Source organism: Curtobacterium sp. 'Ferrero', from assembly GCF_002412165.1.
GTDB lineage: Bacteria > Actinomycetota > Actinomycetes > Actinomycetales > Microbacteriaceae > Curtobacterium.
The window spans coordinates 171,554-228,834 of the sequence record NZ_NXIA01000001.1 but is presented as its reverse complement, the minus strand read 5'-3'; the positions used below and the strand labels follow the sequence as shown (position 1 = coordinate 228,834).

The window sequence follows — 57,281 nt, the reverse complement described above, 5'->3', positions numbered from 1 at the left end:
GGTCGCGATGTCCTTCTCGTCGCCGCCGTTGGACCAGAAGAAGGGCAGGAACTGCCAGGTCCCCTCGTAGGTGTTGATGTTGCTCATCGCGAAGCCGTAGGTCGAGCCCTTGGTGAGCTTCTTGGCCGCGGTCTTCAGCTCGTCCCAGGTCTTGGGCGGCTCGACACCGGCGTCGGAGAGCATCTTCTTGTTGTAGTAGAGGGCGATGGAGTTCGTGTTCGACTGCAGACCGTAGAGCTTGCCCTTGTAGGTGCTCGCGGCGACCACGCCGGGGACGTCGCCCTTGGCGTTCAGGCCGTAGTCGCTGAGGTCGGAGAGGGCGCCGGAGGCCGCGATCTGCTGCACGTCGGGGTTGTCGAGCATGAGCACGTCGGGGAGGGTCCGCGACGACGCCTGCTGCAGCACCTTCGAGATCAGACCGGCACCGGGCACGTGTGTGATCGAGACCGTCGCGTCGACGTCCTTCGCGCACTGCTTGTAGACGGGGTTGTAGGAGGCGTCGTAGTAGTCCTCGATCGAGAGGCTCTTGCTGCCACCGGACGCGGCGCCGGAACCGGAGCAACCGGCGAGCACCAGGGGGACCGTCGCGAGGACGGCGACCGCGCCGAGGACGGCACGGAGTCGCCGCGGCGACGAGGGGAACTTCTGCTTCATTGCACAGCTCTTCTCTTGGTGGGTTCGACTCGGTGGAGTCATGGACTTCGGCGGACGACCACGACTCGTCGACGTCGTCGTCGCCACCTGCCTTGGGGCGAGAAGCTAACAGAAAAGCGCTTCACCTGTAAAGCGCTTTTCTGGAACCGCGCCGATATGCTGAGCGCATCCTGATCGAGAGGGGAGGCGCCGTGGCGACCATGCAGCAGGTGGCCGACCGTGCGGGCGTGTCGATCGCGACCGTGTCGTTCGTGGTGAACGGCACGAAGTACGTGACGCCCGCCACGACCGCCCGGGTGCGGACGGCGATGCGGGAGCTGAAGTTCCGCGGCAACGTCGTGGCGCGCGCCCTCGCCAGTCGCCGGACCAGGATCATCGCGCTGCTCTTCCCGACCACGGGCAACCGGTTCAGCCCGACGACGTCGGAGTTCTTCATGAGCGCGGCCGAACGGGCGTCCGAGCGCGGGTACCACCTCGTCCTCTGGCCGGTCGACCCCGCCGGCGACGACCTCGACGACCTCGTGTCGGGCGGGCTCGTCGACGGCGTGATCCTCATGGAGGTCCGGATGGACGACCCGCGTGTCGCCGTGCTGAGTGCTCTCGAGGTGCCGTTCACCCTCATCGGCCGCACCCGGGACAGCGCCGACCTGCCGTTCGTCGACATCGACTTCGAGACGACGATCGAGCACAGCGTCGACCACCTCGAGTCGCTCGGGCACCGGCGGCTCGCCCTGGTGCTCGAGGACCTCGGCGGCACCCCGATGGCCGGGTACGCCCCCCACATCCGGACCGAGTCCACGTTCCGGTCCACGGTCGCCGAGCGTGGGCTGGCGGGCACCGTCGTCTACGCGGGGACGGGCAGCGAGGGCGGGCAGACCGCGGCCGCCGACATCCTCGTCGCCGACCCCGACGTCACCGCCGTCCTGGTCATGAAGGACGACGCGGCCGGCGGGCTGCTCGTCGGCCTCTACGCCGCCGGACGGAGCGTGCCCGACGACGTGTCGGTGCTGAGCATCGCGTCCTCGGCGCGCAACGCCGACCAGCACCACCCGCGGCTCGACACGATGATCGCCCCGAGTGTCGAGCTCGGCACCCGAGCCGCCGATGCGCTCATCGACCAGCTCGACGGCGGCCCGGACGAGCTGCCCCACTTCCTCCTGCCGTGCACCCTGCGCCGAGCGGAGTCCACCGCGGTGGCACCGTTGCGCTGACACGACCGGGGTCCGGCGTCCGCCTGTGCCACGCGGTGCCCGGCTCCCGCGGAAGCGACAGTGTGCGTCGTCACCGCCGCGTCGCTGCCGCGGTGGCGACAGTGTGGTGCGGTCGTCGCCGTACGATCTGTCGCTTCCGCGAGAGCGACAGTGCTTCGCGGTCGTCGCCGTGCGATCTGTCGCTTCCACGAGAGCGACAGTGCGTCGCCGTCGGCACCGCTCGACCTGTCGCTTCCGCGAGAGCGACAGTGTGGTGCGGTCATCGCCGTACGACCTGTCGCTTCCCCGTGCGCTCAGAGCGCGGAGCCGCCAGCAGCGGGACGAGCGCTGGCCGTGGGCAGCGCCCGGTGGGCCGGGCCCCCACACGGCGGACGGGAGGCACGTGGCGGTGCCGCCACGTGCCTCCCGTCCGTCGTGTCCGCGGTCACTCCCGCGAAAGCGACAGCGCTCCGGCGGTCAGCGCCGCCGAGCGTCCCGGGAGGTGTCGCGGAAGAAGTCGTCCGGGGTCGCCGGAGCCTCGCGGAGTTCGCCGTGCTTCCACCGGCGACGCATCCCGCGCATCGTCTCGATGCGGACCGGCTCGACGCCGGGTTCCGTCTGGTACGCGCCCATTGCTGCTCCCTGTTGGTCTGCCCGTGCGGTCGTCCGCCCGAGCGCCCGCCGTCCCTGCTGATCGGCGCGGCACTCGTCGTCAACGGTCGGAGCGGCTGCCCCGGCCGGTGCTGACGGTACGGACTCCGCCGGGGCAGTGACCGCCAACTAGGTAGAGAAGTTACCTAATTGCGTATGCTGGACAAACGGGCTGGGGAGGTGCTGGTCCGCCCGTACCCTGCCGTCAGGAGCCTGGGGAACCGTGATCGATCGCCGCGATGACGCGGTCGACGATGCGGACGAACCGTGCTCTGTCCCGTTCCGAGAAGGAGGCCATCAGCTCGTGCAGGAGACTGTTCGTCCCGTCCATCGCGACGGTGTAGGCCTGTCGCGTGCTCGGGGTCAGTTCGATGTGTCGGCTGCGGCCGTCGTCCGGGTTCGGGACGCGGCACAGGTGGCCCGCACGTTCCAGACGGTCGACGAGTCCCGTGACCGCTGGACCCGTCAGGCCCAGGTGCGTGGCGAGGTCCTTCACGCGGACCGTCCGGTGGGCGGCTTCGGCGCGCGCGACGAACTGGATGACCGTCAGGTCGCCGGCGGACACCCCGAGCTGGTCACGCAGACGCGAACGCAGTGCGGAGACCGCGCCCTCGAGGCGGCTCAGGGCGCCCATGAGGTCGAGATCGCTCATGCGATCGCCCCCTCACTGCGGATCGACTCCGCGCCACGATACGCTGCACTCACCCCTCAACCGTATCCGGATAGCGCGTCCGGATGCGCCATGTGGACAGTGTCTCAGGCGGGTGTCGGTCGGTGAGCGAAGCACTCCTCCCGGACCGCTCGCCCGAGGCCGTCCGCTTCGAGCTCGCCGGGACCGAGCCGTCCGCCGCGGTGCGTGACCTCGGTGGGCTGTACCACGGCGACCGCTGGATCGCCCGGGCCGGTTCGACCGGGTTCTCGTACCGCTACACCGCCGTCGGCGACTCCGACGTCACCGTCCGACGCTCCCAGCTCCGCGGCTCGATCCGCGGGCCGGTGACGCCCGGGGACGACTACGTGGTGGGCTGGCTCACCGCGGGCCAGACGCAGCTCGACGTCGGGGTCGAGGCGTTCGAGATGCGACCCGACGTGCCGGTGCTGTTCCCGACCGACCGCGACTTCGTGTTCTCCGCGTCCGACTACGACCACCGCATCGTGCACTTCGACCGCGACTTCGTGCACGGGATCGCGGCCGGGCAGTTCGACCTCGGCGACCGCCCGCTGCGGTTCGACCACCTCGCCGAGCCCGCCCCCGAGGGCCTGCAGTCGTGGCACGTCGCCCTCGCCGGGCTGACCCGCGCGCTCCGGGGTGCGGGACCCGGTTCCGAGCCCTGGCGGACCGCCAAGCAGGCTGCCGTCCTGGTGTTCCTCGAGATGTTCCCGCCGCGCACCGACGACCTGCCCGCGGTGCTCCGGCTGGCGAAGAACGCGCGGCTGCGTGCCGCGGTCGAGCACATCCATGCGCACGCCGCCGAGGACATCACGGTCCGCGAGCTGTCGGCCATCGCCGGGCTCAGCGTGCGGTCCGTGCAGGAGTCGTTCCGCCGGGTGTTCGACGTGTCGCCGCTGACCTACCTGCGCCAGGTCCGGCTCGACCGGGTCCGCGAGGAACTGCTCGCGCAGGACCCGCAGGTCGGTGCCGTCGGCGACGTCGCGCGGCGGTGGGGCTTCACGCACCTCGGGCGGTTCTCGGCGTCGTACGCGGAGCGGTTCGGGGAGTACCCGAAGCAGACGCTGCGTCGCTGACGCGGTCGCGGTGAGACGGCGGTGCGGCCGCGGTGCCACCGCGGTGCCACCGCGGTGCGGGGCCCGCCTCGCGCGCGCGGACACACGCACGCGCACGCGCACGCGGGCGCGGCCAGCGCCGGGTTCAGCGCGGGACGACGGCCGGCGCCGGGCCCGTGCTCTGCCGGACACGGAGCGTCGTGGCGAGCCGCACGTGCGCCGACCCCGGGTCGCCCCGGAGCATGCGGAGCAGCATCTCGACTGCCCGGGACCCGAGCTCGGTGAGCGGCTGCGCCACGGTCGTGAGCGGCGGCGTGGTCATCGACGCCTGCGGGACGTCGTCGAACCCGACGACCGACAGGTCGGACGGCACGCCGAGGCCGAGTTCCGCCGCCGTCCGGAGCACACCGACCGCCGAGGAGTCGTTCGCGGCGAAGACCGCGCTCGGGCGGTCGGGCCCGGTCAGCAGGTCCCTGGCCACGGCGGCCGACTGGTCCTCCTGGTACCCGCCGTCGCGCACGAGCGCCTCGTCGACGGTGAGTCCCGCGGCCGCGACGGCCCGGCGGTACCCGGCCTCGCGCAGCTGTGCCGACGCCAGGTCGGGACGGCCGCGCAGGTGGGCGATGCGGGTGTGCCCGAGCGCGACCAGGTGCTCCACGGCCTGCACGGCCCCGGCCTCGTTGTCCGAGTCGATCGTCGCGTGTCCCTCGGGCCCGGTGTGGGGGTCGATCGCGACGACGGGGATGGGCGAGCTCGACAGCGCCGTCGTCGGGGTCACCACGATCGCGCCGTCGATGAGCGTGCCGGAGAGCCGCGAGAGCGACCGCCGCTCCCACCCCGGCTGGTCCGTCCCCGTCACCAGTCCCGCGTAGGCGAGGAGCTCGTAGCCGGTGCCCGTGGTGGCGCTCGAGATGCCGCGGAGGAGCTCGGTGGAGAACGGCTCGAACTCGGGCACCAGGATGCCGACCACGCCCGTGCGGGAGCTCCGGAGACTCCTGGCCACGAGCGACGTCTCGTAGCCGAGCTGGTCGACGACCTCCTGCACGCGGACGATCGTGGCCGGGGCGACGCCGTCGCGCTGGTTGATCACCTTCGAGACCGTCGGGATCGAGACGCCCGCGACGCGTGCGACGTCGGCGATCGTCACCCGGCCCGACCCGGGACGCGCTCCCACGGCCGTCTCCATCTGCACACCGTACCGCCGCTGCGGGATTTCGCAGGGCAACGAAAACGTTATCGATAACGATTGACAAGCCGCACGGCGGCCTGGCACGCTCTCCGCAGCGGCAAGCAATGTCGCTGCGAGTCAACGACGACACCAACAGGAGTTCCACGATGACGAGGAAGATCCGTGCCGCGGCAGCCATCGCGCTGGTCGGGGCGACCGCACTGCTGGCCGCGGGCTGTTCCGCCGGCAGCAACGCCTCGAGTGACGGCGGGAAGGTCTCCATGACCTTCTGGCACAACTCGACGACCGGCCCGGGCAAGGCCTTCTGGGACCAGACGGTCAAGGACTTCGAGGCGAAGAACCCGAACGTCACGATCAAGATCCAGGCGATCCAGAACGAGGACCTGGACGGCAAGCTGCAGACCGCCCTCAACTCCGGCTCGGCGCCCGACATCTTCATGCAGCGCGGCGGCGGCAAGATGGCCGCGATGGTCAACGCCGGTCAGGTCATGGACATCTCCGACGCGATCGGCTCGAACGCGAAGAGCCAGATCAGCAAGGGCTCGTTCAAGGCGTTCGAGCTGAACGGCAAGACCTGGGCGATGCCGACGAACGTCGACCCCGAGGGCATCTGGTACAGCAAGGACCTGTTCGCCAAGGCCGGCATCGACGGCACCCCGACCACGATGGACGAGCTGAACGCGGACATCACCAAGCTGAAGGACGCGGGCATCGCCCCGGTCGCCGTCGGTGCGAAGGACGCGTGGCCCGCCGCGCACTGGTACTACAACTTCGCACTGCGCGCCTGCCCGGCCAGCGTGCTCACGAAGACCGCGCAGGACCTCAAGTTCACGAACTCCTGCTGGAAGCAGGCGGGCCAGGACACCAAGGCGTTCTTCGACACCAAGCCCTTCAACGACGGCTTCCTGACGACCTCCGCCCAGCAGGGCGCGGGGAGCTCGGCCGGTCTCATCGCGAACCACAAGGCCGCGATGGAGCTCATGGGCGCCTGGGACCCGGGCGTGATCTCGTCCCTCACCCCGGACGGCAAGCCGCTGTCCGACCTCGGCTTCTTCCCGTTCCCGGAGGTCTCCGGCGGCAAGGGTGCGCCCGGCTCGATGATGGGCGCGGTCGGCGGCCTGTCCTGCTCGGCGAAGGCACCGAAGCCGGCCTGCACCGACTTCCTCAACTTCGTCACGCAGAAGAGCGTCCAGGAGAACTACTACAAGGCGTTCAACTCGATCCCGGCGAACCAGTCGGCCCAGTCGGTCGTCACCGAGCCCTACCTGAAGACCGTGCTCAAGGCCTACAACGACGCCCCGTTCGTCTCGAACTACCTGGACACGCTCTACGGCCAGAACGTCGGCAACGCGCTCAACACCAGCGTCGTCAACCTGCTCGCCGGCAAGGGGTCCGTCTCGGACATCGTGTCGACCGTCAACCAGGCCGCGGCGAAGGGCTGACGCATGACCACCTCCGTCGCACCGCGCTCGAAGGAAGCGCGGTCCGGGACGGGGCGTCGCACGGGCGGGGCCGACGGTTCGCCGTCGGCCCCGGCCCGCCGGGCCCGCAAGGGCAGCGACGTCCGGACCCGGGTCGAGATCGCCGTCCTCGCCGGCCCGGCGGTCATCATGTTCGTCGGGTTCGTCATCCTGCCCGTCGCGCTCGCCGCCTACTACGGCTTCTACCGCTGGCAGGGCTACGGCACCCCCACCGACTTCGTCGGGTTGCAGAACTACACGGTCATCTTCATCGACCCCGCGTTCCGGGGCGTGCTCTGGCACAACCTGTTCATCGTGATCGGTTCGCTCATCGTGCAGGGGCCGATCGCCATCGTCGTCGCGCTCCTGCTCAACCAGCGCATCCGGGGCCGCGGGCTCATCCGCGTGCTCATCTTCGTGCCGTACGTCATCTCCGAGGTCATCGTCGGCACGGGCTGGAGCCTCATGCTCCAGTCCGCCGGTGCCGTGAACGACCTGCTCCAGGCCGTCGGACTCGGAGCGCTCCGCGCCGACTGGCTGTCGAACCCCGACATCGCGATCTGGACCCTGCTCGGGATCATCTCGTGGAAGTACATCGGGTTCGCGGTGATCCTGTTCCTCGCCGGGCTGCAGAGCATCCCGGAGGAGCTGTTCGAAGCGGCACAGCTCGACGGCGCGAGCTACTGGCAGATCCAGCGACGCATCACGTTGCCGCTCCTCGGTCCGACGATCCGCATCTGGGCGTTCCTGTCGATCATCGGCTCGCTCCAGCTGTTCGACCTCGTCTACATCATCTGGGGCCAGTACATCGCCTCGACCGCCGGCACCTCGACGATGGCGACGTACATGGTCGCGAACGGTCGACTGTCCGGCAACTACGGGTACGGCAACGCCGTCGCCGTGGTGATCTTCCTCATCTCGCTGGTCGTCGCCCTCGTCTACCAGCGGTTCGTCCTGCGCCGCGACACCGCCGGCGCCCTGACCGAGAAGGGCGACCGATGACCGCCACCGCATCTCTCGTCGCACCCAAGCGCCGGCAACGGGAAACCGGACCGGTGCGCCGGGAGCGCAACCTCGGGACCTACTTCATCGCGCTGCTGTTCATCGCGGTGTGCATCGGCCCCGTCGCGTACATCATCCTGGGCGGCTTCCGCACGAACTCGCAGATCACCGCGAGCCCGGCCGGCCTGCCCGACCCGTGGCAGATCGGCAACTACGTCTCGGTGCTCACGAGCGGCGTGTTCTGGCAGCAGCTCGGCAACTCGGCCGTCGCTGGCGTCACCACCACGATCGGCGTCGTGGTGCTCGGCCTCATGGTGAGCTTCGTCCTCGCCCGCTACCGGTTCCGCGGTCAGGGCGCGCTGTACTCGCTCTTCGCCGCCGGGCTCATGTTCCCCATCACGGTCGCGATCACGCCGCTGTACATCCTCGTCAAGGACCTCGGACTGACGAACAACCTCGCCGGCGTGATCCTGCCGCAGATCGCGTTCGCGCTGCCGACGACCGTCATCATCCTCGTGCCCTTCCTCCGGGCGATCCCGGACGAGCTCGAGGAGGCCGCGGCCATCGACGGAGCCAGCCGGATCGGGTTCTTCTTCCGGATGGTCGTCCCGCTCTCGCTCCCCGGCGTCGTGACGGTCGGCATCCTCGCGTTCATCGGCAGCTGGAACAGCTACCTCCTGCCGCTGTTCATCCTCAACGACGCGTCGACGTACACGCTGCCGCTCGGCGTGCAGGCGTTCGCGTCGCAGTACTCGGTGGACACCGCCCGCGTGCTCGCCTTCACGTCGCTCTCGATGATCCCGGCGCTGGTGTTCTTCGCCGTGTTCCAGAAGCGCATCGTCGGCGGCCTCACCGGGGCGGTGAAGGGGTGAGCACGCTCGACCAGGCCGCGCCCCGCGCGGACGGCCAGGAGGCGCGTCCCGCCTCCGCCCCGCCCGTCGCCGACGCGATCGACGCCGGCCGGGAGGCGCGTGGCGGCCCCGCACCGCGCCTCCCGGACGAACGCACCGTCCTGGCGGACGGTGCCGCCCCCGACCGCGTGACCGCGCTGCTGGCCGCGATGACGCTCGAGGAGAAGACGGCGCAGCTCGTCGGCTACTGGCTCGACCAGAACGGCGTCGTCGCGCCCATGCAGGGCGAGATGGCGGCGGGACAGGACGGGACGACGCTGACCGACATCACGCGGCACGGCATCGGCCAGTACACCCGCGTGTACGGCACCCGACCGGTCGAACCGGACGAGCGCGCCGCGTGGCTGTGGGCCGAGCAGCGCCGTCTGCAGCGCGAGACCCGGCTCGGGATCCCCGCGCTCGTCCACGAGGAGTGCCTCACCGGGCTCGCCGCCTGGAAGGCCGCGACCTTCCCCACGCCGCTCGCGTGGGGTGCGGCGTTCGACCCGGAGCTCGTCGAGCAGGTGGCCGCCGCGATCGGCGACTCGATGCGGCTGCTCGGCGTCCACCAGGGCCTCGCGCCCGTGCTCGACGTGATCCGCGACCCGCGCTGGGGGCGGGTCGACGAGTGCATCGGTGAAGACCCGTACCTGGTCGGGACGATCGGCAGCGCCTACGTCCGCGGGCTGCAGTCCGCCGGGGTCGACGCCACCCTGAAGCACTTCCTCGGGTACTCGGCGTCGCAGGCGGGGCGGAACCACGCGCCCGTGCACGCCGGACCGCGGGAGGTCGCCGACGTGTACCTGCCCCCGTTCGAGATGGCGATCCGCGACGGCGGTGCGCGATCGGTGATGAACTCCTACGCCGAGGTCGACGGCGTGCCCGTCGCCGCCGACCCGACGCTCCTGACGGACCTGCTCCGCGACGGGCTCGGCTTCGACGGCACCGTGGTCGCGGACTACTTCTCGGTGGCGTTCCTCGAGGTCATGCACGGCGTCGCCGCCGATCGTGGCGAGGCCGCTGCACTGGCGCTCGCCGCGGGGATCGACGTCGAGCTGCCGACCGGCGACGCGTACCTGGAGCCGCTCGTCGACCGCGTGCGCTCCGGCGCGGTGGACGAAGCGCTCGTCGACCGCGCCGTGCTCCGGGTGCTCCGGCAGAAGGAGCGGCTCGGCCTGCTCGACCCCGACGCGTTCGCCGACGAGCCGCCGACGGCGATCGACCTCGACACGCCGAGGCACCGTGCACTCGCGCGGGACCTCGCCGCCCGGTCGCTCGTCCTGCTCCGCAACGAGGCGGTCGGGGGGGCCGACGCTCCGGTCCTCCCGCTCACGCCGGGGTCCTCGGTGGCGGTCATCGGCCCGAACGCCGACCGAGCCGAGGCCCTGCAGGGGTGCTACTCCTTCGCGAACCACGTCCTCGCGTCGCACCCCGACCTGCCGCTCGGGTTCGCCATCCCGACCGTGCGGGAGGCGCTCGCCGCGGCGGTCGGCTCCGGGGCCGTCCGGTTCGCCGTCGGGTGTGCCGTCGAGGGGGAGGACCGCTCGGGCATCGCCGACGCCGTGGCGGTGGCCCGGGAGTCCGACGTCGCGGTCGTCGTCGTCGGCGACCAGGCCGGACTGTTCGGCCGCGGCACCGTCGGCGAGGGCAACGACACGGACTCGCTCGACCTGCCCGGTGTGCAGCGCGAGCTCGTCGAGGCCGTCGTCGCGACCGGGACACCGACCGTCGTGGTGCTGCTCACCGGCCGTCCGTACGCGATCGGGTGGGCGCTCGACGGCGGCACCGGGGCACCGGGAGCCGTCGTGCAGGCCTTCTTCCCCGGCGAGGGCGGCGGGCTCGCGATCGCCGACCTCCTCACCGGGGCGACCTCGCCGTCCGGACGTCTGCCGGTCTCGCTGCCGCGTGCCGCCGGGGCGCAGCCGTACACGTACCTGCACCCGCGGCTCGGGGGGCCGTCGGACGTCACGTCGGCGGACTCGACGCCGGTTCGGCCGTTCGGGTTCGGGCTCGGGTTCACGACGTTCGCGTACGAGGACCTCGTCGTCGACGACACCGTCACGACCGACGGCGCCTTCGGCGTCTCCGTGACCGTCCGGAACACCGGGGACCGCGACGGTGAGGACGTGGTCCAGCTCTACGGGCACGACGTCACCGCGTCGGTCACGCGACCCCTCGTGCAGCTCCTCGGCTACACCCGCGTGGCCGTGTCGGCGGGGGCGGCCGTGCGGGTCCGGTTCGACGTGCCCGTGCAGCGGTTCGCGTTCTCGGACCAGTCGCTCCGCCGTGTGGTCGAGCCCGGCGACGTCGAGGTGTGGGTCGCGTCGCACGCGGCGGCGTCCCGGCCTGGAGGCACGGTGCACACGGACGGGATCGTCGCCGTGGGACGCGGTGCCGGCCCGGCGCCGGTGCCCGGCTCCGCCACCGAGCGTGCGGTCGTGCTGGTCACCGGGCCGGTGCGCGAGGTGCTGCCGACGGACCGGCGGACGGTCACGGCGCAGGTGGGCTGAGCGGCGCACCGCGGCCGCGCGGTGCGCGGTGCGCGGTGCGCGGTGCGCGGTGCGCGGTGCGCGGCACAGCGCGCTGCGCTCGACCGGAGGCACCCCGACCCACGGTTCCGCGTGGTTCGGGGTGCCTCCGGTCGTGCGGCCCTTCGGTCGGGCCGCCCCGTCCCCGCTGGTCGGCGGCGCGGCTCAGTGCCCGCGGGTCAGGCCGTGCGGCGGAGCGTGTCTCGCGGGTACTCGCCGTGCTGCTGCAGGTACGACGCCGAGAACCGGCCCGCGTGTGCGAAGCCCCACTCCTTGGCGACGTCAGCGATGCTCGTCGTCGCCGGGTCGCGCCGGAGCAGCGCGTCCCGCACCCGGTCGAGCCGGACCCGCCGGATGTAGGCGTTCGGCGAGCAGTCGAAGCTCCGCTGGAAGGCGTGCTGGAGGGCGCGGAGGCTCAGGGACGCGACGCGCGCCAGGTCGGAGCTCGTGATCGGCAGGTGGCAGTGCTCGTGCACGTACTCGACCGCTCGTCGGACGTGCGCGTTGCGGGGGAGGAGCAGCTCGTCCGGGAGCGTGCGCGACACCACGGGGTAGAGCTCCAGGAGCGCCAGTGCCCCGAGTCGCCCCATCTCGGCCTGCAGCAGCGGCGACGCGCGGCCGTCGAGGACGGTGTGCGAGATGAGCTGCACCGCGCTCCGCCAGGTCTGCATCGCGCGGTCGTCCGGACGCACCCGGTGGTCGAGCTGCAGCGACGCCGGGTCGGTGCCACGCTCCCCGGCGACCTCCTGCAGGGCAGACCGGTTGATCTGCACGAGGCGCTGGTCGTAGTCGGCGTAGTCGAACGCGGCGCCCTGCTGCGGCCAGAGCTGCGGGCGGCCGGGTTCCATGACGATCGGGTCCTCACCCGGTGCCGTGACCACCCCGCGTCCCCGCGTCGTCCACTGGACCACGAAGTCGTCCGAGGGCGTCATCACGCCGTCGAGGTGGCCGTCGAACGTGATCGACCGGAGCGTCATGGCCTCGTCCCCGACAGCACGGAACCGGAACCGGAAGGCCTCGTCCGTCCGGTCGGCGCTCCACTGGTTGCCGGCGTACGCGTCCGCCAGGAAGTCGCGCGCGACGTCGAGGTCGTCGCTCTGCGACTCGACCTGGACTCGGGTGGGGGTGTGTTCGGCCATGGGGTACCGATGCAGCCTGTCGGTCCGCGCGCGTCCTGTCCGGGAAGCGCCGGAAACGGCCATCGCCCGACGCCCCCAGTCCGGGGGTCGTGCTGCCCGGGTCGTCGTCCGATGTCCACCGGGTGACGGTCGCGCCGACCCGGACATCCGACTTTCGACGAAGCCGTCCGACACCGCCGCGTGACGATCGCGGAGTTCGTACCGTCATGGTCAGAGGACGCCCCGGATCCGCCGGGGCCGCGAACCGAGGAACCACCGTGACCATGATCGCCGACACCGACCTGCAGGTCGGACCGAAGAGCGCACACCCGTCCGTGTCCGTCTCCGGACGTCGTCACCACCGCACCTCGTTCAGCGAGGTCCGGGCCGCACGACGGCAGCGCGCGTTGCAGCTCGTCGCGATCAGCACGGGACTCCTGTCGGTGTCGGTGGCCGCCTCGGCAGCGGTCGTGATCGGGCTGGGAGCGTGAGCGAGACCGTGAGCGGACGAACGAGCATCGAGGAACTCCGACGTGATCCGCGGGAGTGGAACCGACGCGGACTCACCCACCCGGCCGTCCTGCGCGCCATGGTGACGGCCCGGGTCAACGGCCACGACGGCCCGGCGCAGGAACCGACCTACGCCGACTTCTTCTCCGGGTGACCGATCCTCTGGCTGAGTCCCGTCCGCAACCGCCACGACCCGCTCCGGTAGCCTCCGAAGGACCCATGACGACCACGATGCTCACCCCAGTCCACCTCGCCACGCCTGCGCACGCCGCGGCGGTCGAGGCGGCCGACGCCCTGTTCACCGAACACGGCGTCGTCCCGGTGACGCTCGAGGACGTCGCGCGTCGAGCCGGACTGCCGATCCACGAGCTGCACGACGCCTACCCGACCAAGCACGATCTCGTGGTGGCCGTCCTGCAGCGCTGGCACGCATCGTGGACCGAGGCGCTCGACCGGATCGCAACGGCGAGCACGGACCCGCGCGACCAGATCCTCGGGGTGTTCGGCTACCTCGAGGAGTGCTTCGCCGACGAGGGCTGGCGTGGCTGCGCGTTCATCAACCACCACGCGGAACTCGGTCGGCAGGACCCCGTCGTCGCCGAGCTGGCGCGGGACCACTTCCGGCAGGTCGAACAGCACCTGACCCAGCTGTGCAACCGGGCGGGCATCCCGGCGCACATCGCGCAGAACATCCTGCTGCTCGTCGAGGGCGCACGGGTCGACTCGGCGGTGCAGGGCTCGGCGCAGCCCGCCCGCACCGCGCGGCTCGGCGCCGCGATGCTCATGTCCGTGTACGAGACCGACCGCCCCTCCTGACCAGCCCGGGCCGGACGTGTCAGCATCGGGTGTGCTGACCGTCGCGGTGCTCCTGGTCGCCGGCGTCGTCGCCGGCATCATCGGCACGGCCGGCGGCATCACCTCGCTCGTGGCGTACCCGGCGCTGCTGGCCGTCGGGCTCCCGCCGCTCGCCGCGAACGTGACGAACTCCGTCGCGCTCCTCGGCAGCGGTGCGAGTTCGGCGCTCCGCGCGCGATCGCAGCTCCGTGACCGCCCGTCCCCCGTCGGGCGGTGGCTGGCGCTGACCGTCGGTGCCTCGCTCTGCGGTGCCGTGCTGCTCGTCGTCACCCCGGCGCACCTCTTCGACCGGGTCGTACCGTTCCTGGTCCTCGTCGGCGGGGTCCTCGTGCTGCTCGGACCGCTCCTCGACCGACGACGGCCCGAGGCCGCGCGGGCAGGCGCCGCCGCTCCGAGCATCGCGGCCGTCGGCCTCTACAACGGGTACTTCGGGGCAGGCGCCGGCGTCCTCATGATCGCTGTCCTGCTGCTCACCGGCGAGTCGGACCTGCCGCGGGCGAACGCGGCGAAGAACGTCCTGCTGGTGTGCGCCGACCTGCTGCCCGCCGTCGTCTTCGCGGTGTCCGGGCACGTCGTGTGGTCGGCGGCGCTCGCCCTCGGTGCCGGGGCGGTCGCGGGCGGGCTCATCGGCCCGACCGTCGCGCAGCGGCTCCCGCACGCGGTGCTGCGGATCGCGATCGCAGTGTGTTCGGTCGCGCTCGCCGCGTACCTGTTCGTCTCCGGTGCCTGAGCCGTTCGCGGTGTCGGCGTGCCGTGATCGGTCCGGGCGGTCGGTCGCCACGACATCACGACGTGACGACGCCCCACCCGGATCCGTCCGGGTGGGGCGTCGTCGTTCGTCAGGCTGCCGCCGAGCGGTACCGCTCGAGCACCTCGGGGTGCGGGTCCGCCGGGATCGTCGTGGTCGCGACGCTCCATGACGGCAGCGAGCCGCGGAGCGCCCACGCCGCCTGCCGGGCGGCACCCGCAGCGACGTACTCGCCCGGCTCCGGGAGCTCGACGTCGCGGCCGAACACCTGCGCGGCGACGACCCGGACGGCCTCGTTCCGTGCCGCACCACCGATGAGCAGCAGCCGCGAGACGCGCACTCCGGTGCCCTCCACCGCGGCGAGCCCGTCGGCGAGGGCGCAGAGCATGCCCTCGACGGCGGCGCGCGCCAGGTGTGGGCGGTCGGTGGTGGTCGGCGTCATCCCGACGAGGGACGCGGTCGCGTCCGGCCGGTTCGGCGTGCGTTCGCCGACGAAGTACGGCACGAGGACCAGACCGTCGGCTCCGGCCGGCGCCTGCAGCGCCAGCGCGCCGAGCTCGTCGTGGTCGACGCCCAGCAGGCCGCCGACCACCTCGAGCACACGGGCCGCGTTGAGCGTCGTGACGATCGGGAGGCGCGACCCGGTCCCGTCGGCGAAGCCCGCCACGGTCCCGCTCGGGTCCGTCACCTCGGTGTCGGTCACCCCGAAGACGGTGCCGCTCGTGCCGAGGGACACCGCGACGTCGCCCGGGCCCAGTCCGAGGCCGAGCGCTGCCCCGGCGTTGTCGCCGAGCCCCGCGCCCACGACCAGCCCGGCGCGTGCGACCGCGCCGCCGGGCAGCTCGACGTCGCCGTCGAGCGCGCCCATCGCCTCGTCCGGGGCGACCACCCGCGGCACCACGACCGCGTCCGAGTCGCCCGCGGAACCAGGTTCCGGACGCTGCACCGCGCTTTTCCGTGGTTCCGTGTCCGGAACCTGGTTCCGCCCGGTCGATGAGCCGGTCGACGCGCCACCCGACGCGCCGTCCGAGCCGCAGGCGACGCGCAGTCCGCGGCCGAACGCGACCTCGAACAGCTCGGCGTCGTACTCCCGGCGCACCGGGTCCCAGTACGCCGTGCCGCTGGCGTCCGAGCCGTCGGTCGCGAGCGCGTCGAGGTCCGGTCCGAGCGGGCTCTCGTCCGAAGGACCGTACCCGCGCAGCCGCCACGACAGCCAGTCGTGGGGGAGCGCGACGGCGGCGACCCGCGCCGCGTTCTCCGGCTCCGCGTCGCGGAGCCACCGCAGCTTGGTGCCGGTGAACGACGCCACCGGGACCAGACCCGCCCGGACGACCCATGCCTCCCGTCCGAGCTCCTCGACCATCTGCGCGGCCGCGTCCGCGCTCCGCACGTCGTTCCAGAGGAGCGCGTCGCGCACCACCCGGCCCTCCGCGTCGAGCGCGACCATGCCGTGCTGCTGCCCGGCGACCGCGACGGCGGCGACGTCGTCGAACCCGCCGGCGTCCGCGATCGCGGTGCCGAGCGCGTCCCACCAGTGGCGGGGGTCGACGGACGTGCCGTCCGGGTGGGACGCGCGCCCCTCCCGGACGATCGCACCGGAGTCGGCGTCACGGATCGTGACCTTGCAGGACTGGGTCGACGAGTCGACCCCGGCGACCAGGGTCACCGAGCGCCCATCAGGTGCTCGATCGCGAGCTGCTGCAGGCGGACGAACCCGAAGCCCTTGCCGCCGAAGTACGCGTCGGCGTCGAAGTCCTCGAACGCCGAACGGTCGGCGAGGAAGTCGTCGTAGGACTCGCCTGCGTTCAGCGTCGGGGTGCTCAGCTCGTCGACCTTGGCCGCCGACAGCGCCTCCTGCACCTCGGGGTCGGCGCGGAAGGCCTGCGCACGCTCCTTGAGGAGCAGGTACATGCGCATGTTCGCCTTCGCCGAGTCCCAGACGCCCGTGATGTCCTCGGTGCGGGACGGCTTGTAGTCGAAGTGCCGGGGGCCGTCGTACGCGGGGCCGCCCTGCGGGGCACCGTGCTCGAGGAGGTCGACGAGCGAGAACGCGTTCTGCAGGTCGCCGTGGCCGAACACCAGGTCTTGGTCGTACTTGATGCCGCGCTGCCCGTTGAGGTCGATGTGGAAGAGCTTGCCCTGGTAGAGGGCCTGGGCGATGCCGGCCGTGAAGTTCAGTCCCGCCATCTGCTCGTGGCCGACCTCGGGGTTGATGCCGAACAGCTCCGGGCGCTCGAGCGTCTCGGTGAAGGCGATCGCGTGGCCGAGCGTCGGCAGGAGGATGTCGCCGCGGGGCTCGTTCGGCTTCGGCTCGATGGCGAAGCGGATGCCGTAGCCCTTGTCGGTGACGTACTGCGCGAGCAGGTTGACCGCCTCGCGGTAGCGCTCGAGCGCCGCCTGCACGTCCTTCGCGGAGTCGTACTCGGAGCCTTCGCGGCCGCCCCACATCACGAACGTCGACGCGCCGAGCTCGGCGGCCAGGTCGATGTTGCGGAGCACCTTGCGGAGCGCGAAGCGGCGGACCTGACGGTCGTTCGAGGTGAAGCCGCCGTCCTTGAACACCGGGGCCGAGAACAGGTTCGTCGTGACCATCGGCACGACGATGCCCGTCGAGTCGAGCGCGCCCTTGAGGCGGTCGATCTGCGTCTGCCGCTCGGCGTCGGTCGAGCCGAACGCGAACAGGTCGTCGTCGTGGAACGTCAGGCCGTAGGCGCCGAGCTCGTCGAGCTTCTCGACCGCCTCGACCACGTCGAGCGCCGGACGCGTCGGGCCACCGAACGGGTCGGAGCCGTTGTAGCCGATGGTCCAGAGACCGAAGGAGAACTTGTCTGCACGGGTTGGCTGCACTGCCATGGGGATCACCGTTCTTCGTCGAAACAAAATGTTGCCGCGCCCAACATAAGCGGTAGTGTTGACTCTGGCAAGAGCGCGATCGCAAGGGAGCGAACGGATGGCATCGGACCGACAGGCGCAGGATCGGCTGCGTGTGGCGATGGTGGGACACGGCTTCATGGGAGCCGCCCACTCACAGGGGTGGCGGACCGCCCCCAGGTTCTTCGACCTCGGGGTCGAGACGGAGATGGCGGTGATCGTCGGACGGGATCCGGAACGCACCGAGGCGTCCCGCCGGCAGTACGGCTGGCAGGCGGCGTCGACCGACTGGCGAGCGGTGGTCGAGGACCCCGACATCGACGTCGTCGACATCTGCTCGCCCGGCTCGACGCACGTCGAGGTCGCGATCGCGGCCCTGCGGGCCGGCAAGCACGTCCTCTGCGAGAAGCCGCTCGCGAACTCCGTGGCCGAGGCCGAGGCCATGACCGCCGCGGCCGCGGCCGCCCGCGCGGACGGCGTCCGCTCGATGGTCGGGTTCAGCTACCGTCGGGTGCCCGCCGTCGCGTTCGCGAAGCAGCTGGTGGAGGCCGGGAGGCTCGGCACGGTCCGCCAGGTCCGCGCACTGTACCTGCAGGACTGGTTGGCAGACCCCGAGGGCCCGATGACCTGGCGACTCGACAAGTCGCTCGCGGGCTCGGGCTCGCTCGGCGACATCGGCGCGCACGCGATCGACCTCGTCGAGCACGTCACCGGCGCGTCGCTCGCGACGGTGTCCGGCACGCTCGAGACGTTCGTGACCGAGCGTCCGCTCATGGCCGAGGGCGTCGGACTCTCCGGCACGGCGTCCTCCGAACGCGGGCAGGTCACCGTCGACGACGCCGCGTTCTTCACCGCGCGGCTCAGCGGCGGCGCGGCCGACCGGGCGATCGGCACGTTCGAGGCCACGCGGTACGCGACCGGCCGGAAGAACGGACTCACGCTCGAGGTCAGCGGGTCCGACGGCGCGATCCAGTTCGACCTCGAGTCGATGAACGAACTCCGCTTCTACGACGCCACCGCCCCGGCGGGGGAGCAGGGCTTCCAACGGATCATCGTGACCGAGCCCGAGCACCCCTACATGGCCGCGTGGTGGCCGACCGGGCACCTCATCGGGTACGAGCACACCTTCAGCCACGAGGTGAAGGACTTCGTGCAGGCGATCGTCGCCGGCGAGGACCCGTCCCCGTCGTTCGAGGAGGGGCTGCACGTGCAGCAGGTCCTCGACGCGGTCGAGCGCAGTGCGGCCGACGGCAGCGCCTGGACGGTGGTCTGAGTGGCGGACACCAGGAAGGCCCTCGTCGTCCGCGGCGGCTGGGACGGCCACATGCCCGTCGAGACGACGGACCTCTTCGTCCCGTTCCTCTGGGACAACGGGTTCGACGTGCACGTGTCGGAGTCGACCGCCGTCTACGCCGACGAGGCCGTCATGGCGGACGTCGACCTCATCGTGCAGATCGTCACCATGTCGACGATCGCGGACGACGAGTTCGCAGGCCTGCAGCGTGCCGTGCTCGGCGGCGCGGGACTGGCCGGGTGGCACGGCGGGATCGCGGACGCGTTCCGGAACACCGCCGACTACCTCCACATGATCGGCGGGCAGTTCGCACACCACGCGGGCAAGCACCCGTCGGAGCGCACCGGCGAGCAGTCGGACAACTACATCCCGTACACGGTGCACATGACCGAGGCCGGGCGTTCGCACCCCGTCACGCAGGGCATCGAGGACTTCGACCTCGTCACCGAGCAGTACTGGGTGCTCTCCGACGAGTACAACGACGTCCTCGCGACCACCACGCAGGAGGCGCGGGACTTCGACGCCTGGAACCGTCCGGTCACGGCACCGGCGATCTGGACCCGGCAGTGGGGCCAGGGACGCGTGTTCGTCTCGGCGCCCGGGCACCGGCTCGAGGTCGTCGAGTCGCAGCCGCTCCGCACGATCATCGAGAGGGGACTCCTGTGGGCAGCCCGATGAGGGACAGTGCCGCTGCCAGGCCGCTCCGCGTCGGAGCCGCCAAGCCGCTCCGCGTCGGTGTCGTCGGGGTCGGCGTCATCAGCCAGCAGTACTTCGAGCACTTCCCGGCGCTCGACGGCCTCGAGCTCACCGCGGTCGCGGACATCGACGTCGCCCGGGCGCAGTCCGTCGGCGAGGCGCAGGGCGTCCGCGGGTCCTCCGTCGACGACCTGCTCGCGGCGGACGACGTCGACGTCGTGCTCAACCTGACGATCCCGGCCGCGCACGCCGAGGTCGCCACCCGGGCGCTCGAGGCCGGCAAGCACGTGTACGGCGAGAAGCCGCTCGCGATGTCGACCGCCGAGGCGCAGCCCGTGCTCGACCTCGCCCGACGCGCAGGCCTGCGGGTCGGCAGCGCACCGGACACCGTGCTCGGCACCGGCATCCAGACCGCCCGCGCCGCGCTCGACGACGGACTGGTCGGCACGCCCGTCGGTGCCGCCGTGTCGTGGTCCGCACCCGGGCACGAGCTCTGGCACCCGGCACCGGCGTTCTACTACCAGCCCGGCGGTGGCCCCCTGCTCGACATGGGCCCCTACTACCTGACCAGCCTCGTGCAGTTCTTCGGCCCCGTCGTCCGGGTCAGTGGCGCCTCGACCCGCTCGGACCGGGAGCGCACCATCGCCACCGGCCCCGCCGCCGGCACCCCGCTCCGGGTCGACATCGACACGCACGTCGTCGCCGTCCTCGAACACGCGGACGGGGTCGTCTCGACCGTCACCGTCTCGTTCGAGGTCTGGGCCACCCGGGCCCCGCTGTTCGAGGTGTACGGCACGTCCGGCACCCTCGGCGTCCCCGACCCGAACCGGTTCTCCGACCCGGTGACGATCGCGACCGCCGACGACCGCGAGTGGCGCGAGCTCCCCGTGACCGCCGGGTACGCCGACGCCGGCCGCGGCTACGGGCTCGCCGACATGGCGCACGCGATCGCCACCGACCGGCCGCACCGGGCGAGCGGCGACCTCGCGTTCCACGTGCTCGAGGTCATGGAGGCGGTCGCCACCGCAGCCCGCGAGCACACCGTGGTCGACGTGCGCTCGCGCGTCGACCGGCCGGAGACGGTGCCCGCGGGCGCCGACCCGGGATCATGGTGACCACGACGAGCAGCCACACGAGCACGACAGGCGAGGAAGGACGACGACGATGACGACGACGGACGGAACCCCGGCGACGAACGCGACCGGCCCGATGAACGCGACCGGCACGTCGGGCGGGACGGGCGGGGCGGAGACGACCCGCGCCTCCCGGCCGGTCACCCTGTTCACCGGCCAGTGGGCCGACCTGCCCTTCGAGGAGGTGGCGCGCCTGGCGGGCGAGTGGGGCTACGACGGCCTCGAGATCGCGTGCTGGGGCGACCACCTCGACGTGCGGCGCGCCGCGACGGACCCGGAGTACGTGGCGGACCGGAAGGCGATCCTGGAGCGCAACGGGCTGCAGGTCTGGACGATCGCGAACCACCTCACCGGCCAGGCCGTGTGCGACGACCCGATCGACCAGCGACACCAGGACATCGTCCCGGAGCACGTGTGGGGCGACGGCGAGCCCGAGGGCGTCCGCCAGCGCGCCGCCGAGGAACTGCAGTGGACGGCGCGCGCGGCGGCGGCCCTCGGTGTCCGCACCGTCACCGGGTTCTCCGGATCGTCGATCTGGAAGACCGTCGCGGGGTTCCCGCCGGTGCCGGAGGGCATGATCGACGCCGGGTACCAGGACTTCCACGACCGCTGGTCGCCGATCCTCGACGTGTTCGAGGAGGTCGGCGTCCGCTTCGCGCTCGAGGTGCACCCGTCCGAGATCGCGTACGACTACTGGACGGCTCGTCGGACCCTGGAGGTGTTCGCCGACCGGCCGTCGTTCGGGTTCAACTTCGACCCGTCGCACTTCGTCTGGCAGGACCTCGACCCCGCCGCGTTCCTGCTCGACTTCGCCGACCGGGTGTACCACGTGCACTGCAAGGAGTCGGTGAAGCAGCTCGACGGACGCAACGGGCGGCTCTCCTCGCACCTGGCGTGGGGCGACCCCCGGCGCGGCTGGGACTTCGTGACCGCCGGGCACGGCGACGTGCCCTGGGAGCGGGTGTTCCGCGTGCTGAACCACATCGGGTACGACGGCCCGACGAGCGTCGAGTGGGAGGACGCGGGCATGGACCGGCTCGTCGGCGGCCCCGAGGCGCTCGCGTTCGTGCGGCGGCTCGGCACGATCTCCCCGCCGGACGCCGCGTTCGACGCCGCGTTCTCCCGCTCGCGCTGAGCGCGCGCGGCGCCGTGCACGCCGCCCGCGCCCGCCCGCGCGCCGCCCGCACCCGCGCTCGCCGAGACTCGGCCAGGCGGACAGTTCCGCGGTCCCGCGACCGCGGGACCGTCCGCGGAGCCGAGACCCGGCTCCGCCCCGACCACCACCAGGAAGCCCCCATGGCACCGCAGACCGCGCCCGGCAACGCCGCACGGGTCCTCCGCCTCGTGCACGAGGACGGGCCGATCAGCCGCGCCGAGCTCACCCGTCGCACCGGCCTGAACCGGTCCACCATCCTCGCGCTCGTCGGGGAGCTCGCCGATCTCGGGCTCGTGCACGAGGAGGCGCCCCCGGCCGGAGGCCCCGGCAACGGTGTCGGCCGGCCGAGCCCCGTGGTCCGGGCGTCCGCCGACGTCGTCGCCGCCGCAGCCGTGGTCGAGATCGACGCGGTGACGGTCGCGCTCGTCGGGCTCGACGGCTCGGTGCGCGAACGTCGCTCCGCCGCCCAGGACGAGCCCCCCTCGGCGGGGGAGGCCGTGCGCGTCGTCGCCGGACTCGTCGCGGACGCCACCGCCGCCGCGTCCGAGGACGCTCCCGTGCGGGTCGTCGGCATCGGCGTCGCCGTCCCGGGCACGGTGCGTGCCGAGGACGGCACCGTCCACCACGCACCGCACCTCGGCTGGCACGACGAGCCCATCGCCGGGCCCCTCGCCGACCGCACCGGGCTGCCGGTGTCCGCCGCCAACGACGCGAACCTCGGCGCCTGGGCCGAGCGGCTCGCCGGGAGCGCCCGCGGCGTCGACGACCTCGTGTACCTGAACGGTGGCGCCAGCGGCATCGGCGGCGGTGTGATCAGCGCCGCCCGACCACTCGGCGGTGCCGACGGCTACGCGGGCGAACTCGGCCACACCTTCGTCGCCGCGAACGGGATCCGCTGCCACTGCGGCGCGGTGGGGTGCCTCGAGACCGAGGCGTCCCGCGAGGCGCTGACCGACGCCACCGGGACGGCTCCGGACGACCTGACGGCGCTCGCCGAGGTGCTCGCCGAGCGGCGGCCCGAGGTCGAGGCCGTCGTCGACCGCCAAGTTTCCGCGCTCGCGACCGCGCTCCGGAACGCCATCCACACCGTCAACCCGGAGGTGGTGGTCCTCGGCGGGTTCCTCGGCGTCCTGCTCGAGCACGTCGGGGACCGCATCATCGAGGACGTGCGCGCCCAGGCGATGCCCGGTATGACCGACCGACTCCGGATCGTCCCCGCCGCGCTCGGCACCGACGTCCTCACCCGCGGAGCCGCCGAGATCGGCTTCCGCGACCTGCTCCGCGACCCGGCCTCGGTCGCCGCCGCCGGACCACGACCCCAGCACGACCGCGACGCCGCGGTCGAGGAAGCGAGAACCGCATGACCGACACCCAGCGCACGAGCGTGCTCCTCGGCACCGAGGACCTCACGGTCGAGGACCGCCCCGTCCCCGTCCCGGACGCCGGCGACGTGCTCGTCCGCGTCGCCGCCGTCGGGGTCTGCGGCTCCGACGTGCACTACTACCGGCACGGCCGCATCGGCGACTTCGTCGTCGAGGAGCCCCTCGTCCTCGGCCACGAGCTGTCCGGCACCATCGAGGCCGTCGGAGCGGGCGTCGACCCCGCCCGCGTCGGCCAGCGCGTCGCCGTCGAGCCGCAGCGTCCCTGCCACCGGTGCGCGCAGTGCCTCGCGGGCCGGTACAACCTCTGCCCGCACATGCGCTTCTACGCCACACCGCCCGTCGACGGCGCCTTCACCGAGTTCGTGACGATCGAGTCCGAGTTCGCGCACACCCTGCCCGACACGGTCTCGTTCGAGGCGGGTGCCCTGCTCGAACCCCTGTCGGTGGGGATCGCCGCCGTCCGCAAGGCCGGGATCGTCCCGGGGTCCTCCGTGCTCATCGCCGGCGCCGGCCCGATCGGGGTCATCTGCGCGCAGGCCGCGCGAGCCTTCGGAGCCACCCGCATCGTCGTCAGCGACCTGGTCGCCGAACGTCGTGAGCGTGCGCTGTCCTTCGGCGCCACCGAGGTGGTCGACCCGACGGCCGTCGACGTCACCGCCGACATCGTGCCGGTCGACGCGTTCATCGACGCCAGCGGCGCACCCCGTGCGGTCTCCGACGGGATCAAGGCCGTCGGCCCCGCCGGTGCGGCCGTGCTCGTCGGCCTCGGCAACTCCGAGATGACCCTGCCCGTCGAGCACATCCAGAACCTCGAGGTCACGGTCACCGGCATCTTCCGCTACACCAACACGTGGCCGGTGGCGATCGACCTCGTCGCCTCCGGCCAGGTCGACCTCGACTCGCTCGTCACGGGCCGGTACGGGCTCGACGACGTCCGCGCGGCACTCGAGTCCGACACGGACCCGGCATCCCTCAAGTCGGTCGTGTACCCGGGCGGTGCACCCGCCTGAGCGGCGGTGCACCCGCCGTCGCGGTGGGACGAGCGCACCGAGGTGCGCGACCACCGGGCCGGGAGGCGCGTGGCGGCGCCGCCACGCGCCTCCCGGCCGTCCGTGGTCGCCCGCGCGACCGGCGCTGCCCGCTCGGAGCGCCACCTCGTCGTGACCCCCTCGTCATGCTCCCCTCCACTGGGACCACCGGGAGGACACCGGGACGCGCTACGGTTCGGCCATGACCGCGTCGCACACCGCCGTGCCCCCGCAGCGCACCGACCGCCGGGCGCTCGTGTCCTGGGCGCTCTGGGACTGGGGGTCCGCCGCGTTCAACGCCGTGGTGACCACCTTCGTGTTCACCACCTACCTGGCGAGCCGGGCCTTCGTCGACCCGGCGCTCGTCGCCGACACCTCGGCGGCCGGCCGGGCGGCGGTCGAGCGTGAGCTGGCGCACAACGCGGCCGTCGTGTCGACCACCCTCGCGATCGCCGGTGTCGTGGTCGCGCTCGTCGCACCGGCGCTCGGACGCCTGGCGGACAGCACCGGGCACCGTCGCCGGTCGGTGCTCATCGCGACGATCGGGATCGCGCTGTCCATCGGCGGCATGGTGTTCGTCGCGCCGAGCCAGCCCTACCTGTACCTCGGCGCGGCGCTCCTCGGCATCGGCACCGTCGCGTACGAGATCGCGACCGTCGGCTACAACGCCATGCTCGGGCAGGTGGCGCCCGGCGAGCGGACCGGCCGCGTGTCGGCCATCGGCTGGGCAGCCGGCTACTTCGGCGGCATCGTGCTCCTCGTGCTCCTGCTGGTGCTGTGCATCCAGGACTTCGGCAGCGGCGACGTCGCCGGACTGCTGCAGCTCCCGGCCACCGTCGCGACGGGCCAGTGGGACGTGCGCGTCGCGATCGGCATCGCCGCGGTCTGGCTCGCGGTCAGCTCGATCCCGCTCTTCCTCGTCGTGCCCGAGGCGGCGCCCGACCGCTCGCGCACCGGCACCGTGCTCAGCGCGTACCGCGACCTCGGGCGCGACATCGCCCGGCTGTGGCGGGAACGCCGGAACGTGCTCGGGTTCCTGCTCGCCAGCGCCGTGTTCCGCGACGGGGTCGGCGCGGTGTTCACCTTCGGGGGCATCATCGCCGCGCAGGTGTTCGGGTTCTCCTCGTCGCAGGTGATCCTGTTCGCCATCGCCGCGAACGTCGTCGCCGGGGTCGCCACCTTCGCCTCCGGACGGCTCGACGACCGCTTCGGCTCCCGCGCGATCATCATGGTGTCGCTCGTCGGGCTGGCGCTCTGCGGACTCGGGGTGCTCGCCGCCGGGACGTCCGCGGCGCTGTTCTGGGTGCTCGGGCTCACCCTGGCGCTGTTCGTCGGACCGGTGCAGGCATCCTCCCGGTCGTACCTGGCGCGGCTGGCGACGCCCGGTCGGGAGGGGGAGCTGTTCGGGCTGTACGCCACCACCGGTCGGGCGGCGACGTTCCTGGCGCCGGCGCTGTTCTCGCTCGCCGTGACGATCGGCGGCTCGACTCGGTACGGGATCCTCGGGATCGTCGTGGTGCTCGTGGCGGGGCTGGTGTGCACGGCGTTCGTGCGGGCGGAGCCCGGTAGCCGTCCCGCGCGGGCTCGTGGTTGACCGTTCCGCTCGTGGTTGGCCGTTCCGCTCGTGGTTGGCCGCTCCGCTCGTGGTCGGCCGTTTCGCTCGTGGTCGGCCGTTTCGCTCGTGGTCGGCCGATCCGCTCGTAGGAGGCCGTTCCTTCCGGTCACCGACGAGCGATCCGGCTTCCTACAGCAGGCGTGATGGGTTCGATCGCGCACGAGTGTGCCGCGCCACCGGGTGCCGTGCGCCAGGATGGGAGCATGACCGACCAGCGCATCGCCGTCGTCGTCCTCGCCGCCGGCCAGGGCACCCGCATGAAGTCCGCCACGCCCAAGGTGCTGCACCGTCTCGCCGGGCTGCCGCTCCTCGCGCACGTGCTCAGGACCGCCGCGGCGCTCGAGCCCGAACACATCGCCGTGGTGGTGCGCCACGAGCGTGATCGGGTCGCGGCCGAGGTGGTCGAGCGCGCGCCCGACGCCCTCGTGGTGGACCAGGACGACGTCCCCGGCACCGGCCGTGCCGTCGAGGTCGCCGTGCAGGCGCTCCCGACCGACTTCGAGGGCGCCGTCGTGGTGCTGTCCGGCGACGTGCCGCTGCTCGACGTCGACTCGCTCCGCGCACTCGTCGGATCGCACACCTCGGGCGGCAACGGTGCCACCTTCGTCAGCGCGATCGCCCCCGACCCGACCGGCCTCGGACGCGTCGTCCGCGACGCCGACGGGTCGTTCGTCGGGGTCGTGGAGCACAAGGACGCGACGCCTGATCAGCTGTCGATCACCGAGACGAACGCCGGCATCTACGCCTTCGACGTCACCCACCTGCGAGCGGTCCTGCCGTTGCTCACCACGGCGAACGCCCAGGGCGAGAAGTACATCACCGACGCACCGGCGCTCATCGGCGCGCGCGGCGGACGCATCGACGTCGTCACGCTCACCGACCCGTGGCTGGTCGCCGGCATCAACGACCGCGCCCAGCTCGCGGACGCCGCTCGCGAGCTCAACGCCCGGATCGTCCGTCGGCACCAGGTGGCCGGGGTGACCGTGCAGGACCCGGCGACGACCTGGATCGACGCCGACGTCACGATCGAACCCGACGCCGAGATCCTCCCGAACACGCAGCTCGTCGGCGCGACGGCGATCGCGGCCGGGGCCGTCGTCGGGCCCGACACCACGCTCCGGGACACCGAGGTCGGGGCGGGCGCGCACGTGAGCCGCACAGACGCGACGCTCGCGGTGGTCGGCGACGGCGCCACGGTCGGGCCGTTCGCCTACCTGCGACCAGGGACCATCCTCGGGGAACGGGGCAAGATCGGGACCTTCGTCGAGACGAAGAACGCGGAGATCGGCCGCGGGAGCAAGGTCCCGCACCTCAGCTACATCGGCGACACGGTGGTCGGGGAGGACTCCAACATCGGCGCGAACACCATCACGGCGAACTACGACGGCGTCGCGAAGCACCGCACCGAGGTCGGTTCGAACGTCCGGACGGGGTCGCACAACGTGTTCGTCGCCCCGGTTAGGATTGGTGACGGAGCGTACACCGGCGCCGGGACCACCGTCCGCAAGGACGTCCCGGCCGGTTCGCTGGCGATCAGCTACGCCCCCCAGCGCAACACCGACGGCTGGGTCGAGGAACACCGACCCGGCACGCCGGCGGCCGAGGCGGCTCGGCGGGCGCACGGCGAACACATCTGACGGCCCCCGGGTCGATCGACACGGCCCCCAGCGGGTCAGGGAGTGAGCACGGCACTTGTCCGGAATCAAAGCCACTGGTCAGAAGCGACTCGTCCTCGTCTCGGGCCGGGCGCACCCCGCCCTGTCCGCCGAGATCGCGGAGGAGCTCGGTGTGGACCTCGTCCCGACCGACGCCCGCACGTTCGCGAACGGTGAGCTCTACGCCCGCTTCGACGAGTCCGTCCGTGGGTGCGACGCGTTCGTCATCCAGTCCCACACGGCGCCGATCAACGAGTGGCTCATGGAGCAGCTGATCATCGTCGACGCGCTGAAGCGTGCGTCGGCCAAGCGCATCACCGTCGTCGCACCCTTCTACCCGTACGCCCGGCAGGACAAGAAGGGCCGTGGGCGCGAGCCGATCTCGGCCCGGCTCGTCGCCGACCTGTTCAAGGCCGCCGGTGCGCACCGCATCATGAGCGTCGACCTGCACGCCGCGCAGATCCAGGGCTTCTTCGACGGTCCGGTCGACCACCTGTTCGCCATGCCGGTCCTGCTCGAGCGGTTCCAAGAGATCCTCGACCCGTCGACGCTCACGGTGGTCTCGCCGGACATGGGGCGCGTGCGCGTCGCCGACATCTGGTCCGAGAAGCTCGGTGCGCCGCTCGCGATCATCCACAAGCGTCGCGACCCGCTCGTCCCGAACCAGGTGTCCGTGCACGAGATCGTCGGCGACGTGAAGGGTCGCGTCTGCCTGCTCGTCGACGACCTGATCGACACCGGCCGCACGATCGCGAAGGCCGCCGAGGCGCTCAAGGCGAACGGTGCCACCGGCGTCGTGGTCGCCGCGACCCACGCCGTGTTCTCCGACCCGGCCACCGAGCTGCTGCAGAGCGAGTTCATCGACAAGGTCGTCGTCACCGACACCCTGCCGCTGCCGGAGGACAAGCGTTGGGACCGCCTCGAGGTCCTGCCGATCGCACCGCTCATCGCGCGCGCCATCCACGAGGTCTTCGACGACGGCTCCGTGACGTCGATGTTCGACGGCGCCGCTTGACCTCTCCCGCGCGGGACGCGCTCGCGACGCGGTTGCGGGCGTCGGGGAGTGTCTACGCCGAAGAAGAAGCCGATCTCCTGCTCGAAGCGGGTGACGGCGACCCGATCCGACTCCGCGGGCTGGTCCAGCGACGGCTCGCGGGAGAGCCCCTCGAGTACGTGCTGGGTTGGGCGGCGTTCGACGGTCACCGGCTGCGGGTTGCGCCGGGGGTGTTCGTGCCGCGAGCGCGGACCGGCGTGGTCGTCGCGGAGGCTGCCCGGCGACTGCAGCGGTACGACCGCGTCGTCGACCTCTGCTGCGGGGTCGGTGCGATCGGCGTGGCGCTGCTCGAGCGTGTCGGCGCGCTCGACCTGGTGGCAGCCGACCTCGACCCGGAGGCCGTGGACACCGCGGCCGAGAACATCGGCGACCGCGGGATCGTGGTGCTCGGCGACCTGTTCGATCCACTGCCCGAGCGCCTGCGCGGGACGGTGGACGTCATCGCGGTGAACGCGCCGTACGTGCCGACCGAGGCCATCGCGACGATGCCGTCCGAGGCGCGGGAGCACGAGCACCGGATCGCGCTCGACGGGGGAGCCGACGGCCTCGGACTGCACCGCCGCATCGCAGCCGGGTCGGGCGCCTGGCTGCGGCCGGGGGGCTCCGTCGTCATCGAGGTCTCCGCGGCCCAGTCGACGGCGTCCGCCGCACTGTTCGAGGCACAGGGGTTCTCCACGGTGATCGTGACCGACGAGGACCTCGACGGCACCTGCGTCGTGGCGACGTCCGGCTGAGCCTCGCCAGCTCATCCGTTGGGCCCGGACCGAGCCAGGGCCAGCGTCAGGCCGCGGTCACCGTCACCTCGTGCCACCCCGTCGCACCGTTCGGTGCCGGCGGCCGCTCGACGCTCGTCTGCACCGCTCCGTCAGCGCTGATCGCCCGCACCTGCAACCGGTGCGAACCCTTCGTCGGTGTCCACCGCCACACCCACTGCCGCCACGTGTCCGCCGAGATCGACTCCGCCAGCGTCGCGTCCTGCCACGCTCCGTCGTCCACCCGCACCTGGACACCCTTGACGCCGGTGTGCGGCTGCCACGCCACACCCGCGACCGCGACCGTCGAACCAGCCTGCACGGTCGCACCGGCACGGGGCACGTCGATGCGGGACTCGAGCTTCACCGGCCCGCGCTCCGACCACCCGCGGGGGGTCCAGTACCCTTCGGCGTCGGCGAAGCGTGTCACCTCGAGGTCGGTCACCCACTTCGTCGCGGAGACGTAGCCGTACAAGCCCGGGACGACCATCCGCACCGGGAAGCCGTGCTCCGGCGGCAGCGGCTCGCCGTTCATCCCGACCGCGAGGAGCGCGGCCGTGCCCGCGTCCTGCAGCACGTCGAGCGGCGTGCCCGCGGTGAAGCCGTCGACACTGGTCGAGAGCACCATGTCGGCGGAATCGTGCGGCGAGGCCCGGGCGAGGAGCTCCCGGATGGGGTGTCCGAGCCACTTCGCCGTCCCGATGAGGTCGCCGCCGACCTCGTTCGAGACGCAGCTCATGGTGGCGACGTGCTCCTCGAGCGGCAGGGCGAGGAGCTCGTCCCAGGTGATCTCGACCTCGCGGTCGACGGCACCGTGGATGCGCAGCTTCCACTGCGCGGGGTCGACGGACGGCACGCGCAGTGCGGTGTCGATCCGGTAGAAGGCGTCGTTCGACGTGATGACCGGCGTGATGCCCGTGACGTCGAGCGAGGCCCCGGACGGCACGGCGGGCGCGGCCGACGCGGGAGTCGGCAGACGGATGGCCCGGCGGGCGGCGACCGCCGCCTGCATGGTCGCCGTCCCCAGCCGGGAGGCACCGCCCACCACGACCGCGAGGGCTGCGGTGGTCACACCCCACACCAGGAAGGACCGCCGGGCGGTGCCCGCGGACGTGACCGCAGGCCCTCGACGGTCCGTGGTCGAGGTGTCGTCGCCGTCGTGCGCCCGCGTCGGGACGTCGGCGACCCGCTCCCAGCGCCGGAGACGTGCCGTGAGGACCCGGAGCACGATGATCGCCGCCGCGACCCCGATCACGGTCGGCGCCCCGTCGAGCGTGCCGCTGCCGGAGCGCGTCGTGACCGCGAGGAGGGACAGCACCCCACCGATCGCGAACACCACCGCTCCGGCCGCGGGACGACGGCGCTCCAGGACGCCCGCGCCGCCGGACACCGATCCCACGATGACGATCATCAGCACGAACAGGGCGATCTTGTCGCCGGTGCCGAAGAGCGACACCATGAGGTCCTTGGCGCCGGGCGGAGCGAGGTCGATGACCGCACCACCGACGGCGACCAGCGGGCTGCCGGAACCGCCGAGGAACAGTGCGGCGAACTCGGCCGCCGCGAGGAACGCTGCGGCGGCGATCACCCCGACCACGGCCGCTCGCGTCTTCCACATGCTGCCGATCGTAGGTCGACTGCACGCGCGTCACCTGGACGACGGGCATCCTGTGGACTCGAGCCCTCGTCGGCGACCCGTGGAGGAGTCGCTCGCCCACCGTTCACCACCGCGAGCAGCGCGCACCGAGCGATCCGTGCGACGATCGTGGGGTGCTGAGGCGACCCGATGGCGTTCCCGGGGCCGGCCGTGCCCGGCGACCGCGGTCGCCGATGTCGACGGCGCGGAAGTTCGCGCTGCTGCGATGGAGCATCATCGGCGCCTGGGCGGCGCTCCTCGTGGTGCGCATCGTCGTCGTCACGACGTCGCCCGACTCCGACCTCGTGTGGTTCGGCATCGCCGAGGCGGTCGCCGTCGCGGTGGGGGTCGCCCTCATCGTCTTCGCCCTCGTGCGTGCCCGGACGGTCCGCCTGCGGCGCGAGGACGAGGCGCTCGCCGTCGCGATCCGCCGCATCGACCCGACCGTGTGGCTCGTCCCGGCAGCGCCCACCGACGAACTCCGTCGGACCGTCGCCGACCTGCGCCCGGGTCTCGCGCTGGGCGATCGCGTCACCTGGGCGTTCGGAGCGACCGAGGCATCGCTGTGGGAGCTCGACGAACGCCGGGCCACGAGGATGCTCGTGATCCGGTGGTCGCGGATGGTGCACGTCGGCCTCGAGGACGAGCGGACACCGGCGGGGACGCGCGGCACCGCGGTCGTGTTGCACCACGTGCGACCGGACGACAGCCCGGCGGTCGCGACGTTCTTCGTGCGGTCGGGACCGGGTTCGCGGCGGATGCTCGGACGGGGACCGCGGCTGGAGCGACTCGTGGCCGACCTCGCCCGGGAACGCATCGTCGCCTGACGACAGCGCCGGAACGAGAAGAGGGCCCCGCCGGATCGGCGGGGCCCTCGTTGGGGGTGCGGTCGTGCCGCGGTCTCGTGCCGGTCAGTGCGTCGACGGCTCCTGCTCGACCTCGCGGCGGTCGTCGTCGGACCACAGCGTGTGGAACGTGCCGTCCTTGTCGATGCGCTGGTAAGTGTGCGCGCCGAAGAAGTCGCGCTGCCCCTGGATGAGCGCGGCCGGCAGCCGGTCCGAGGCGAGCGAGTCGAAGTACGCCAGCGCGGACGAGAACCCGGGCGCCGGGATGCCCGACGCAGCCGCGATCCCGACGATGCGACGCCATGCTGCTTCACCCTCGGCGACGGCGTTCGCGAAGTACGGGTCGACCAGCAGGCTCTCGAGCGAGGGGTTCTTGTCGTACGCCTCGACGATGCGGTTGAGGAACTGCGCCCGGATGATGCAGCCGCCGCGCCAGATCTTCGCCACCGCACCGAGGTCGATGTCCCAGTCGTACTCCTTCGCCCCCGCGATGATGAGGTCGAAGCCCTGCGCGTAGGCGACGACCTTCGACGCGTAGAGCGCCGCACGGACGTCGTCGGCGAAGGAGTCCGGCACCTCCGCGATCGACGGGCGGCTCTTCACGGACTGCTGCACGGCCGCGCGCTGGGTCGGCTTCGAGGACACGGCGCGGGCGAAGACCGCCTCGCCGATCCCGGACACCGGGATGCCGAGCCCGACGGCGTTCTGCACGGTCCACACCCCGGTGCCCTTGGACCCGGCCTCGTCGCGGATGACGTCGACCAGCGGCTTGCCCGTGTCGGCGTCGCGCTGCTTGAGGACCTCGCCGGTGATCTCGATCAGGTACGACTCGAGGTCGCCCTTGTTCCACTCGTCGAACACCTCGACCAGGTCCTCGACACTCAGCCCGCCGACGCGACGGAGCAGGTCGTACGACTCGGCGATGAGCTGCATGTCCGCGTACTCGATGCCGTTGTGGACCATCTTCACGAAGTGGCCGGCACCGTCGGAACCGATGTGGGTGACGCACGGCTCACCCTCGGCGACCGCGGCGATCGACTTGAGGATCGGTCCGAGCGTCTCCCAGGCCTCCTTCGACCCGCCTGGCATGATCGACGGGCCCTTGAGCGCGCCCTCCTCACCGCCGGAGATGCCGGTGCCGACGAAGTTGAGCCCCTTCTCACGCAGGTCGTGTTCACGGCGGATGGTGTCGTGGAAGTTCGCGTTGCCGCCGTCGACGATGATGTCGCCCTCCTCGAACCGCTCGGCGAGCTGCTCGATGACGGCGTCGGTGCCCTTGCCGGCCTGCACCATGATGATCGCGGTGCGCGGCTTCGACAGCGACGCGACGAACCCGTCGATGTCCTCGGAGGCGATGAACCCGGCGTCCCCGTGCTCCTGCAGGAGCTCTTCCGTGCGGGCGTACGTGCGGTTGTACACCGCCACCGTGTTGCCCTCGCGCGAGGCGAGGTTGCGCGCGAGGTTCGAGCCCATCACGGCGAGCCCGATCACGCCGATGTTCGCCTGTCCGTCGTTGTCTGCCACGAGGTCTCCTTCGTCCTGTCGTACCGGCCACCAACCTACGGCGGACGGCCTGGGACGGGGTGGGTGTTACGGCAACATGGGGAGAACGTTCATCCCCGCCAATACTGTGGAGCGATGACCGACACCGCTGTCCTCCCGCCCGTCCTCGTCATGGGGGTGTCCGGCTCGGGCAAGTCCACGATCGGAGCCGCAGTGGCCGCCGCACTGGCGGACCGCGGGGAACCGGCGGAGTTCGTCGACGCGGACGACCTCCACCCGGCCGCGAACAAGGAGAAGATGCGCGCCGGCACCCCGCTCACCGACGAGGACCGATGGCCGTGGCTCGACGCGTGCGCGGAACGGATCGCGACGATCGAGGCGTCCGGGAAGCGCGCCGTGATGGCGAACTCAGCCCTGAAGCGGGTGTACCGCGACCGGCTCCGGGCGTCGGCCCCGGACCTGGTGATCGCGTTCCTCGACGGCTCGCGCGAGCTCATCGCCGAGCGACAGGCGCACCGTCACCACGAGTACATGCCGACCTCGCTGCTCGACTCGCAGTTCGCGACGCTCGAGCGGCCGGAGACCGACGAGGACGCGCTCGTGGTGCCGATCGACGGCCCGGTCGACGACACGGTGCGGACGATCCTCGCCGGACTCGCCGTCACTTCCGGCTGAGTTCGGACAGTCGCGCCCGGTACTCCTCGGCGCTGATGTCGCCGCGCGCGAAGCGGTCCGCCAGGATGGCTCGCGCGTCCGCCACGGCCCGCCACGACCCACGTCGGAACACCCCGAACACGAGGAACACGACGAAGAACGCGAGGAAGAAGAACGCGGGGACGACGAAGAACGGGAACCCGCCGCCGTGCCAGTACGGCCCGGTCGCTGCGGCTGCGGTGGTGAGTGTTGCTGCGGTGATCATGGGTCCTCCTGTTGTCGGTTCGGTCCGCCTGGTCGGCGGCCGTTCCAGCGTCCGGCCTGGAGGCCCGTCCCGCGTCCGTCGCGGAGACCGACTCCCGCCTCCTCCCGCGGTGGCGCGCGGGGCGCTTCCTGCACAGGTGACTACTCCGCGGGGAGTAGTCCACAGGTCGCTCCTCCGCCCGATGCCCGGAGCGGGGGACGACCCTAGGCTCGTCGCATGACCGAACCGACCACCCCGCCCGGCGCCGAGCCGGCTGGCCGTGCACGCTTCGCGCGAGTCGGGCGGGTCGTGCCGGTCGCGGTCCTCCAGGTGCTCGGCACCCTCGCCGCATCCCGCTGGGGCGGGGTCCGCGGCGGCCCACCGTGGCTCGTGCGCGGCGTCGACGCCGCCGTCGAACCCGTCTCGGTCGGCCCGTGGGCCCTCGCACTCCTCGTCGCCGGGGTCCTCGCGCTCCCGTTCCGCTGGTGGCGCCCGGGGCTCGTGCTGGGGATCGTCCTCGCGACCACGTCCGCCTACGCCGCCGTCGTGAGCCCGCGCGGCCCGTTCGTCGCAGCGTTGACCATGGCGCTCGCGAACGCCTGGTTCCGCGGCCGACGCACCGAGGCCGTCGTCGCCGCCGTGCTCGCGGTGGTCTGGTTGCCGTCGGCCGACCCGCTGCTCGGCCGTTCGCCGGGGCTCGACCTGGGCGCGCTGCTGCTCGCCGTCGCGTGGGCGACCGTGACCCTCGTCGTCACCGAACTCGTCCGGGTCCGGCTCGAGCGTGTGGCCGAGCGCCGTCGTGCCCGCGCCGATGCCGAGCGCCGACGCGCGGGCGAGGAACGGGTCCGCATCGCCCGCGAGCTGCACGACTCGGTAGCGCACAGCATGTCCCTCATCAACCTGCAGTCGGGGGTCGCGCTGCACCTCGGGGACGACCTCCCGGAGCCCACGCGCCAGGCGCTCGAGCACATCCGTGACACCAGCCGGGGAGCCCTCGTGGAGCTGCGGACCATCCTCGGCGTGCTGCGAAGCGTCGACGGCGCACCCGGGTCGGAGCGCAACCCCACGCCCGGGCTCGACCGCCTCCCGGAACTCGTCGAGCGGGCGCGTGCGGCCGGCGTCGCCGTCGACGCCACCGTGTCCGGGCGCTCGACCGAGCTCGACGCGGCGGTGGACCGGAGCGCGTTCCGCATCGTGCAGGAAGCCCTGACGAACGTCATGAAGCACGCGCCCACCAACCGAGTCGGCATCACCGTGTCCATCGGAGCCGACACCCTCGACGTGACGGTGCTCGACGAACCCGCCGACCGCGCAGGCCAGGCGGTGCGGCGGTCACCGCCGATCAGCGACGTCGGCAACGGGCTGATCGGCATGCGCGAGCGTGCCTCAGCGGTCGGCGGGACCGTCCGCGCCGGACCGCACCCCGGCGGCGGCTGGACCGTCGTCGCCCGGCTCCCGACCGCGAGTGCAGCCTCGCCCTCGACATCGCCACAGGAGACTCCGGATGGCCGCTGAACCGCTCCGCGTCGCCCTCGTCGACGACCAGGTCCTCGTCCGTGCCGGTCTCCGCGCCCTCGTCGACGCCGAACCCGGGATGACGGTGGTGGGCGAGGCCGGCGACGGCGACGGAGCGGTGGCCCTCGCGCGGCGCGAGCGCCCGGACGTGGTCCTCATGGACATCCGGATGCCCGGGACGGACGGCCTCGAGGCCACCCGGCGCATCTCGGCCGACCCCGACCTCGCGGCGGTCCACGTGGTCGTCCTGACGACCTTCGAGGAGGACGACACCGTGTTCGAGTCGATCCGCGGCGGCGCGGCCGGCTTCCTGGTGAAGGACACCGAGCCCGCGGAGCTCCTCCGGGCGGTGCGGACGGTGGCCGCGGGGAGTCGCTGCTCTCACCGCGCGCGACCCGGTCCCTCGTCGAGGCGTTCGCGACGCACGCGAAGCCCTCCTCGCTCGCTCCGGAACTCGACGTCCTCACCGTCCGGGAGCGTGAGGTCATGCGACTCGTCGCCGCCGGCTTGTCGAACGCCGAGATCGCGGAGCAGTTGTTCGTCAGTCCGACGACCGCGAAGACCCACGTCTCCCGGGCGATGATCAAGCTCGGCGCCCGCGATCGCGCGCAGCTCGTGGTCTTCGCCTACGAGACTGGGCTCGTCACCCCCGGCTGGACACCCTGACCGCACCGATCGCCGCGTGCGGGCGGTGCGGCGGCGTCGTCCGCGTGACCACCTCGGTCACCCGGAACCCGGCGACGTCGAGCAGATCCGACACCCGGTGCACCGGCCACCGACGGGCGCGGACGACCTGGTGCTCGAACGTCTCGAGCCGTTCACCCTCGAAGAACCCGAGCAGCAGTCCGCCCTCGTGCGCCACCACCCGTGCCGCCTCGTCGAGTGCTGCGCCGAAGCCGTCCGCGTCCAGGTGGATCAGCGAGTACCAGGCGAGGACCCCACCCACCGTGCCGTCCTCGAACGGCAGCTGTCCAGCCCGGCCGTCACGCACGTCGATGCCGGGGAACCGCCGGCGGGCGAGCGTCCGGAACGCCGGCGTCGGCTCGATCCCGACGACGTCGTGTCCGGCGGCACCGAGTGCTGCGGTCCAGTGACCGGGACCGCAGCCGAGGTCGACGACCAGACCGGTCTGCGCCGCCGCCCACCGGGCGACGGTCTGCCGGTCGGCGGGGTCGACGACGTCCATCGAGCCGAGCAGCGCGGTGTACTCCTCTGCTCGGTCCGAGTACGCGGCGACGACGGGGTCGACGGGGTCCACGGGGCCGACGGGGTCTCCAAGGGGCACGGGGGCACGGTACCGCCCTCGTCCGACGCCGAGGCCGACCCGACCGCGACGCCGAGGCCCACCCCGACCCCGACGTGGACGCCCCGCGGTCAGAGCTTGAACGTCGCCCGCGGGATGTCCGACACGATCCGTCGGGCGGTCCGGACGGCGTCCTCCTCCGTGATCTCGTGCGTCACCACGAGCGACGCCAGGTACGCCGCGTCCGCCCGCCGCGCCATGTCGTGCCGGGCGGGGATCGAGCAGTACGCCCGGGTGTCGTCGATGAAGCCCGAGGTCTTGGTGAACCCCGCCGAGTCGGTGACGGCGGCGCGGTACCGCCCGATCGCGGCCGGGGTGTCGATGAACCACCAGGGTGCGCCGGCGTGGACCGCGGGGTAGAAGCCCGCGAGCGGCCCGATCTCGCGCGAGAACACGGTCTCGTCGACGGTGAACAGCACGAGGTGGAACCCGGGCGCCGTGCCGAAGGCGTTCAGCAGCGGTCGCAGCGGTTCGGTGAACGACCCGACCGCGGGCAGGTCGTGCCCGGTGTCCGGTCCGAAGCGGTCGAGCGTGGGCTGGTGGTGGTTGCGGACCACACCCGGGTGCAGCTGCATGACGAGCCCGTCGTCGACGCTCATCTCCGCCCAGCGGTACAGCATGTCGTGCCGGTACGCGGTGGCCTCGGCGGCGGTGACCCCGTCGGGGCCGTGCATCGCCGCCGCGTGGATGCGCTCGCGCTCGGCGGCGGACAGCGGTGCCGAGCCGGCGTCGAGCACGCCGGTGTCGGTGGCGGTCGCACCGTGCTCGATGAAGTACTGCCGCCGCGCGCGCAGCGCGGCGAGGAGCCCGTCGTGGGTCCCCGCGTCGATGCCCGCGGCCTCGCCGATCGACGTCACCACGTGCCTCCAGTCCGACCGCGACGGGTCGAACACCGCGTCCGCGCGGAACGTGGGGAGCACCCGGCCGTGGAAGGTCGGGTCCGCTGCGAGCCGGGCGTGCGCAGCGAGGTCCGCCGTCGGGTCGTCGGTGGTGGCGAGCACCTCGATGCCGAACCGCTCGAAGAGCGCGCGGGGTCGGAAGGCCGGTGAGCGGAGGGACGCGGCCAGCTGGTCGTACTGCGCGTCGGCGTTCTCCGCGGACGGGGCCTCGCGGAGCCCGAACACGTCGTGGAGCTCGGTCTCGAACCAGTACCGGACCGGCGTGCCGAGGAAGTCGTCCCAGTGCTCGGCGAGGTGCCGCCACACGGCGCGGCCGTCCACCGGCCCGGCGGCCCCGCGCCCGAGCTCGTCGAGCCCGACGCCGTTCGCGTGCAGGAGCCGGAGGACGTAGTGGTCGGGCGTGACCAGGAGTGCGGCCGGGTCCGGGAACGGCTCGTCGTCGGCGATGAGCGCGGCGTCGACGTGACCGTGCGGGGAGATGATCGGGGCGTCGGCGACGGCCTCGTACACGGTACGGGCGACCGTCCGCGCCCCCGGGTCGGCCGGGAACAGCCGGTCGGGGTGCGGAGCGAGGGGCGTGGTCGTGCTGGTTCGGATCATCGTCGACTCCTTCAGGACGGGCGGCGGGGCGAGGTCGGCGCCGGGCCGGTGGACTCGCGGACGGTCAGGTGGGTGGGCAGGGCGACGGCTCCCGCGGTGTGCTCGCCGACCGGGTCCTCACCGGACTCGGCGCCGAGCCGGCCGAGCAGCATCCGGATGGCGACGCGTCCGGCGCGTTCGATCGGCGACGTCATGGTGGTCAGCGGCGGGTTGCAGAAGTCGGCGCCGAAGATGTCGTCGCACCCGACGACGGACATGTCCTCGGGCACCCGGACGCCCCGTTCCCGGAGCCGGGCGAGCATCCCGATGGCGATGAGGTCGTTGAACGCGATGCACGCGGTCGCCCCGGCGTTGACCGCGGCGTCGGCGGCGGCGGCGCCGGAGTCGACGAACGGCGCGTGCGGGCCGACGCGGGCGACCCGGATCCCCAGGCGCTTCGCGACGCGCACGAGTGCCCGCCACCGTCGCTCGTTCGACCAGGAGCTGTCCGGGCCGGCGACGTAGAGGACGTCGCGGTGCCCGAGGGACACGAGGTGCTGCACGGCCTGTTCGACGCCGCCGGGGGTGTCGATGAGGACCGACGGGACCCCCTCCGGCCGACGGTTCACCACGACGAGCGGGGTCCGCTGGGCGATCCGGGCGATCTGCGCGTCCGACAGCCGAGAGGCGGTGAGGACGGCACCGTCGGCCTTCGTCGCGATCGCGTTCAGGGCGGCCAGCTCGGCCTCGCCGCTCTCCTCGGTGTCGACCAGCAGCTGGGTCCAGCCGGCGGCGGCGAGCTGGTGCTGCGTCCCGCGGATGACGTCGAAGTAGAACGGGTTCGTGATGTCGGAGACGAGCACGGCGACCGCGCGGGTCCGGCCGGACGTCAGCGCCCGCGCCTGCGAGTTCGGGACGTAGCCGAGGTCGCGGGCGGCCTGCTGGATGCGGAGCTGCGTCGCCCGGTTGACCCGGTCCGGCAGCGAGAGCGCGCGGGACACCGTCGACGGCGCGACCCCGGTGGCGTCGGCGATGTCGCGGATCGTCACACGGCGGACGTCGGTGTCGCCGGAGCGGCTCGGTCGGGTGTCGGTCACGGTCCCGACGCTAGGCCCGATGGCAACATCTGGCAACCGGTTGCCGCACGTTGCCACCAGCGCGACAGTGGTGGCACCCGGGCAGCGTCGCTCGTCGGGCACCGTCCGGGTCCGACCGGGGCGACGCCGCCCACCGGAGGTCTCGAGGAGGAAACCCCCGCATGAGGACAGGAAGACCGAAGACCCGCACCCTCGTCGGTGCCGTCGCCGTGGTCGCGCTCGCAGCACTGTCGCTGCAGGGCTGCGCCGTGGTGAACGGCAGCGGCGACGACCCGAACACGCTCCGCGTCATGATGGCGTCGGACACCACGTACCCCAAGGAACGCAAGCAGTGGCAGCAGGACGTCGCCGCCGAGTTCCGGAAGACCACCGGGGCGAAGGTCCAGTGGGAGACGTACTCGTCGGCCCAAGAGGAACTCACCGCCATCCAGACGAGCGTCATCTCCGGCCAGGGGCCCGACGTCTACGCCATCGGCACCACCTTCACCCCGACGGCGTACGCCACCGGTGCCTTCGTCGAGATGGGGAAGAAGGAGTGGGACGCGGTCGGGGGCAAGGACCAGTTCGACCCCGCGTCGTTCGGCATCTCCGGCCCGAGCTCGTCGAAGCAGATCGGCATCCCGTTCGCCAGCCGTCCCTTCGTCATGGCGGTCAACAAGGACCTGCTCGCGAAGGCCGGCATCACCGAGATGCCCACCACGTGGGACCAGCTGACCGCGGACGCGAAGCGGACGACGACCGGCGACGTGCACGGCATGGCGGTCGCCTACGCGGACGGGTTCGACCCCTGGAAGTTCATCTGGGGGATGGCGCAGAACGCCGGCAACACCATCGTGACGAGCGGTGGCAAGGCCGAGATCGACTCCGACGCCGTCGAGAACGCCTACCGGACCTACTTCGACTGGGTGACGAAGGACGGCGTCGTCGACCCCGCCGCGATCGGCTGGAACAACGCGCAGGCCCTCGCCCAGTTCACGGACGGCAAGGCCGCGTTCTTCCCGATGACGACGACCACCGCCATCAACTCGTTCCGGGGTACGAAGGTCGACGGGAAGTACGAGTTCGCCCTGCTGCCGACCGTGCCGCCGGGAGCGACACAGCGTCCGGCTGACGGCATCGAGGCCGCGAGCATCCTGTCCGGCGACAACTGGGTCGTCGCGGACTACGGCAAGAAGCAGGACCTGTCCTTCGACTTCATCAAGCAGCTCAGCACGCCGAAGGCGCAGCTCGAGTACTACCGGCTCTTCGGCAACCTGCCCACCAACGCCGACGCCGCCGCCCAGCTCGCCGACGGCAACCCGCAGCTCGCGCCGATCATCCAGGCCGGGAAGCTCTCGAAGCCCACCGCCTTCACGGGTGCCTGGTCGGACATCCAGCTCGCGCTCGTCGACGTCGTCGTGCAGTCCATCCCGCAGCTCAAGGGCGGGGGCGTGTCCGACGAGCAACTCGCGAACCGGCTCCGGGCCGCCCAGCGCGACGCCCAATCCACCCTCGACCGCCAGAAGAACGGAGGGCTGTGATGACCGCCACCGAGACCCGGCCCCGCACGGAGCCGACGACCGGACGGCCCGTCCGTCCCGTGGGCTCGACACCGCTGTACAAGAAGGAGCGCCCGCTCTGGATGCTCCTGCCCGGCGGCGTCCTCATGCTCGCCGTGATCGTGGTACCACTCCTCGTCGGGCTGTACATCGCGATGCTCGACCTCGACCAGTACACGCTGCGCCAGTGGTTCAGCGCCCCGTTCGTCGGGCTCGCGAACTTCGCCGAGGCCTTCACCGCCTCACCGCTCCTGCACTCGATCTGGATCTCCGTGTCGCTCTCGGTGCTCGTCACCGCCGTCACCGTCCCGATCGGCGTCGCCGCCGCGATCTCGACCCAGAACCGGTTCCCCGGTCGCGGCCTCGTCCGGTCGGTGTACCTCATCCCGTACGTGCTGCCCGCGTTCGTCGTCGGCACGTTCTTCCGGACCATGCTCCAGCCGCAGGGCGTCGTGAACTCGGTCCTGCACACCGACGTCCTCTGGCTGAACGGCTCCGCGTCGTACTGGGCGCTCGCCGGCGTCATGGTCTGGACGAGCTGGCCGTTCGTCTACCTGCTCTCCCTCGCCGGACTGCAGGCGGTCGACAACGAGGTGCACGAGGCCGCGGCGCTCGACGGCGTGACCTGGTGGGCGAAGCTCCGGTACATCATCTTCCCGTACCTGCGCGGCCCGCTCTCGCTCGCGGTGATCATCTCGATCCTGCACAACATCAACAACTTCACGCTGCCGTTCGTCCTGTTCGGCATCCCGCTGCCGTCGAGCGTCGAGGTGATGCCCGTCCTGACGTACATCGCGAGCTTCCAGTCGTTCCGCTTCGGCCTGTCCGCCGCCATGGCGATCTGCTCGCTCGTGATCGTCGCCATCCCGCTGTTCGTCTACCTCCGGGCCGTGAAGCTCGACACCGGGGACGACGCCGGTCCCACCCGCAAGCAGCGCCGAGCCGACCAGGCCACGCTCGACGGCGCCGTGCCGGCTCCCGCTGCCGCCGACCTCGAGGGAGCCCGCGCATGAGCACCTTCTCCACCCGCACCCGTCCGACCGCCACGCTCACCGAGAGCATCACCGCGCCGCGGAACGGCCGCCCGGCCAAGCGGCCCTACGACACCGACGTCACCCGGCTCCTGCCGCGTTGGCTGCTCGTCGTCGTCATCGCCGTCATCATCGCGTTCATCGCCGTCCCGGTGCTCTACATCCTGTTCGGCTCCGTGAACTCCGACGTCGCCGTCGCCCGCGGCGAGTACTTCCCGTCGGAGTTCACGCTCGCCAACTACGTGAACATCTGGTCGACGGTCGCCCTGGGACAGGGACTGGTGAACTCCATCCTCACCGCCGGCGCCGTCGCGGTGGCGAGTGCCGCGCTCGCGGTGTCGACCGCCTACGTCCTCGTCCGGTTCCGGTTCCTCGGGCGCCTCACGATCCTCCGCGGGCTCCTCGCCCTGCAGTCGATCCCGGGGACGCTCCTGCTCCTGCCCGTCTTCGTGGTGTTCTCGAACATCGCGAGTGCGACCGGCGTGCAGATCATCGGGACCCGGTGGGGGCTCTTCGTCACCTACCTGACGTTCGCCCTGCCGTTCTCGACCTGGGTCATGGTCACCTACCTGCGCGGTCTGCCGAAGGAGCTCGAGGAGGCCGCCCGCATCGACGGTGCGTCCAGCGGCCGGATCCTCCGGAGCGTCGTCCTGCCCCTGTCGTGGCCCGGCATCGTCGTGTCCGCGATCTTCGCGTTCCTCCTCGGCTGGAACGACGTCCTGTTCTCGACGATCATGACGACCCCGAACACGCGCACCGTCGCCGTGGTGCTGCAGGTGCTCGGCACCACCCAGGAGGGCGGCGCCGTCCCGATCTACGGCCAGATGATGGCCGCGTCGATCGTCTGCGCCGTGCCCGTCGTCGCGCTCTACCTGATCTTCCAGCGCTACCTGGTCGGCGGCCTCACGGCCGGCTCCGTCAAGTAGCGAACGCAACCAGCGATCGGACGGGAGGCACGGTGCGGCCCCGCCACGCGCCTCCCGTCCGACAGGAAAGGACACCATGACCGACCAACCCACGTGGGAGCTCTCCGGCTTCGGCGACGAGATCGACGCCGACCCGGCGATCCAGGTCGCCGTGCTGCAGGCACTCGGCGCCAGCGCGATCGAGGTGCGGAGCGCCTGGGGAGTGAACGTCGTCGACCTCGACGAGGACCAGCTCGCCGGACTCCACCGCATGCTCGAGGAGCGCGGGCAGACCGTGTCCGCCATCGCCTCGCCGATCGGCAAGGTGCCGGTCGACGAGCCCGTCGAGCACGAGGTCGGTCGCCTCGGCCGGGCGATCGCCGCGGCGCACGCCCTCGGCACCACGAACATCCGCATCTTCTCGTTCTACTTCGAGGGACGTGCACCCGAGGACGTCCGCGACGACGTCCTCACGCGGATGCGCGCGCTCGCCGACCTCGCCGAACGCGAGGGAGTGACGCTGCTGCACGAGAACGAGAAGGACATCTACGGCGACGTGCCCGACCGGGTGCTCGACATCGTCGAGAGCGTCGGGTCGAGCGCACTCCGGCTCGCCTGGGACAACGCCAACTACGTGCAGTGCGGCGTCAAGCCCTTCACCGACGGCTGGGAGCGTCTCGCCCCGTACGTCGACTACCTCCAGGTCAAGGACGCGCTCGCCGCCGACTCCTCGGTCGTCCCGGCGGGCGAGGGTGACGGCGAACTGCTCGAGACCCTCACCGCGCTCCGCGACGCCGGGTACTCCGGGTACGCCTCCCTCGAACCGCACCTCAGCGACTTCACCCACCTCGGAGGGTTCTCCGGCCCCGCGGCCTTCGGTCGCGCTGGACGCGCCTTCCGCTCCCTCACCGACCAGATCGGAGTCACCCTGCGATGACCATCCCACTGAAGCTCGCCGTCGTCGGCGCCGGCGTCATCGGGCGCCACCACGCCCGCGTCGCCGTCCAGCACCCGGACCTCGAGGTCGTCGCCCTCGTCGACGCGATCCCCGCCGCGGCCACGAGCGCCGCCGACGAGCTCGAGTCGATGGGCGTCGTCCGGCCGATCACGACCGAGACCATCGAGGAGGCGATCGACCAGGCCGACATCGACGTCGTCGCGATCTGCTCGCCGTCCGGCATGCACGTGCAGCTGGCCGAGGCGGCGCTCGCCGCGGGCAAGCACGTCGTCATCGAGAAGCCGCTCGACACCACCATGCCGCGCGCCCGGCAGATCGCCGCCCTCGCAGCGGACGCCCGTGCGCGCGGCCTGGTGACGAGCGTCATCAGCCAGCACCGCTTCGACCCGGCCTCCGTCGCGGTGGCGGGCGCCGCGCACGACGGCTCCTTCGGCACGGTCACCTCCGGCGTCGCGAGCGTCGCCTGGTACCGGTCGCAGGGCTACTACGACTCGGGCGACTGGCGCGGGACGTGGGAGCTCGACGGCGGCGGTGCGGTCATGAACCAGGGCGTGCACACCGTCGACCTGCTCGTCTGGGCGCTCGGCCGACCCGAGGAGATCTCGGCGCAGACCGGGCTCCTCGCGCACGACCGGATCGAGGTCGAGGACACCGCCGTCGCCACCGTCCGGTTCCGGGACGGCGCGCTCGGCGTGATCCACTGCACCACGGCCGCCTACCCGGGGCTCTCCGCGCGGTACGCCGTGTACGGCACCCACGGTTCCGCGATCGTCGACGACGACCGGCTCGCCTACTTCCACGTCGCACCGGACACCGCGACGCTCGAGTCCGCGTCGACCACGGCCAACACCACCGCCGTCGCGGACGCCGTCGACCAGAAGTCCGACGTCGTCCCGCCCGAACACGTCGTCGGCGGTCCGGCCGAGCCCGACCACTTCGTCGCCGGACACGCACGGCAGTACACCGACATCGTCGCCGCGATCCGCGAGGGCCGGGAACCCGGTGTGACGGTCGACGCCGCCCTCGTGTCGCTCGCCACCGTCCGCGGGCTCTACGTCAGCGCGACGATCGGGCGACCCGTACGGATCGACGACGTGATCGACGGCGAGTACGACGACGTGGTGCCGGTCGTCGGCGCTGCGATCCACGCAGGAGGAACGACCCACGCAGAAGGAGTCACCCGATGAAGTTCTCCGTGTTCACCGCCTCCACCCCGGACTGGACCCCGTCCGAGGCAGCGCAGACCCTGGCGGAGCAGGGCTGGGACGGCATCGAGTGGCGCATCGTCGACGACCGCCCCGCGGACGACGCCGAGGTCCCGGCCGCTCGGTCGTTCTGGGCGGGCAACAAGTCGACGTGGCAGTTCACCGGCATCGCCGACCGCGTCGGCGAGATCGCCCGGGTCACCGACGCCGCCGGCCTGGAGTACTCCGGCATCGGCGGGTACCAGCAGGTGTCCGACCACGACGGCGTCGAGACCATGCTCCGGGTCACCGCGGAGCTCGGCGCCCGGCAAGTCCGCGTCACCATGCCGCACTACCGGCAGGAGCGCGAGCGCACCGGTGAGACCTACGCCCAGATGTTCGACCGCACCCGGGCCGACCTGGAGTGGGCGACCGGCCGCGCTACCGAGCTCGGCGTCAAGGCGCTCGTCGAACTGCACCACATGACGATCACCCCCTCCGCGTCGGCGGCGCTCCGGCTCGTCGACGGCCTCGACCCGGCACACGTCGGCGTCATCCACGACCTCGGCAACCTCGTCATCGAGGGGCAGGAGGACCACCTCGCCGCGTTCGAGCTGCTCGGCCCGTACCTGGCGCACGCCCACGTGAAGAACGCCCGATGGGTGGACACCGGCGACACCCGGGCCGACGGCAGCCGGATCTGGCAGAACGAGTGGGCACCGCTCCGGGACGGCCAGGCCTCGGTCGCCGAGTACCTCGACGCGCTGCGGCAGCACGGCTACGACGGCTGGGTCACCATCGAGGACTTCTCCACCGCCCTCCCACTCGCGGAGCGGACGGCCGACAACCTCGCGTACCTGCGTTCGCTCGTCCCGGTGGCGGCGTGAGCGACCGTCGCCCCGGCATCGTCCACCTCGGGGTGGGCGCCTTCGCACGCGCCCACCTCGCCTGGTACACGGCGCACGCAGCCGGACAGCCGTGGGGCATCACCGCGTTCACCGGTCGCTCACCGGCGGCGGCCGAGGCACTGGCCGCGCAGGACTGCCGGTACACGCTGGTCACCCGTGGCGCCGACGGCGACCACGCCGAGGTGGTCGACGCGATCGTGGCGGCCCACGCGGGCAGCGACGACGGGGCCTGGAGGCGCGTGGTCGCGTCCCCGGACACCACCATCGTCACGCTCACGGTCACGGAACAGGGCTACCGCCCCGGCTCGGACGTCCCGGCCCGCCTGGTCGCGGGGCTCGACGCCCGGCGTGCCGCCGGCGCCGGGCGGATCGCGCTCGTGTCGCTCGACAACCTGAGCCACAACGGCGACGTCCTGCGGTCGGCGGTGCTCGACGCCGTCGGCGACGCGGACCTCCGCGCCTGGATCGAGTCGAACGTCGCGTTCCCCAGCTCCATGGTCGACCGCATCACCCCCGCCACCACCGACGCCGACGTCACGTCGATCGCAGACCTGCCCGGGGCGCTCGCCCGTGACCGCGTGCCCGTGGTCACCGAGCCGTTCGCCGAGTGGGTGCTCGAGGACCGCTTCGACGGCATCGACCGGCCGGCCTGGGAGACCGCGGGCGTCCGCCTCGTCGACGACGTCACACCGTACGAGCAGCGCAAGCTCTGGCTGCTCAACGGGTCCCACTCCCTGCTGGCGTACCTCGGGCTGCTCCTCGGGCACGAGACCGTCGCCGATGCCATGGACGACCCGCGCTGCCGCAGCGCCGTCGAGCAGCTCTGGGACGAGGCCGCTGCCGAACTCCCGCTCCCCGACGCCGAGGTGACCGCCGCCCGACGTGCCCTCGTCGACCGGTTCGCGAACCCGCGCATCCGGCACACCCTCCGGCAGATCGCAGCCGGCGGCTCCCAGAAGCTCCCCGTCCGCGTGGTCGACGTGCTGCGCCACCGCCTCGCCCGGGACCCCGACGCCGGCACCGGACCCGGCGCAGCGACGGCGCTCGCCGCCTGGTGGCTCCACGTCACCGCGCAGTCCGGACTCGTGGACGACGCCGGAGCCCCCGGGCCAGACTCGGACGTGCACGACGTGCTCGGTGTCGTCGCTCCGGACCTCGACACGACCCCCGTGGCCGCCGCCGTGACCGCGGCGGCCGACCGCATCCGGGCAGCGCGCGCCGCAGCCCCCACGACACCCGCCCACCTCGGCGCCGACGAAGGAGTCCACGCATGACCGACACCACGACGAACCCCGCAGCTCCGTTGCCGGGTGCGACCGACGCCGGCGCGGCGACCGATCCGACATCGGGTCGTCCGGACACGTGGGCGTCGGCCGACCGCGGGCAGTTGATCGATCGGGCCGAGGTCATCGTCACGAGCCCGAACCGGAACTTCGTGACGCTGAAGATCACCACCGTGGACGGCGTCACGGGACTCGGCGACGCGACGTTGAACGGTCGTGAGCTCGCGGTCGCGGCGTACCTGTCCGAGCACGTCGTGCCGCTGTTGGTCGGCCGCGACGCGAGCCGGATCGAGGATGCCTGGCAGTTCCTGTACCGGTCCTCGTACTGGCGCCGTGGCCCGGTGACGATGGCCGCGATCGCCGCGGTGGACATGGCGCTCTGGGACATCAAGGGCAAGGTCGCCGGGATGCCGGTCTACCAGCTGCTCGGTGGCGCCTCCCGGACCGGGCTGATGGCGTACGGGCACGCGTCGGGCAAGGAGCTGCCGGAGCTGTTCGACTCGATCCGGCAGCACCAGGAGGAGGGGTACCGGTCGATCCGCGTCCAGACCGGTGTGCCCGGGTTGGAGTCGATCTACGGCATCGCCTCGAATAGGACCACCGAGGGCAACGCCGGTGTCCGGTACGACTTCGAGCCCGCCCAGCGCGGCGCGTACCCGGCGATGGAGGACTGGGACACCCGCGCCTACCTGCGCCACGTGCCCACCGTGTTCGAGGCCGTGCGGAACGAGTTCGGCCCCGAGCTGCCGCTGCTGCACGACGGCCACCACCGGATGACGCCGCTGCAGGCCGCGAAGCTCGGCAAGAGCCTGGAGCCCTACGACCTGTTCTGGCTCGAGGACTGCACGCCGGCCGAGAACCAGGAAGCGCTCAAGCTCGTCCGCCAGCACACCACGACACCGCTGGCGATCGGTGAGGTGTTCAACACGATCTGGGACTTCAAGGACATCATCCGCGACCAGCTGATCGACTACGTCCGCGGGGCCGTCACGCACATGGGTGGGATCAGTCCGCTGCGCAAGACGATGGACTACGCGGCGATGTACCAGATCAAGTCCGGGTTCCACGGGCCGACCGACATCTCCCCGGTGGGACTGGCGGCGCAGATGCACCTCGGGCTCGCGATCCACAACTTCGGCATCCAGGAGTACATGCAGCACGGCCCGAAGACGAACCAGGTGTTCCGGCAGACGTTCACCTTCACCGACGGCTACCTGCACCCGGGTGACGAGCCGGGCCTGGGCGTCTCGCTCGACGTGGACGAGGCCGGCAAGTACCCGTACGAGCAGGCGTACCTGCCGTTCAACCGACTCGCCGACGGCACCGTCCACGACTGGTGATGGGATCACACTCGACATGCATTCGAAGAACGTGCTGTCGGTGGCTCACGTCAGTATGGTTTCCGGAACAAGAAACAGGAGGCATTCATGGTCCCCACGGTGACGTACTTGGACAGCCAGTCGATCGCGGAAAAGCGATCTGCGCTCCTCGAGCGCGCGCACATGACGCTCGATGTCATCCGTGCAAAGGGCGCGACCTACCAGCTGGACCCGGACGAGCAGGCGATCCTTCGGGCGCTCAACGAGCTCGACTTCCTCGAGGGAGATGCCTGAAATCCAGGACGGCCTCGCCGCCCGTGTGCATGCCTTCGCTCAAGAGCTCATTGACACCAGCTCCGGGATACTCGGGCAGCCGGTCGGCTTCGGGGTCCAGGTTGGAACGTCGTCGTCGCGTCCGCAGATCGTCGTAGCTCAGTCCGAGGCACTCGGGATCCCGCTGGTCGTCGAGGGGGAGGTGTTGCTGCGACTTCTCGTGGAGTTTCGGTGCCGTTGGAACTCGGAGCAGCGTTACCTCGCAATCGAACAGTCGGCGTTCACCGTTCGCGTCGAGAACGTGAACGAGCCGCTGTTCCACTACGACTACTTGCGTGGTGCTCACGATTCGGTCCCGGTCGCTCACCTCAACGTGCACGCGCATCGAGATGAAGTCGTCTGGGCCATGATGATGGCCCGGACGAAGCGTGGGAAACGCCGCGCCAAGGATTCGAGCAGAGGGAAGATCCCGCGCATCTCAACGTTGCACTTCCCCCTCGGCGGACAGCGTCACCGTCCGACTCTGGAGGACGTCTTCGAGATGCTCATCCACGAGTTCGGGATACAGCATGCCGAGACCGCTCAACAGCTCATGGCAGCTGGGCGACGTCGCTTCCGATCCATCCAAGCCGCCGTTGCGACACGTGATGATCCCAGAGCAGCAGCTGATGCGCTGCGTGAGCTCGGGTACGTGGTGAGCGAGCCCGGTACAGCTGTCCCTGCGCGCGCCGACCGGCTCGAACAGTACTGACCGAGGCGCAGTCCAGATGGAGTTCAGCGAGGTCGCCGGGGAGCTGCTGCTCGTGGCCCCCAGCGACTTCGTGCGTGTCCGCACCGAACGCCAGCGTGCCGTCCAGAAGGACGACCGTGCCCTCGCGACCCGCATCGGGTCGCTCCGGAAGCCCGCGCCGGCGGCCTGGGTCGTCGACCTGCTCGTGCACGACGACGCCCTCGACGAGGCCATCGACCTCGGGCCGGCGCTCCGACGGGCCCAGGCTGACGCGGACCCCGACGAGATCGCCACCCTCCGGAAGCAGCGAGCCCGACTGGTCCGCGGGATGACCGAACGCGGGGCGACGCTCGCGGCGGCGGCGGGGCACGAGGTGACCGGCGCGGTGCTCGACCAGGTGGCCGCGACGATCGAGGCCGCGATGATGGACCCGCACGCCGCCGCGGCGGTCCGTTCCGGGCTGCTCGTCCGACCCCTCGAGAGCACCGGGTTCGACGATGTCGACCTCGACGGAGCCCTCGCCGACCCGGACACGGTGCCGGACGCGTGGGGCGGGTCGGACGCGGCGCCGATCCCGATCGACAGCGCCCGCGCGCGAAAGCAGACACGGCGGAACGGCCGCGGAACCGACCGGGGCGACCACGTCGAGACCGGCGGCGACGCTGCACGGCCGACCCGGGCCTCCCGGCGGACCGGTCCGGCCGCAGCGGTCCGTTCCTCCGAGGCTGCGGAGCAACCGGACGAGGACGTGCCCGTGCCCGATCGCGGTGCTGCGCGCCGGGCGGAAGCCGACGCCCGACGCGCGTCGCGGCAGGCCGACGCCGCGCTCGACGCGGCGGAGGAGGCGCTCGACGACGCCGAGCAGCGGCGCAGCGGACTCGACGAGCGGCGAGCCGCGCTGGTGGCGGAGCTGGAGGAGATCGACGGGAGGCTCGCGGACCTCGCTCGTGAGACCGATCGGCTGCGCGAGGCGCGCGACGACGCCGAGGCCGCCAGCGACCGCGCCCGCGAGGACCTGGTGGCGGCGCGCGAGCGTCGGCGCCGGTGAACGGTGCGACACGCCCGGTCCGGGCCTGGTAGGCTTGGCGACTGACTTCGGCGAGGGCCGCGCAGCGCGCGGCCGTGATCGACGCGGTGGGAGACCCGGCCCAGTCCTGGGAGCGTTCCTCACGCGCACACGCGTTCGAGTTGCAACACCACAGACCCCCGATGCCGGCACCCCGGCGTCGACCACGACACCAGGAGGCACCATGGCCGACAACACGAAGCTCGCAGCGGAGATCCGCACCAAGTTCGGCAAGGGCGCGGCCCGCAAGATCCGCGCGAACGACAAGATCCCCGCGGTCGTCTACGGCCACGGCACCGAGCCGCAGCACATCACCCTCCCGGGTCACGAGACGATGCTCATCGTCCGTACCGCCAACGCGATCATCGACCTCGACATCGAGGGCACCGCGCAGCTCGCCCTCGTCAAGGACGTCCAGCGCGACCCGGTGCGCCAGGTCATCGAGCACATCGACCTCGTCGTCGTGCGCCGTGGCGAGAAGGTCTCGGTCGACGTCCCGGTCGTCATCGAGGGCGAGTCGTTCTCGGGCACGATCCACGTGCAGGAGGCCTCCGTGCTCACCGTGCTCGTCGAGGCGACGAAGATCCCGGAGCACGTCGTCGTGAACGTCGAGGACCTGCAGGACGGCGCCCAGATCCGCGCCTCCGAGGTCGAGCTGCCCGCCGGCGCCGAGCTCGAGACCGACCCGGAGACCCTGGTCGTCTCGATCGTCACCCCGCGTGCGACCGCCGACGACATCGCGGCCGACGAGGAAGCCGCCGAGGCCGGCGCCGAGGCCGGTGCCGAGGGTGAGGTCGCGGACGAGGACGCCGAGTCCGAGTCGGACTCCGAGTAACACCTCCGACCAGGACATCTGGCCGACGCTGATGGCAGACAACGTGTTCGTCGTGGTCGGGCTCGGGAACCCCGGGCCCGGCTACGCCGGCAACCGCCACAACGTCGGCCAGATGGTCCTCGACGAACTCGCCGCACGGATGCGTGCGACGTTCAAGAAGCACAAGACACCGAACCAGGTCGCCGAGGGACGCCTGGTGCCGGGCGGCCCGAAGCTCGTGCTCGCGAAGCCCGGCTCGTTCATGAACACCTCCGGCGGCCCCGTCTCGTCCGTCCTCGGCTTCTACGGCCTCGATGCCCGGTCGCTCATCGTGGTGCACGACGAGCTCGACCTGCCGTTCGACACCGTCAAGCTCAAGGGCAACGGCGGGCACGGCGGCCACAACGGACTGCGGGACATCATCAAGGCGACCGGCACGAACGAGTTCGCCCGGGTGCGGATCGGCATCGGCCGACCCCCGGGACGCCAGGACCCGGCCGACTACGTGTTGCGCGACTTCTCGCCCACGGAGCGCAAGGTCCTGCCGAACCTGCTCGCCGACGGCGCCGACGCGGTCGAGGCGATCGCGGACCTCGGACTCCTCGCCGCCCAACAGCGCATCCACGCCCCCTCCTGAGCGGACGCCGGTCCGGTCCGCCGGCCGCTCCCCGTTCGCCAGCCGCGCACGCACGCCCGGCTGTCGGAGGGCCCCGGTACCATGTCCTGAGTGACGATCTCGGGCATCATCCCTGCGCTCTCGCGCGCCTCCGCGTTCGATCGCGTCCTCCGCGCGGCACCGCGTGACGCCGACTTCTCGGTCGTCGACGGCCTGCGCGTCCCGCTGCTCGCCGCGCTGCTCGCCGAGCGGAACGGCCCCAAGTGCGTCTTCGTGATCACCGCGACGGGGCGCGAGGCCGAGGCCGTCCGTGATGCCGTCGGCAGCACGATCCCCGACGCCGACGTGCTCGAGTTCCCCGCGTGGGAGACCCTGCCGCACGAGCGCCTCAGCCCGAGCGCGCAGACGGTGGGTACCCGGATCGCGACCCTCCGGAAGCTCGCCGCGTGGCAGGACGCCCCCGCCGATGCGCGCCGCACGACGGTCGTGGTGGCGAGTGTCCGCGCCGCACTGCAGCCGATCGCGAGCAACCTCACCGCCCTGGCCCCCGTCGTGCTGCGCACCGGGTCCCGCGGCAACGACCTCGGAGCGATCGCGTCCCAGCTCGTCGACCTCGCGTACGCCCGGGTCGACCTCGTCACCCGCCGCGGCGAGTTCGCCGTCCGTGGCGGCATCCTCGACGTCTTCCCGCCGACCGCCGACCACCCCGTGCGGGTCGACTTCTTCGGCGACGAGATCGAGGCGATCAAGGCGTTCTCCGTCGCCGACCAGCGCACCACCGACGAGGACCTCGGGCAGGTCGAACTGACCGCTTCGCGCGAGCTGCTGCTCTCCGACGACGTCCGGCAGCGGGCGCGCGAGATGCTCCACGAGTTCCCGAACCTGTCCCAGATGCTCGCGAAGATCGCGGAGGGCATCCCGGTCGAGGGCATGGAGTCGCTCGCCCCGGCACTGGTGCAGGACCTCGTGCCGGTCACGAGCTACCTGCCCGATGCCGCCGTCATCGCCGTGTTCTCGCCCGAGCGGGTCAGTGGGCGTGCCCACAGCCTCGCCGAGACGAACACCGAGTTCCTCCAGGCCGCGTGGAGCGCCGCCGTGGCCGGAGCCCAGGCACCGATCGACCTCGACGCGGGCAACTTCCTCACCGTCCAGCAGCTGAAGAACGGCCGCGGCCAGCGCATCTGGTGGACGGTGTCGCCGTTCGACTCCGGGCTCGACGAGGGCGACGAGCAGCGTGTGCTCACCGACGCGGAGGCCGCAGCCGAAGCCGGCGACTACATCCGGGTCCGCGCTGACGCGATCCCGAGTTTCGCCGGAAGCGCCGACGGCGCGATCGCGCACGTCAAGCAGCTGACCGACGACGGATGGGCCGTCGTGGTGACCGCCCAGGGCAAGGGACTCGTCGAACGGGCGGTACAGGTCCTCGCCGACGCCGGGGTCGCAGCCCGTGCCGAAGCCCTCACCGCGCCTCCCGAGCCGGGTGTCGCCATCGTGACCACCGCGACCGTCGAGCACGGCTTCGCGATCCCCGATCCGCGCATCGCGGTCCTCAGCGAGGCCGAGTTCTACGGCCGCAGCGTCCAGCAGGGCGCCCGCACGGTGAAGAAGCTCGCCGGGCGGCGCAAGAACGTCGTCGACCCGCTGCAGCTCAAGCCGGGCGACGTCGTGGTGCACGCGACGCACGGCATCGGCAAGTTCGTCGAGCTCGTCTCGCGCGAGGTGAGCTCCGGCGGCCGCAACGCGGTGAAGACGCAGCGCGAGTACCTCGTGATCGAGTACGCACCGTCGAAGCGTGGGTACCCGGGCGACAAGCTCTTCGTGCCGACCGACCAGCTCGACCAGCTCTCCCGCTACGTCGGCGGTGAGAGCCCCACGCTCTCGAAGATGGGCGGCTCGGACTGGGCGGCCGCGAAGTCCAAGGCGCGCAAGGCCGTCCGCGACATCGCCGTCGACCTCGTCAAGCTGTACTCGGCGCGCATGGCCTCGAAGGGGCACGCGTTCGGTCCGGACACCCCGTGGCAGCGGGAGCTCGAGGAAGCGTTCCCGTTCGCCGAGACCGCCGATCAGCTCACGACCATCGACGAGATCAAGCGCGACATGGAGCGCCCGATCCCCATGGACCGGCTGCTCTCCGGCGACGTCGGCTACGGCAAGACCGAGGTCGCGATCCGCGCGGCGTTCAAGGCCGTGCAGGACGGCAAGCAGGTCGCCGTCCTCGTGCCGACGACCCTGCTCGTCCGCCAGCACATGGAGACGTTCCAGGAGCGGTTCGCCGGCTTTCCGGTGCACCTGCGCGCGCTCAGCCGGTTCCAGACCGAGAAGGAGTCGAAGGAGACGATCGCGGGGCTCGCGGACGGCACCGTCGACATCGTCATCGGGACGCACCGGATCCTGTCGCAGAACGTGCAGTTCAAGGACGTCGGCCTCGTCATCATCGACGAGGAGCAGCGCTTCGGCGTCGAGCACAAGGACCAGCTCAAGAAGCTCAAGACGAACGTCGACGTCCTCGCGATGTCAGCGACGCCGATCCCGCGCTCGCTCGAGATGGCGGTCACGGGCATCCGGGAGATGTCGACCCTGGCCACCCCGCCGGAGGACCGCCACCCGATCCTCACGTTCGTCGGCCCGCAGTCCGACCTGCAGGTCGCCGCGGCCATCCGTCGTGAGCTCCTCCGCGAGGGCCAGGTGTTCTACGTGCACAACCGCGTCAAGGACATCCAGTCCGTCGCCGCGCACCTCGCCGAGATCGTGCCCGAGGCCCGGATCGCCGTGGCGCACGGGCAGATGTCCGAGGGCACCCTCGAGCAGGTGATGGTCGACTTCTGGGAGCGTCGGTTCGACGTCCTCGTGTCCACCACCATCGTCGAGACCGGGCTCGACATCGCGAACGCCAACACGCTCATCATCGACAAGGCCGACAAGTACGGGTTGTCGCAGCTGCACCAGCTCCGCGGGCGCGTCGGTCGTGGACGGGAGCGCGGCTACGCGTACTTCCTCTACGACGCCGACAAGCCGCTCTCCGAGACCGCGCAGGACCGCCTCGAGACCATCGCCGCGAACAACGAGCTCGGCGCGGGCATGCAGGTCGCGATGAAGGACCTCGAGATCCGCGGTGCGGGCAACCTCCTCGGTGGCGAGCAGTCCGGCCACATCGCGGGCGTCGGCTTCGACCTGTACCTCCGCATGATCGGCGAGGCGGTGTCGCAGTTCCGCGGGGAGGTCGCCGAGGGGCAGACCGAGCTCCGGCTCGAGATCCCGGTCGACGCGCACATCCCGGAGGACTACGTCGAGTCCGAGCGTCTCCGGCTCGAGGCGTACCAGAAGCTCTCCGCGGCCTCCGCCCCGACGGCGCAACCCGAAGCGATCGACATGGTCCTCGACGAGCTCACCGACCGCTACGGGCAGCCGCCGCAGGCCGTCCTCACCCTGGTCGAGGTCTCGCGGCTCCGGCGCATGGCGCAGCAGGTCGGCCTGTCCGACGTCGTCGTCATGGGCTCGAACCTCCGCGTCGCGGGCAAGGAGCTCGCCGACTCGGCCCAGGTGCGGCTGAAGCGCATGTTCCCGGGCGCCCGGTGGTTCCCGCAGCAGAACGCAACGAGCATCCCGCTGCCGAAGCCGCACGGCGAGGTCCTGCCGGACGACGCCCTGATCCAGTGGGTGGAGAGCATCCTCACCGCCGTGTACGGGGCGTCGAAGACGCCCGCCGAGGCGGCTGCCTGACGGGAGGCGCGGGGCGGCCCGGCACCGCGCCTCCCGTCGCGCGCGTGGTCTGTCGGGAGGCGCGGGGCGGGCCGGTACCGCGCCTCCCGTCGGACATGTGGCCGCGGGACGACGCCGCCGTTGTCGGACGACAGCGGCGGCGTCGTCCAGCGGTGGCAGCCGCGGACTGCGAGCAGCGCGCTACTCGGTGGACTCGGCCTCCGACAGCTCCCGGCGCTCGCGGTACCGCTTCGCACGGATGCTGACCAGCACGGCCGACGCCACCATCGAGATGCCGGAGCCGACGAGGACCGCGAGGACACCCTCGTCGAGCACCTCGCCGTCCTGCGCGAACGCCAACTCGTTCATGAGGAGCGACACCGTGAAGCCGATCCCGCCCAGCACGCCGACGGTGACGATCGAGCCGAACGACAGGGTCGCCCGACCCGGTGCACGGAAGAGTCGGGTCGCCACCGCGCCGAAGATCGTGATGCCCACGACCTTGCCGACCGGGAGCGCGACCACCACGGCCCAGAACGTGGGCGAGAGCTCGCCGAGTCCGACGTCCGGGATCAGCACCGCGGCGGAGGCGAACGCGAACAACGGCAGCACGAGTCCGTTCGACCAGGGCTCCACGCGCTCGTAGAGGACGTGCCCGGTCGGTCGGGGGAGCAGCAGACCGAGCGCCACGCCGGCGATCGTCGCGTGCACACCCGAGTGGTAGACCAGCCACCACTCCAGCAGCCCGAGGACGACCATGCCCGTGATGAGCCACGGCCGTGCGGCACCGCCGCGCTGCAGCATCCGGCCGAGGAGCCAGAACAGCACGAGCACGACGACCGCGCCGCCGAGTGCGGTGAAGTCGGTGTCGTGGGCGAACACCACGGCGATGATGATGATCGCGATGAGGTCGTCGAGGACCGCGAGCGCGAGCAGGAAGACGCGCACCGTGGACGGCAGCCCGCGGCCGAACATCGCGAGGACGCCGAGCGCGAAGGCGATGTCGGTCGCGGTCGGGATCGGCCAGCCGTGCGTGTACTCGGTGCCGGCCGTCATCGCGAGGAAGACACCGGCCGGGACCACCACGCCGCCGATCGCCGCGATCGCCGGGATCACCGCCGTCTTCGGGTTCGACAGCTCACCGGCCACCAGCTCCTGCTTGAGCTCGATCGCGACGAGCAGGAAGAACACCGCGAGCAGGCCGTCGCTGATCCAGTGCGACACCGAGAGGTCGAGGCCGACCGCGCCCCACGGCGAGTGCGCGTCGAGTGCCGTCTCGAGGCCGGGGCCGAGCGGGGAGTTCGCGACGACGAGGCCGAGGACGGCGGCGGTCAGCAGAGCGATGGCGCTGAAGCGCGGGGAGCGGAGGAGTGCCAGCATGGTCTCTCTTCGTGGGTTCGGGGAACGGACCGTCGACCAGACTTCCCGACACGCCACGTCCAGGATACCGGACAACACTGACAACCCGCCGGGCGGAAGGGTCGGCGTGCGAGCATGGGCCCATGAGTGCCGTGACCGACCTCGAG

General features: G+C 71.8%; 52 protein-coding genes and 1 pseudogene (2 of these 53 running past the window's edge). 39 read left to right on the top strand and 14 right to left on the bottom strand.

Translation table 11 applies throughout. The features are described from left to right. On the bottom strand, positions 1-654 hold the 5' portion of the coding sequence (locus tag Csp2054_RS01025; RefSeq protein WP_096897444.1) for an ABC transporter substrate-binding protein. It extends 576 nt beyond the left edge of the window; only the first 654 of its 1,230 coding nucleotides appear in the window; the start codon lies at positions 652-654; its stop codon lies off the left edge, out of view. 200 nt (positions 655-854) lie between these two features. Here Csp2054_RS01025 and Csp2054_RS01020 point away from each other — a divergent pair, with 200 nt between their 5' ends. Next, complete coding sequence (locus Csp2054_RS01020) at positions 855-1,865, top strand: LacI family DNA-binding transcriptional regulator (RefSeq protein WP_096897633.1); 1,011 nt, start codon at positions 855-857, stop codon at positions 1,863-1,865. Between the two features lie 456 nt (positions 1,866-2,321). Here the strand turns inward: Csp2054_RS01020 and Csp2054_RS17935 are convergent, their stop codons facing one another. Continuing rightward, positions 2,322-2,477, bottom strand: a complete 156-nt coding sequence (locus Csp2054_RS17935; protein ID WP_176491492.1) for a hypothetical protein — start codon at positions 2,475-2,477, stop codon at positions 2,322-2,324. 223 nt (positions 2,478-2,700) lie between these two features. Continuing rightward, the gene (locus tag Csp2054_RS01015) at positions 2,701-3,147 is read right to left on the bottom strand and encodes a MarR family winged helix-turn-helix transcriptional regulator (protein WP_096897443.1); all 447 of its coding nucleotides are present in this window, start codon (positions 3,145-3,147) and stop codon (positions 2,701-2,703) included. A gap of 122 nt (positions 3,148-3,269) precedes the next feature. Here Csp2054_RS01015 and Csp2054_RS01010 point away from each other — a divergent pair, with 122 nt between their 5' ends. After that, on the top strand, positions 3,270-4,241 hold the full coding sequence (locus tag Csp2054_RS01010) for an AraC family transcriptional regulator (RefSeq protein WP_176491491.1): 972 nt from the start codon (positions 3,270-3,272) through the stop codon (positions 4,239-4,241). Positions 4,242-4,365: 124 nt separating this feature from the next. Here the strand turns inward: Csp2054_RS01010 and Csp2054_RS01005 are convergent, their stop codons facing one another. Continuing rightward, a complete protein-coding gene (locus Csp2054_RS01005; protein WP_096897441.1) occupies positions 4,366-5,406 on the bottom strand; it encodes a LacI family DNA-binding transcriptional regulator in 1,041 nt (346 codons plus the stop codon). A gap of 149 nt (positions 5,407-5,555) precedes the next feature. Here Csp2054_RS01005 and Csp2054_RS01000 point away from each other — a divergent pair, with 149 nt between their 5' ends. The 4 genes from Csp2054_RS01000 (at position 5,556) to Csp2054_RS00985 (ending at position 11,271) form a co-directional block, all read left to right on the top strand. Beyond that, positions 5,556-6,851 carry an ABC transporter substrate-binding protein gene (locus Csp2054_RS01000; protein ID WP_096897440.1) on the top strand — a complete coding sequence of 432 codons (1,296 nt, stop codon included), beginning with the start codon at positions 5,556-5,558 and terminating at the stop codon, positions 6,849-6,851. A gap of 3 nt (positions 6,852-6,854) precedes the next feature. Then, positions 6,855-7,871: a carbohydrate ABC transporter permease gene (locus Csp2054_RS00995; protein ID WP_096897439.1), complete on the top strand. Its 1,017-nt coding sequence runs from the start codon at positions 6,855-6,857 to the stop codon at positions 7,869-7,871. Beyond that, on the top strand, positions 7,868-8,743 hold the full coding sequence (locus Csp2054_RS00990) for a carbohydrate ABC transporter permease (RefSeq protein ID WP_096897438.1): 876 nt from the start codon (positions 7,868-7,870) through the stop codon (positions 8,741-8,743). Before Csp2054_RS00995 ends, Csp2054_RS00990 begins: the two co-directional genes overlap by 4 nt. 188 nt (positions 8,744-8,931) lie before the next feature. Continuing rightward, positions 8,932-11,271 (top strand): glycoside hydrolase family 3 N-terminal domain-containing protein, encoded by a 2,340-nt coding sequence (locus Csp2054_RS00985; RefSeq protein ID WP_096897632.1) that lies wholly within the window; start codon positions 8,932-8,934, stop codon positions 11,269-11,271. Positions 11,272-11,468: 197 nt separating this feature from the next. Here the strand turns inward: Csp2054_RS00985 and Csp2054_RS00980 are convergent, their stop codons facing one another. Next, the gene (locus Csp2054_RS00980; protein ID WP_176491490.1) at positions 11,469-12,428 is read right to left on the bottom strand and encodes an AraC family transcriptional regulator; all 960 of its coding nucleotides are present in this window, start codon (positions 12,426-12,428) and stop codon (positions 11,469-11,471) included. Positions 12,429-12,685: 257 nt separating this feature from the next. On the opposite strand from Csp2054_RS00980, the gene Csp2054_RS00975 reads away from it, so the two are divergent. From Csp2054_RS00975 to Csp2054_RS00965, 4 genes are all read left to right on the top strand, one after another. Further along, positions 12,686-12,898, top strand: coding sequence for a hypothetical protein (locus tag Csp2054_RS00975; RefSeq protein WP_096897436.1), 213 nt, complete (start codon positions 12,686-12,688; stop codon positions 12,896-12,898). Positions 12,899-12,906: 8 nt separating this feature from the next. Further along, on the top strand, positions 12,907-13,071 hold the full coding sequence (locus tag Csp2054_RS17930) for a hypothetical protein (RefSeq protein ID WP_176491489.1): 165 nt from the start codon (positions 12,907-12,909) through the stop codon (positions 13,069-13,071). A 65-nt stretch (positions 13,072-13,136) separates the two neighbouring features. After that, the gene (locus Csp2054_RS17925) at positions 13,137-13,733 is read left to right on the top strand and encodes a TetR/AcrR family transcriptional regulator (RefSeq protein WP_096897435.1); all 597 of its coding nucleotides are present in this window, start codon (positions 13,137-13,139) and stop codon (positions 13,731-13,733) included. A gap of 31 nt (positions 13,734-13,764) precedes the next feature. Beyond that, a complete protein-coding gene (locus Csp2054_RS00965; RefSeq protein WP_176491488.1) occupies positions 13,765-14,502 on the top strand; it encodes a sulfite exporter TauE/SafE family protein in 738 nt (245 codons plus the stop codon). 109 nt (positions 14,503-14,611) lie between these two features. On the opposite strand, the gene Csp2054_RS00960 is transcribed toward Csp2054_RS00965, so the two are convergent. After that, a complete protein-coding gene (locus tag Csp2054_RS00960; protein ID WP_096897433.1) occupies positions 14,612-16,186 on the bottom strand; it encodes an FGGY family carbohydrate kinase in 1,575 nt (524 codons plus the stop codon). Then, positions 16,183-17,373, bottom strand: coding sequence for a xylose isomerase (xylA, locus tag Csp2054_RS00955; RefSeq protein ID WP_096897432.1), 1,191 nt, complete (start codon positions 17,371-17,373; stop codon positions 16,183-16,185). Before xylA ends, Csp2054_RS00960 begins: the two co-directional genes overlap by 4 nt. Positions 17,374-17,470: 97 nt before the next feature. Here xylA and Csp2054_RS00950 point away from each other — a divergent pair, with 97 nt between their 5' ends. The 10 genes from Csp2054_RS00950 (at position 17,471) to Csp2054_RS00905 (ending at position 29,138) form a co-directional block, all read left to right on the top strand. Next, complete coding sequence (locus tag Csp2054_RS00950) at positions 17,471-18,664, top strand: Gfo/Idh/MocA family protein (RefSeq protein ID WP_255252549.1); 1,194 nt, start codon at positions 17,471-17,473, stop codon at positions 18,662-18,664. Positions 18,665-18,715: 51 nt separating this feature from the next. Next, positions 18,716-19,363: a ThuA domain-containing protein gene (locus Csp2054_RS00945; RefSeq protein WP_411897131.1), complete on the top strand. Its 648-nt coding sequence runs from the start codon at positions 18,716-18,718 to the stop codon at positions 19,361-19,363. Next, on the top strand, positions 19,360-20,496 hold the full coding sequence (locus Csp2054_RS00940; RefSeq protein WP_096897630.1) for a Gfo/Idh/MocA family protein: 1,137 nt from the start codon (positions 19,360-19,362) through the stop codon (positions 20,494-20,496). Before Csp2054_RS00945 ends, Csp2054_RS00940 begins: the two co-directional genes overlap by 4 nt. Positions 20,497-20,590: 94 nt before the next feature. After that, positions 20,591-21,649: a sugar phosphate isomerase/epimerase family protein gene (locus Csp2054_RS00935; RefSeq protein ID WP_096897629.1), complete on the top strand. Its 1,059-nt coding sequence runs from the start codon at positions 20,591-20,593 to the stop codon at positions 21,647-21,649. Between the two features lie 161 nt (positions 21,650-21,810). After that, the gene (locus tag Csp2054_RS00930; protein ID WP_096897430.1) at positions 21,811-23,034 is read left to right on the top strand and encodes an ROK family transcriptional regulator; all 1,224 of its coding nucleotides are present in this window, start codon (positions 21,811-21,813) and stop codon (positions 23,032-23,034) included. Further along, the gene (locus Csp2054_RS00925; protein WP_096897429.1) at positions 23,031-24,062 is read left to right on the top strand and encodes an NAD(P)-dependent alcohol dehydrogenase; all 1,032 of its coding nucleotides are present in this window, start codon (positions 23,031-23,033) and stop codon (positions 24,060-24,062) included. The genes Csp2054_RS00930 and Csp2054_RS00925 overlap by 4 nt, the downstream gene beginning before the upstream one ends. Positions 24,063-24,282: 220 nt before the next feature. Further along, positions 24,283-25,674: an MFS transporter gene (locus tag Csp2054_RS00920; protein WP_096897428.1), complete on the top strand. Its 1,392-nt coding sequence runs from the start codon at positions 24,283-24,285 to the stop codon at positions 25,672-25,674. 224 nt (positions 25,675-25,898) lie between these two features. Continuing rightward, positions 25,899-27,332 carry a bifunctional UDP-N-acetylglucosamine diphosphorylase/glucosamine-1-phosphate N-acetyltransferase GlmU gene (glmU, locus tag Csp2054_RS00915; protein ID WP_096897427.1) on the top strand — a complete coding sequence of 478 codons (1,434 nt, stop codon included), beginning with the start codon at positions 25,899-25,901 and terminating at the stop codon, positions 27,330-27,332. Between the two features lie 55 nt (positions 27,333-27,387). After that, positions 27,388-28,365 carry a ribose-phosphate diphosphokinase gene (locus tag Csp2054_RS00910; protein ID WP_096897426.1) on the top strand — a complete coding sequence of 326 codons (978 nt, stop codon included), beginning with the start codon at positions 27,388-27,390 and terminating at the stop codon, positions 28,363-28,365. Next, positions 28,362-29,138, top strand: coding sequence for a putative protein N(5)-glutamine methyltransferase (locus tag Csp2054_RS00905; protein ID WP_096897425.1), 777 nt, complete (start codon positions 28,362-28,364; stop codon positions 29,136-29,138). The genes Csp2054_RS00910 and Csp2054_RS00905 overlap by 4 nt, the downstream gene beginning before the upstream one ends. Positions 29,139-29,184: 46 nt before the next feature. Here Csp2054_RS00905 and Csp2054_RS00900 read toward each other — a convergent pair whose 3' ends face one another. Next, entirely contained in the window at positions 29,185-30,774 is a 1,590-nt protein-coding gene (locus tag Csp2054_RS00900) for a molybdopterin-dependent oxidoreductase (RefSeq protein ID WP_096897424.1), read from the bottom strand. 212 nt (positions 30,775-30,986) lie between these two features. On the opposite strand from Csp2054_RS00900, the gene Csp2054_RS00895 reads away from it, so the two are divergent. After that, positions 30,987-31,619, top strand: coding sequence for a hypothetical protein (locus Csp2054_RS00895; RefSeq protein ID WP_096897423.1), 633 nt, complete (start codon positions 30,987-30,989; stop codon positions 31,617-31,619). A gap of 84 nt (positions 31,620-31,703) precedes the next feature. Here Csp2054_RS00895 and gndA read toward each other — a convergent pair whose 3' ends face one another. Continuing rightward, complete coding sequence (gene gndA / locus Csp2054_RS00890; protein ID WP_096897422.1) at positions 31,704-33,161, bottom strand: NADP-dependent phosphogluconate dehydrogenase; 1,458 nt, start codon at positions 33,159-33,161, stop codon at positions 31,704-31,706. Positions 33,162-33,275: 114 nt separating this feature from the next. Here gndA and Csp2054_RS00885 point away from each other — a divergent pair, with 114 nt between their 5' ends. Beyond that, positions 33,276-33,815, top strand: a complete 540-nt coding sequence (locus Csp2054_RS00885; protein WP_096897421.1) for a gluconokinase — start codon at positions 33,276-33,278, stop codon at positions 33,813-33,815. Here Csp2054_RS00885 and Csp2054_RS00880 read toward each other — a convergent pair. Further along, positions 33,802-34,059 (bottom strand): SHOCT domain-containing protein, encoded by a 258-nt coding sequence (locus Csp2054_RS00880; protein WP_096897420.1) that lies wholly within the window; start codon positions 34,057-34,059, stop codon positions 33,802-33,804. The two genes, Csp2054_RS00885 and Csp2054_RS00880, sit on opposite strands and share 14 nt — an antisense overlap. A 216-nt stretch (positions 34,060-34,275) precedes the next feature. Between Csp2054_RS00880 and Csp2054_RS00875 the strand changes: the two genes are divergently transcribed. Together Csp2054_RS00875 and Csp2054_RS00870 are read left to right on the top strand one after the other, a co-directional pair. Beyond that, positions 34,276-35,553, top strand: coding sequence for a sensor histidine kinase (locus Csp2054_RS00875; protein ID WP_096897419.1), 1,278 nt, complete (start codon positions 34,276-34,278; stop codon positions 35,551-35,553). After that, positions 35,543-36,219, top strand: a pseudogene (locus tag Csp2054_RS00870) (response regulator). The gene Csp2054_RS00875 and the pseudogene Csp2054_RS00870 overlap by 11 nt, the downstream one beginning before the upstream one ends. Here Csp2054_RS00870 and Csp2054_RS00865 read toward each other — a convergent pair. The 3 genes from Csp2054_RS00865 to Csp2054_RS00855 form a co-directional block, all read right to left on the bottom strand. Next, positions 36,197-36,838: a class I SAM-dependent methyltransferase gene (locus tag Csp2054_RS00865; RefSeq protein ID WP_255252548.1), complete on the bottom strand. Its 642-nt coding sequence runs from the start codon at positions 36,836-36,838 to the stop codon at positions 36,197-36,199. The pseudogene Csp2054_RS00870 and the gene Csp2054_RS00865 overlap by 23 nt on opposite strands. Before the next feature lie 89 nt (positions 36,839-36,927). Beyond that, a complete protein-coding gene (gene uxaC / locus Csp2054_RS00860) occupies positions 36,928-38,355 on the bottom strand; it encodes a glucuronate isomerase (RefSeq protein WP_096897418.1) in 1,428 nt (475 codons plus the stop codon). Positions 38,356-38,366: 11 nt separating this feature from the next. Continuing rightward, entirely contained in the window at positions 38,367-39,431 is a 1,065-nt protein-coding gene (locus Csp2054_RS00855; protein ID WP_176491487.1) for a LacI family DNA-binding transcriptional regulator, read from the bottom strand. Between the two features lie 161 nt (positions 39,432-39,592). Between Csp2054_RS00855 and Csp2054_RS00850 the strand changes: the two genes are divergently transcribed. The 14 genes from Csp2054_RS00850 to mfd all read left to right on the top strand — a co-directional run bounded on the left by Csp2054_RS00850 (position 39,593) and on the right by mfd (position 55,776). Then, entirely contained in the window at positions 39,593-40,951 is a 1,359-nt protein-coding gene (locus Csp2054_RS00850) for an ABC transporter substrate-binding protein (RefSeq protein WP_096897417.1), read from the top strand. Continuing rightward, positions 40,951-41,982, top strand: coding sequence for a carbohydrate ABC transporter permease (locus Csp2054_RS00845; protein WP_096897416.1), 1,032 nt, complete (start codon positions 40,951-40,953; stop codon positions 41,980-41,982). The genes Csp2054_RS00850 and Csp2054_RS00845 overlap by 1 nt, the downstream gene beginning before the upstream one ends. After that, positions 41,979-42,926, top strand: a complete 948-nt coding sequence (locus tag Csp2054_RS00840; RefSeq protein WP_096897415.1) for a carbohydrate ABC transporter permease — start codon at positions 41,979-41,981, stop codon at positions 42,924-42,926. Before Csp2054_RS00845 ends, Csp2054_RS00840 begins: the two co-directional genes overlap by 4 nt. 76 nt (positions 42,927-43,002) lie before the next feature. Continuing rightward, positions 43,003-43,842, top strand: a complete 840-nt coding sequence (locus Csp2054_RS00835; RefSeq protein WP_096897414.1) for a sugar phosphate isomerase/epimerase family protein — start codon at positions 43,003-43,005, stop codon at positions 43,840-43,842. After that, on the top strand, positions 43,839-45,050 hold the full coding sequence (locus Csp2054_RS00830; protein WP_096897413.1) for a Gfo/Idh/MocA family protein: 1,212 nt from the start codon (positions 43,839-43,841) through the stop codon (positions 45,048-45,050). The genes Csp2054_RS00835 and Csp2054_RS00830 overlap by 4 nt, the downstream gene beginning before the upstream one ends. Next, positions 45,047-45,934 carry a sugar phosphate isomerase/epimerase family protein gene (locus Csp2054_RS00825; protein ID WP_096897412.1) on the top strand — a complete coding sequence of 296 codons (888 nt, stop codon included), beginning with the start codon at positions 45,047-45,049 and terminating at the stop codon, positions 45,932-45,934. Before Csp2054_RS00830 ends, Csp2054_RS00825 begins: the two co-directional genes overlap by 4 nt. Further along, positions 45,931-47,229, top strand: a complete 1,299-nt coding sequence (locus Csp2054_RS00820; protein ID WP_096897411.1) for a mannitol dehydrogenase family protein — start codon at positions 45,931-45,933, stop codon at positions 47,227-47,229. The genes Csp2054_RS00825 and Csp2054_RS00820 overlap by 4 nt, the downstream gene beginning before the upstream one ends. After that, positions 47,226-48,578 carry a D-mannonate dehydratase ManD gene (manD, locus tag Csp2054_RS00815; protein WP_255252547.1) on the top strand — a complete coding sequence of 451 codons (1,353 nt, stop codon included), beginning with the start codon at positions 47,226-47,228 and terminating at the stop codon, positions 48,576-48,578. The genes Csp2054_RS00820 and manD overlap by 4 nt, the downstream gene beginning before the upstream one ends. Before the next feature lie 99 nt (positions 48,579-48,677). Then, positions 48,678-48,851 (top strand): hypothetical protein, encoded by a 174-nt coding sequence (locus Csp2054_RS17920; RefSeq protein ID WP_176491486.1) that lies wholly within the window; start codon positions 48,678-48,680, stop codon positions 48,849-48,851. Beyond that, entirely contained in the window at positions 48,844-49,581 is a 738-nt protein-coding gene (locus tag Csp2054_RS00805; protein WP_096897409.1) for a hypothetical protein, read from the top strand. The genes Csp2054_RS17920 and Csp2054_RS00805 overlap by 8 nt, the downstream gene beginning before the upstream one ends. A 16-nt stretch (positions 49,582-49,597) precedes the next feature. After that, positions 49,598-50,608, top strand: coding sequence for a hypothetical protein (locus Csp2054_RS00800; protein ID WP_096897408.1), 1,011 nt, complete (start codon positions 49,598-49,600; stop codon positions 50,606-50,608). Between the two features lie 202 nt (positions 50,609-50,810). Then, complete coding sequence (locus Csp2054_RS00795) at positions 50,811-51,461, top strand: 50S ribosomal protein L25/general stress protein Ctc (protein ID WP_096897407.1); 651 nt, start codon at positions 50,811-50,813, stop codon at positions 51,459-51,461. A gap of 31 nt (positions 51,462-51,492) precedes the next feature. Continuing rightward, positions 51,493-52,077 carry an aminoacyl-tRNA hydrolase gene (gene pth / locus Csp2054_RS00790; protein ID WP_096897406.1) on the top strand — a complete coding sequence of 195 codons (585 nt, stop codon included), beginning with the start codon at positions 51,493-51,495 and terminating at the stop codon, positions 52,075-52,077. A 90-nt stretch (positions 52,078-52,167) separates the two neighbouring features. Next, entirely contained in the window at positions 52,168-55,776 is a 3,609-nt protein-coding gene (gene mfd / locus Csp2054_RS00785; RefSeq protein WP_096897405.1) for a transcription-repair coupling factor, read from the top strand. 180 nt (positions 55,777-55,956) lie between these two features. Here mfd and nhaA read toward each other — a convergent pair whose 3' ends face one another. After that, positions 55,957-57,135 (bottom strand): Na+/H+ antiporter NhaA, encoded by a 1,179-nt coding sequence (gene nhaA / locus Csp2054_RS00780; protein WP_176491485.1) that lies wholly within the window; start codon positions 57,133-57,135, stop codon positions 55,957-55,959. 122 nt (positions 57,136-57,257) lie between these two features. Here nhaA and Csp2054_RS17585 point away from each other — a divergent pair, with 122 nt between their 5' ends. Then, a protein-coding gene (locus tag Csp2054_RS17585) for a MazG family protein (protein ID WP_141399060.1) crosses the window boundary here: on the top strand, positions 57,258-57,281 show its beginning. The gene runs 684 nt beyond the window's last position; only the first 24 of its 708 coding nucleotides appear in the window; its start codon is at positions 57,258-57,260; the stop codon falls past the right edge of the window.

Coding starts and splice junctions, on each gene's coding strand:
- Csp2054_RS00885 (WP_096897421.1), top strand. CDS start 33,276: ATGACCGACACCGCTGTCCTCCCGCCCGTCCTCGTCATGGGGGTGTCC.
- Csp2054_RS00940 (WP_096897630.1), top strand. CDS start 19,360: ATGAGGGACAGTGCCGCTGCCAGGCCGCTCCGCGTCGGAGCCGCCAAG.
- Csp2054_RS00985 (WP_096897632.1), top strand. CDS start 8,932: ATGACGCTCGAGGAGAAGACGGCGCAGCTCGTCGGCTACTGGCTCGAC.
- Csp2054_RS00840 (WP_096897415.1), top strand. CDS start 41,979: ATGAGCACCTTCTCCACCCGCACCCGTCCGACCGCCACGCTCACCGAG.
- Csp2054_RS00950 (WP_255252549.1), top strand. CDS start 17,471: ATGGCATCGGACCGACAGGCGCAGGATCGGCTGCGTGTGGCGATGGTG.
- glmU (WP_096897427.1), top strand. CDS start 25,899: ATGACCGACCAGCGCATCGCCGTCGTCGTCCTCGCCGCCGGCCAGGGC.
- Csp2054_RS00925 (WP_096897429.1), top strand. CDS start 23,031: ATGACCGACACCCAGCGCACGAGCGTGCTCCTCGGCACCGAGGACCTC.
- Csp2054_RS00895 (WP_096897423.1), top strand. CDS start 30,987: ATGTCGACGGCGCGGAAGTTCGCGCTGCTGCGATGGAGCATCATCGGC.
- Csp2054_RS00920 (WP_096897428.1), top strand. CDS start 24,283: ATGACCGCGTCGCACACCGCCGTGCCCCCGCAGCGCACCGACCGCCGG.
- Csp2054_RS00990 (WP_096897438.1), top strand. CDS start 7,868: ATGACCGCCACCGCATCTCTCGTCGCACCCAAGCGCCGGCAACGGGAA.
- Csp2054_RS00830 (WP_096897413.1), top strand. CDS start 43,839: ATGACCATCCCACTGAAGCTCGCCGTCGTCGGCGCCGGCGTCATCGGG.
- Csp2054_RS17935 (WP_176491492.1), bottom strand. CDS start 2,477: ATGGGCGCGTACCAGACGGAACCCGGCGTCGAGCCGGTCCGCATCGAG.
- Csp2054_RS00850 (WP_096897417.1), top strand. CDS start 39,593: ATGAGGACAGGAAGACCGAAGACCCGCACCCTCGTCGGTGCCGTCGCC.
- Csp2054_RS00825 (WP_096897412.1), top strand. CDS start 45,047: ATGAAGTTCTCCGTGTTCACCGCCTCCACCCCGGACTGGACCCCGTCC.
- Csp2054_RS00995 (WP_096897439.1), top strand. CDS start 6,855: ATGACCACCTCCGTCGCACCGCGCTCGAAGGAAGCGCGGTCCGGGACG.
- Csp2054_RS01015 (WP_096897443.1), bottom strand. CDS start 3,147: ATGAGCGATCTCGACCTCATGGGCGCCCTGAGCCGCCTCGAGGGCGCG.
- Csp2054_RS01005 (WP_096897441.1), bottom strand. CDS start 5,406: ATGGAGACGGCCGTGGGAGCGCGTCCCGGGTCGGGCCGGGTGACGATC.
- Csp2054_RS00980 (WP_176491490.1), bottom strand. CDS start 12,428: ATGGCCGAACACACCCCCACCCGAGTCCAGGTCGAGTCGCAGAGCGAC.
- Csp2054_RS00880 (WP_096897420.1), bottom strand. CDS start 34,059: ATGATCACCGCAGCAACACTCACCACCGCAGCCGCAGCGACCGGGCCG.
- Csp2054_RS00795 (WP_096897407.1), top strand. CDS start 50,811: ATGGCCGACAACACGAAGCTCGCAGCGGAGATCCGCACCAAGTTCGGC.
- Csp2054_RS00875 (WP_096897419.1), top strand. CDS start 34,276: ATGACCGAACCGACCACCCCGCCCGGCGCCGAGCCGGCTGGCCGTGCA.
- Csp2054_RS00805 (WP_096897409.1), top strand. CDS start 48,844: ATGCCTGAAATCCAGGACGGCCTCGCCGCCCGTGTGCATGCCTTCGCT.
- Csp2054_RS00930 (WP_096897430.1), top strand. CDS start 21,811: ATGGCACCGCAGACCGCGCCCGGCAACGCCGCACGGGTCCTCCGCCTC.
- nhaA (WP_176491485.1), bottom strand. CDS start 57,135: ATGCTGGCACTCCTCCGCTCCCCGCGCTTCAGCGCCATCGCTCTGCTG.
- Csp2054_RS17925 (WP_096897435.1), top strand. CDS start 13,137: ATGACGACCACGATGCTCACCCCAGTCCACCTCGCCACGCCTGCGCAC.
- Csp2054_RS00900 (WP_096897424.1), bottom strand. CDS start 30,774: ATGTGGAAGACGCGAGCGGCCGTGGTCGGGGTGATCGCCGCCGCAGCG.
- Csp2054_RS00835 (WP_096897414.1), top strand. CDS start 43,003: ATGACCGACCAACCCACGTGGGAGCTCTCCGGCTTCGGCGACGAGATC.
- manD (WP_255252547.1), top strand. CDS start 47,226: ATGACCGACACCACGACGAACCCCGCAGCTCCGTTGCCGGGTGCGACC.
- Csp2054_RS01020 (WP_096897633.1), top strand. CDS start 855: ATGCAGCAGGTGGCCGACCGTGCGGGCGTGTCGATCGCGACCGTGTCG.
- Csp2054_RS00800 (WP_096897408.1), top strand. CDS start 49,598: ATGGAGTTCAGCGAGGTCGCCGGGGAGCTGCTGCTCGTGGCCCCCAGC.
- Csp2054_RS00845 (WP_096897416.1), top strand. CDS start 40,951: ATGACCGCCACCGAGACCCGGCCCCGCACGGAGCCGACGACCGGACGG.
- Csp2054_RS00945 (WP_411897131.1), top strand. CDS start 18,716: ATGCCCGTCGAGACGACGGACCTCTTCGTCCCGTTCCTCTGGGACAAC.
- Csp2054_RS00935 (WP_096897629.1), top strand. CDS start 20,591: ATGAACGCGACCGGCACGTCGGGCGGGACGGGCGGGGCGGAGACGACC.
- pth (WP_096897406.1), top strand. CDS start 51,493: ATGGCAGACAACGTGTTCGTCGTGGTCGGGCTCGGGAACCCCGGGCCC.
- uxaC (WP_096897418.1), bottom strand. CDS start 38,355: ATGATCCGAACCAGCACGACCACGCCCCTCGCTCCGCACCCCGACCGG.
- xylA (WP_096897432.1), bottom strand. CDS start 17,373: ATGGCAGTGCAGCCAACCCGTGCAGACAAGTTCTCCTTCGGTCTCTGG.
- Csp2054_RS01000 (WP_096897440.1), top strand. CDS start 5,556: ATGACGAGGAAGATCCGTGCCGCGGCAGCCATCGCGCTGGTCGGGGCG.